At 43.4% G+C, this 57671-nt stretch carries 50 protein-coding genes; 21 read left to right on the top strand and 29 right to left on the bottom strand.

What is annotated here, in order from left to right; all coding sequences use genetic code 11:
* Positions 1–9: 9 nt before the first annotated feature.
* The 5 genes from HW45_RS24800 to HW45_RS24780 form a co-directional block, all read right to left on the bottom strand.
* The gene (locus HW45_RS24800) at positions 10–1782 is read right to left on the bottom strand and encodes a bifunctional molybdopterin-guanine dinucleotide biosynthesis adaptor protein MobB/molybdopterin molybdotransferase MoeA (protein ID WP_051868372.1); all 1773 of its coding nucleotides are present in this window, start codon (positions 1780–1782) and stop codon (positions 10–12) included.
* 2 nt (positions 1783–1784) lie between these two features.
* A complete protein-coding gene (gene mobA / locus HW45_RS24795) occupies positions 1785–2393 on the bottom strand; it encodes a molybdenum cofactor guanylyltransferase MobA (RefSeq protein ID WP_006071478.1) in 609 nt (202 codons plus the stop codon).
* Positions 2371–3093 (bottom strand): energy-coupling factor ABC transporter ATP-binding protein, encoded by a 723-nt coding sequence (locus tag HW45_RS24790; protein ID WP_031494333.1) that lies wholly within the window; start codon positions 3091–3093, stop codon positions 2371–2373. The genes mobA and HW45_RS24790 overlap by 23 nt, the downstream gene beginning before the upstream one ends.
* 63 nt (positions 3094–3156) lie before the next feature.
* Entirely contained in the window at positions 3157–3855 is a 699-nt protein-coding gene (locus tag HW45_RS24785; RefSeq protein ID WP_006071480.1) for an ABC transporter permease, read from the bottom strand.
* A complete protein-coding gene (locus HW45_RS24780; protein ID WP_253251069.1) occupies positions 3855–4688 on the bottom strand; it encodes a substrate-binding domain-containing protein in 834 nt (277 codons plus the stop codon). The genes HW45_RS24785 and HW45_RS24780 overlap by 1 nt, the downstream gene beginning before the upstream one ends.
* Before the next feature lie 323 nt (positions 4689–5011).
* Here HW45_RS24780 and HW45_RS24775 point away from each other — a divergent pair, with 323 nt between their 5' ends.
* The 3 genes from HW45_RS24775 (at position 5012) to HW45_RS30205 (ending at position 8961) form a co-directional block, all read left to right on the top strand.
* Positions 5012–6466 (top strand): sigma-54-dependent transcriptional regulator, encoded by a 1455-nt coding sequence (locus HW45_RS24775; protein WP_051868358.1) that lies wholly within the window; start codon positions 5012–5014, stop codon positions 6464–6466.
* A complete protein-coding gene (locus HW45_RS24770; RefSeq protein ID WP_038230570.1) occupies positions 6459–8483 on the top strand; it encodes a sensor histidine kinase in 2025 nt (674 codons plus the stop codon). Before HW45_RS24775 ends, HW45_RS24770 begins: the two co-directional genes overlap by 8 nt.
* Positions 8484–8832: 349 nt before the next feature.
* The gene (locus HW45_RS30205; RefSeq protein WP_268745561.1) at positions 8833–8961 is read left to right on the top strand and encodes a hypothetical protein; all 129 of its coding nucleotides are present in this window, start codon (positions 8833–8835) and stop codon (positions 8959–8961) included.
* An 89-nt stretch (positions 8962–9050) separates the two neighbouring features.
* Here HW45_RS30205 and HW45_RS24760 read toward each other — a convergent pair whose 3' ends face one another.
* The 3 genes from HW45_RS24760 to HW45_RS24750 form a co-directional block, all read right to left on the bottom strand.
* Entirely contained in the window at positions 9051–9389 is a 339-nt protein-coding gene (locus HW45_RS24760) for a hypothetical protein (RefSeq protein WP_038222382.1), read from the bottom strand.
* A gap of 188 nt (positions 9390–9577) precedes the next feature.
* On the bottom strand, positions 9578–10456 hold the full coding sequence (locus HW45_RS24755) for a mechanosensitive ion channel family protein (protein WP_038230569.1): 879 nt from the start codon (positions 10454–10456) through the stop codon (positions 9578–9580).
* Between the two features lie 8 nt (positions 10457–10464).
* Positions 10465–12807 carry an ATP-binding protein gene (locus HW45_RS24750; RefSeq protein WP_038230567.1) on the bottom strand — a complete coding sequence of 781 codons (2343 nt, stop codon included), beginning with the start codon at positions 12805–12807 and terminating at the stop codon, positions 10465–10467.
* Positions 12808–13055: 248 nt separating this feature from the next.
* On the opposite strand from HW45_RS24750, the gene HW45_RS24745 reads away from it, so the two are divergent.
* Positions 13056–14642, top strand: a complete 1587-nt coding sequence (locus HW45_RS24745) for an ABC-F family ATPase (protein ID WP_038230565.1) — start codon at positions 13056–13058, stop codon at positions 14640–14642.
* A gap of 117 nt (positions 14643–14759) precedes the next feature.
* Here the strand turns inward: HW45_RS24745 and HW45_RS24740 are convergent, their stop codons facing one another.
* The gene (locus HW45_RS24740) at positions 14760–15590 is read right to left on the bottom strand and encodes a formate dehydrogenase accessory sulfurtransferase FdhD (RefSeq protein ID WP_038230562.1); all 831 of its coding nucleotides are present in this window, start codon (positions 15588–15590) and stop codon (positions 14760–14762) included.
* 103 nt (positions 15591–15693) lie between these two features.
* Here HW45_RS24740 and HW45_RS24735 point away from each other — a divergent pair, with 103 nt between their 5' ends.
* From HW45_RS24735 to cobB, 11 genes are all read left to right on the top strand, one after another.
* On the top strand, positions 15694–16185 hold the full coding sequence (locus HW45_RS24735; RefSeq protein ID WP_051868355.1) for a DUF3305 domain-containing protein: 492 nt from the start codon (positions 15694–15696) through the stop codon (positions 16183–16185).
* Entirely contained in the window at positions 16175–16750 is a 576-nt protein-coding gene (locus tag HW45_RS24730; RefSeq protein ID WP_051868352.1) for a DUF3306 domain-containing protein, read from the top strand. The genes HW45_RS24735 and HW45_RS24730 overlap by 11 nt, the downstream gene beginning before the upstream one ends.
* Positions 16751–17006: 256 nt before the next feature.
* A complete protein-coding gene (locus HW45_RS24725; RefSeq protein WP_038230561.1) occupies positions 17007–18668 on the top strand; it encodes a 4Fe-4S dicluster domain-containing protein in 1662 nt (553 codons plus the stop codon).
* A 12-nt stretch (positions 18669–18680) separates the two neighbouring features.
* Positions 18681–19304, top strand: a complete 624-nt coding sequence (locus HW45_RS24720; RefSeq protein WP_038230559.1) for a TorD/DmsD family molecular chaperone — start codon at positions 18681–18683, stop codon at positions 19302–19304.
* A 56-nt stretch (positions 19305–19360) separates the two neighbouring features.
* Complete coding sequence (locus HW45_RS24715) at positions 19361–19579, top strand: transcriptional initiation protein Tat (RefSeq protein WP_006075145.1); 219 nt, start codon at positions 19361–19363, stop codon at positions 19577–19579.
* 9 nt (positions 19580–19588) lie between these two features.
* Positions 19589–22444, top strand: a complete 2856-nt coding sequence (locus HW45_RS24710) for a formate dehydrogenase subunit alpha (RefSeq protein WP_038230557.1) — start codon at positions 19589–19591, stop codon at positions 22442–22444.
* 11 nt (positions 22445–22455) lie between these two features.
* Positions 22456–23064, top strand: a complete 609-nt coding sequence (gene fdh3B, locus HW45_RS24705) for a formate dehydrogenase FDH3 subunit beta (protein ID WP_006075147.1) — start codon at positions 22456–22458, stop codon at positions 23062–23064.
* Positions 23065–23075: 11 nt separating this feature from the next.
* Entirely contained in the window at positions 23076–24152 is a 1077-nt protein-coding gene (locus HW45_RS24700; protein ID WP_038230674.1) for a formate dehydrogenase subunit gamma, read from the top strand.
* A 15-nt stretch (positions 24153–24167) separates the two neighbouring features.
* Complete coding sequence (locus HW45_RS24695; protein ID WP_038230555.1) at positions 24168–24599, top strand: membrane protein; 432 nt, start codon at positions 24168–24170, stop codon at positions 24597–24599.
* A gap of 335 nt (positions 24600–24934) precedes the next feature.
* A complete protein-coding gene (locus HW45_RS24690; RefSeq protein ID WP_038230553.1) occupies positions 24935–26155 on the top strand; it encodes an ammonium transporter in 1221 nt (406 codons plus the stop codon).
* A 167-nt stretch (positions 26156–26322) separates the two neighbouring features.
* On the top strand, positions 26323–27060 hold the full coding sequence (gene cobB / locus HW45_RS24685; RefSeq protein WP_038230551.1) for a Sir2 family NAD+-dependent deacetylase: 738 nt from the start codon (positions 26323–26325) through the stop codon (positions 27058–27060).
* Positions 27061–27137: 77 nt separating this feature from the next.
* Here the strand turns inward: cobB and HW45_RS24680 are convergent, their stop codons facing one another.
* The 5 genes from HW45_RS24680 to potA all read right to left on the bottom strand — a co-directional run bounded on the left by HW45_RS24680 (position 27138) and on the right by potA (position 32279).
* Positions 27138–28175, bottom strand: coding sequence for an extracellular solute-binding protein (locus HW45_RS24680; protein ID WP_006075152.1), 1038 nt, complete (start codon positions 28173–28175; stop codon positions 27138–27140).
* Positions 28176–28414: 239 nt separating this feature from the next.
* Positions 28415–29449 (bottom strand): extracellular solute-binding protein, encoded by a 1035-nt coding sequence (locus HW45_RS24675; protein ID WP_006075153.1) that lies wholly within the window; start codon positions 29447–29449, stop codon positions 28415–28417.
* 103 nt (positions 29450–29552) lie between these two features.
* Positions 29553–30323: a spermidine/putrescine ABC transporter permease PotC gene (gene potC, locus HW45_RS24670; RefSeq protein ID WP_006075154.1), complete on the bottom strand. Its 771-nt coding sequence runs from the start codon at positions 30321–30323 to the stop codon at positions 29553–29555.
* Positions 30323–31180, bottom strand: coding sequence for a spermidine/putrescine ABC transporter permease PotB (potB, locus tag HW45_RS24665; protein WP_006075155.1), 858 nt, complete (start codon positions 31178–31180; stop codon positions 30323–30325). The genes potC and potB overlap by 1 nt, the downstream gene beginning before the upstream one ends.
* Positions 31164–32279, bottom strand: coding sequence for a spermidine/putrescine ABC transporter ATP-binding protein PotA (gene potA, locus HW45_RS24660; RefSeq protein ID WP_038230549.1), 1116 nt, complete (start codon positions 32277–32279; stop codon positions 31164–31166). Before potA ends, potB begins: the two co-directional genes overlap by 17 nt.
* A 336-nt stretch (positions 32280–32615) precedes the next feature.
* Here potA and HW45_RS24655 point away from each other — a divergent pair, with 336 nt between their 5' ends.
* The 4 genes from HW45_RS24655 to ttcA all read left to right on the top strand — a co-directional run bounded on the left by HW45_RS24655 (position 32616) and on the right by ttcA (position 36024).
* A complete protein-coding gene (locus tag HW45_RS24655; protein ID WP_006074477.1) occupies positions 32616–33479 on the top strand; it encodes a hypothetical protein in 864 nt (287 codons plus the stop codon).
* Positions 33472–34269, top strand: a complete 798-nt coding sequence (locus HW45_RS24650; protein WP_038230548.1) for a glucosaminidase domain-containing protein — start codon at positions 33472–33474, stop codon at positions 34267–34269. The genes HW45_RS24655 and HW45_RS24650 overlap by 8 nt, the downstream gene beginning before the upstream one ends.
* A 3-nt stretch (positions 34270–34272) precedes the next feature.
* Positions 34273–34929 carry a DUF2987 domain-containing protein gene (locus HW45_RS24645; RefSeq protein ID WP_038230546.1) on the top strand — a complete coding sequence of 219 codons (657 nt, stop codon included), beginning with the start codon at positions 34273–34275 and terminating at the stop codon, positions 34927–34929.
* A gap of 201 nt (positions 34930–35130) precedes the next feature.
* Positions 35131–36024, top strand: a complete 894-nt coding sequence (gene ttcA, locus HW45_RS24640) for a tRNA 2-thiocytidine(32) synthetase TtcA (RefSeq protein WP_038230545.1) — start codon at positions 35131–35133, stop codon at positions 36022–36024.
* Positions 36025–36209: 185 nt separating this feature from the next.
* Here ttcA and uspE read toward each other — a convergent pair whose 3' ends face one another.
* The 10 genes from uspE to ccoN all read right to left on the bottom strand — a co-directional run bounded on the left by uspE (position 36210) and on the right by ccoN (position 45162).
* On the bottom strand, positions 36210–37154 hold the full coding sequence (uspE, locus tag HW45_RS24635; protein WP_038230544.1) for a universal stress protein UspE: 945 nt from the start codon (positions 37152–37154) through the stop codon (positions 36210–36212).
* 158 nt (positions 37155–37312) lie between these two features.
* On the bottom strand, positions 37313–38059 hold the full coding sequence (locus HW45_RS24630; RefSeq protein WP_006074485.1) for an FNR family transcription factor: 747 nt from the start codon (positions 38057–38059) through the stop codon (positions 37313–37315).
* A 91-nt stretch (positions 38060–38150) separates the two neighbouring features.
* A complete protein-coding gene (locus tag HW45_RS24625) occupies positions 38151–38825 on the bottom strand; it encodes a sulfite exporter TauE/SafE family protein (RefSeq protein WP_038230542.1) in 675 nt (224 codons plus the stop codon).
* Positions 38822–39001 (bottom strand): cbb3-type cytochrome oxidase assembly protein CcoS, encoded by a 180-nt coding sequence (ccoS, locus tag HW45_RS24620; RefSeq protein WP_038230540.1) that lies wholly within the window; start codon positions 38999–39001, stop codon positions 38822–38824. Before ccoS ends, HW45_RS24625 begins: the two co-directional genes overlap by 4 nt.
* A gap of 1 nt (position 39002) precedes the next feature.
* Positions 39003–41372, bottom strand: a complete 2370-nt coding sequence (locus HW45_RS24615; RefSeq protein ID WP_038230538.1) for a heavy metal translocating P-type ATPase — start codon at positions 41370–41372, stop codon at positions 39003–39005.
* Positions 41373–41375: 3 nt separating this feature from the next.
* Complete coding sequence (locus tag HW45_RS24610; protein ID WP_038230536.1) at positions 41376–41855, bottom strand: FixH family protein; 480 nt, start codon at positions 41853–41855, stop codon at positions 41376–41378.
* A gap of 89 nt (positions 41856–41944) precedes the next feature.
* The gene (ccoP, locus tag HW45_RS24605; RefSeq protein ID WP_006074493.1) at positions 41945–42919 is read right to left on the bottom strand and encodes a cytochrome-c oxidase, cbb3-type subunit III; all 975 of its coding nucleotides are present in this window, start codon (positions 42917–42919) and stop codon (positions 41945–41947) included.
* Positions 42919–43092: a cbb3-type cytochrome oxidase subunit 3 gene (locus HW45_RS24600; protein ID WP_006074494.1), complete on the bottom strand. Its 174-nt coding sequence runs from the start codon at positions 43090–43092 to the stop codon at positions 42919–42921. The genes ccoP and HW45_RS24600 overlap by 1 nt, the downstream gene beginning before the upstream one ends.
* Positions 43093–43102: 10 nt before the next feature.
* Positions 43103–43723: a cytochrome-c oxidase, cbb3-type subunit II gene (ccoO, locus tag HW45_RS24595; RefSeq protein ID WP_038230534.1), complete on the bottom strand. Its 621-nt coding sequence runs from the start codon at positions 43721–43723 to the stop codon at positions 43103–43105.
* Between the two features lie 11 nt (positions 43724–43734).
* Positions 43735–45162, bottom strand: a complete 1428-nt coding sequence (ccoN, locus tag HW45_RS24590; RefSeq protein ID WP_006074498.1) for a cytochrome-c oxidase, cbb3-type subunit I — start codon at positions 45160–45162, stop codon at positions 43735–43737.
* 259 nt (positions 45163–45421) lie between these two features.
* Here ccoN and HW45_RS24585 point away from each other — a divergent pair, with 259 nt between their 5' ends.
* Positions 45422–45784, top strand: a complete 363-nt coding sequence (locus tag HW45_RS24585) for a hypothetical protein (protein ID WP_038230532.1) — start codon at positions 45422–45424, stop codon at positions 45782–45784.
* 19 nt (positions 45785–45803) lie between these two features.
* On the opposite strand, the gene HW45_RS24580 is transcribed toward HW45_RS24585, so the two are convergent.
* The 5 genes from HW45_RS24580 to HW45_RS24560 are packed head-to-tail and all read right to left on the bottom strand — an operon-like array spanning position 45804 to position 54546.
* The gene (locus tag HW45_RS24580) at positions 45804–47951 is read right to left on the bottom strand and encodes an ATP-binding cassette domain-containing protein (protein ID WP_038230531.1); all 2148 of its coding nucleotides are present in this window, start codon (positions 47949–47951) and stop codon (positions 45804–45806) included.
* Positions 47948–49546 carry an ABC transporter transmembrane domain-containing protein gene (locus HW45_RS24575; RefSeq protein WP_038230528.1) on the bottom strand — a complete coding sequence of 533 codons (1599 nt, stop codon included), beginning with the start codon at positions 49544–49546 and terminating at the stop codon, positions 47948–47950. Before HW45_RS24575 ends, HW45_RS24580 begins: the two co-directional genes overlap by 4 nt.
* A gap of 42 nt (positions 49547–49588) precedes the next feature.
* Positions 49589–50974, bottom strand: coding sequence for a TolC family protein (locus HW45_RS24570; protein WP_038230527.1), 1386 nt, complete (start codon positions 50972–50974; stop codon positions 49589–49591).
* Entirely contained in the window at positions 50949–53183 is a 2235-nt protein-coding gene (locus tag HW45_RS24565; protein ID WP_038230526.1) for a response regulator, read from the bottom strand. The genes HW45_RS24570 and HW45_RS24565 overlap by 26 nt, the downstream gene beginning before the upstream one ends.
* A gap of 16 nt (positions 53184–53199) precedes the next feature.
* Positions 53200–54546, bottom strand: coding sequence for an HlyD family type I secretion periplasmic adaptor subunit (locus HW45_RS24560; protein ID WP_038230523.1), 1347 nt, complete (start codon positions 54544–54546; stop codon positions 53200–53202).
* Positions 54547–54801: 255 nt separating this feature from the next.
* On the opposite strand from HW45_RS24560, the gene HW45_RS29650 reads away from it, so the two are divergent.
* Positions 54802–57671: tandem-95 repeat protein (locus tag HW45_RS29650; protein WP_038230522.1), on the top strand; the 2870-nt coding region annotated here is incomplete at its 3' end.

Below are 57671 nucleotides of genomic sequence, written 5' to 3'. Positions count from 1 at the left end.
AATTTAGCGCTAGATTCTGCCTTGTAGCGGGATAATTGTCACGCTTTCGCCTGCTTTTACTGTATCGATATGTGGTGCAATCTCTATTAGGCAGTTTGCTTCACTCATCGAACGTAGAATACCCGAGCCTTGTTTCCCCGTCGTGCGAACCATTAATTGTCCTGATTCTTCATTAAGCTCGTAGAATCCTCGGCTAAACTCTGTTCTTCCCTGACGAGAGCGCAGTGGCTCAGAGGCAATGGCGACGGCTTTGTGTGGTACAAACTGTCCAACACCTTGCATCTTCTTAATCGCGGGTTCAACAAAGTTAATAAACGACACCATTACGGCGACTGGATTTCCAGGAAGTCCAAAGAAGGGTGTTCCATTAATGTCACCAAAAGCGAGAGGGCGTCCCGGGCGCATATTAATACGCCAAAAATCAACGTTACCGTGCTTTTCAAGAACGTTCTTAATAAAGTCAGCATCACCGACAGAGACACCACCTGAGGTAATAACCAAATCCGCGCTGCGACTCGCTTCAGTGATCGCATTCTCCATAACGGACTCATCATCTTCAAGAATGCCAAGATCTATAATTTCACAACCTAATTTCTGCAACATCGCCATGATGGTAAAACGATTAGAATCATAAATAGAGTGAGCACGCAGAGGCGTTCCAGGGGCTTGAACTTCATCACCTGTAGAAAATACCGCGACTTTTAGGCTACGATTCACTTTTACGCTATCTAGTCCAAGTGAGGCGATCATGCCCATCTCAGGTGCCTGCAACAATGTGCCGGTATCAAATACCGATTGGTTGATCGCAAGATCTTCTCCAGCTTGACGAACATTCTGTCCGGTTTTAATACCGGCATCACCAAAGCTCACTCTATCGCCATCAACGTTAGCCTGTTCACGCATTATAACGGTATCAGCACCAGCTGGCATTGGTGCTCCAGTCATGATTTGTACTGACTCACCAGAGCGAAGTTCTTGGTCGTAGCCATAACCTGCCATCACACTCGCGACGACATTGAATTGTTTTAGTCCAGCATCGGCACCAATGATGGCATAACCGTCCATTGCTGAGTTGGTAAACGCTGGCACATTAATAGGAGACGAAATATTCTCTGCTAGCGTGCGGCCATAAGCATTGGTTAGTGGGATAGTTTCAGATGCAGACAAAGCACTTACGGCGTTAAGAATTTGCTCTTGGCCTTGTTTCACTGATAAGAAAGCGGGTGATAGCGTATCGCAGCACGCTGCCTCTTTCTTAGGGCTAGAGGTATCTGGGCTAACATAATTTAGGATGAACCTTGTGATGGCGTCTAAATCAATGATGCTCATTGTTGGTAGTGACACATCCAACTCACTATCACTAGCGATAGCAATAATATTCTCATCACTTGGGTGTAGCCAAGGTTTGCCGACTTCTTTACGGTTGAGCTCAATCTTAGGGAAAGCGATGTTCTTGCAACCTTCAACTAAAATCAAATCCAGCGCTTGATGATCAAAGCGCGTCAACAAGTATTCGAAATTTGCTTCAGCCTCAGGAGTTTCCGTCATCAATGCATGTCGATATCGAGAAGAGATCAACATTTGGCTCGCACCAGCTTTACGAAGGCGATAGCTGTCTTTTCCTGGTTTATCTACATCAAAGTTATGATGCGCATGCTTTAACACACCAATTCTTAGTCCGGTATCGGTTAGTTTTGGAAGTAAGGCTTCCAATAATGTTGTTTTACCAGTACCGCTATAAGCAGCGAAACCCAGAAGCGGGACATTATTAATGGATTTGATGGTCATAGAGTGCTCTTCTGTGAATGCTCAATGGTTGCTGATAGTTTCGACAGCTCTTCTGGTGTATTTAGATTAACAAAACAATCGGGATTATCTGAAAAATCAACGTACTTGGTATTGCACTCTTTGTATAACAAAATGATTTTTCTATCGCCACGCTCTAAAAATGCTTCCAATTTAGGTAGAACTCGCTTGTGAAACATGGTGAAAACAGGCTGATGAAAATCGCCATCATGTGCCACAAGAATGTCGGTCGAGTCTTCGACAGCATGACAAAAACGCTCAACAATACTTTCATCGATAAACGGACTATCACATGGGACAAAGCCGACCCAGTCAGTTGACGAAGCGGCTAAGCCAGCGTGCATTCCACCAAGAGGTCCCGGATAATCTTTATACGTATCGCTAATAACGGGAGCATATTGACCATATTGGTCTACATTGCGGTTGGCGTTAATGGTAATGGATGAAGTTTGTGTGGTGAGCCGTTGTAAAACATACTCGATTAAGGGCTTACCATTAAATTCTACTAAGCCCTTGTCATTTCCGCCCATACGAGACGCTTGGCCTCCGGCGAGGATAACCCAACTAGTCTGAGTTGGATGCAACATAATCACTCTCTTGATCGGTTTGTTTTTTATCAATAATTTGTAGCAATGGAGATTCTATCAAGGTGCAATCTTTTATCCACCATTGTTTTCGACACAATTTAGTTAACGCATTGGATTGATGGCTCGTAACTACAATACTAGAACCGTGCTTTAACAGATCCTCAGCCATGAAAACCAAACGTTCTATTGACTCTTGGTCAAGTGAAGCGCTTGGTTCGTCCATTAACAAAATAGAAGGTTTCAGAACCCAAGCGCGAGCCATAGCGACTCGCTGTTTTTCACCACCAGATAACACTGATACATGCTCGTCAGCGAGCGTTTCAAGCCCGACTAATCGCAACGCCGCAATTACTTCTGCGCGCTTATCATGGGCTTCAAGTCTCTTATGCTTAATGCCATACGCGACATTTTGATAGACCGAGCCGTCGAAAAGGTAAGGGGATTGGTGAAGATAGATAACGTCTTTGCGACCAGAACCACCAAACAAGCGCGACATTATACTTTGGCAACTAGGAAACACCTCACCTGACGTAGGTTTTAATAAGCCAGCCAATATCTTCAGTAGTGTAGTCTTACCGACGCCATTATCGCCTTTTAAGTAGACGGCTTCGTTTGGTCCGATCGTTAACGATGGTATATGGAATAAGACACGGTCTTTGAACCGCATGGAAACCTGCTTTGCCTTAAGCTGTATTGTCATTATTGTCCCTCAAGCAGAGTCTTGAATTAATTATAGTGTTTGAAACAAAAAACGTTGAGCAAGTTAAGTTCTTAGAACGCCTTTACCACGCATTGATGACAGCATAAAGTTGAGCACTAACGCCAATACCAATAGGACTATTCCTAAGGCGACGCCTTGTGCAAAAGCTCCTTTGTGACTTTCCATAGCAATCGCTGTAGGGATATTTCTGGTTAAGCCCATAATATTACCACCGACCATCATTGAGCAGCCCACTTCGGTGACGATTCGAGAAAAGCCAGCAATCACAGCAGCCATTAACGGAAAACGCGATTCCCAAATGAGTGTCATAAGTGTTCTAAAACGAGAGACACCTAGTGTTACAGAGGTTTCCATTGCTCTTCGGTCGGTGCTTTGTAACGCGCCATGCATCATTGACACCAAAACTGGAAAACAGATCAGTATTTGACCCACAATCATGGCTCGTTGAGTAAACAGCATTTCCCAGTCACCTAAAGGTCCAGAGCGTGATAGCAGCATATACAAAAGCAAGCCAATCACAACGGTGGGAATCGCTTGCATGGTGTTTACTAATGAAAGTAGAAACCACTTGCCGGGGAAATTGCTGTAGGCCAGAAGATATGAGGCAATAATAGCGGGCAAAACAACCAGTGACACAGCTGATATAGAGACGCTAAACGAAACGGCTACGATCCGCCATAGATCTTTATCAAGGCTAAATAGGAGGCTTAACGCCTCCATAGTAGTTTCAGTGATGCTCATTAACTGTTCGTTTTCTTCGCGTCAGCTACGAACAATTGTTCGCCCATTTTACGGTAGCTATTGATCATAGATTGTCCCTTATCTGATACTAACCAATCACTCAGTACGCGAGCGCCTTTGGTATTAAGAGTAGGGTAACGTTCTGGGTTTACAATAATGACTTGGTACGGGTTGAAGAGTTGCTTGTCACCTTGGAACAAGATTTCAAGGTCTAGCTTAGCTTGATAGGCAAGCCAAGTCCCTCTGTCTGTCATTGTATAGCCTTGCATTTCTGAGGCCATATTAAGTGTTGGCCCCATACCTTGACCTACAGAACGATAGCCGCCGAAGTTAGGTTCAATCTTGGTTTGTTTCCAGATTTGCAGTTCTTTTTTATGAGTACCAGAGTCATCACCTCGAGAGATAAAAATGGCGTTAGTTTTAGCGATATGCGAGAACACTTCTTCTATGGTTTTCTGATCGTGTACGTCAGCGCTGTCTTTCTCTGGTCCTACGATTACGAAGTCGTTATACATTACGCTACGCGGTTCTATGCCATAGCCGGCATCGACAAAGTTCTGTTCCGCTTTAGGAGCGTGTGTCATCACGACATCAACATCACCATTTTCTCCCATTTTCAGAGATTTACCCGTACCAGCTGCAATAATATCAACTTGATAGCCAGTATCAGTAGTAAATTCTGGGAGTAGGTAGTCGAGAAGACCTGAATGGTAGGTACTGGTTGTCGTTGCGAGACGGATGCGAGATTGGTCGGTATCTGTACCATCTGCATAAGCCGTTGCAGACAGTGCCGCTAGAGACACAGCAGAAACCATTAATCTTGAGAATGTCATAGTATTGTCCATTTTGGTTATTTTTATCATTAATCTACGTAAACGCATGACAGCTTGGTGAAGAACAACGCCACCAGCACGATTCATACACTAGGTACCTTCGTCATGCTTATGGTACCTGTTTCTATACGCGTGGTACCCTTAAGCAAAGACAATGCCATAATTTCCTTAGAAAAAAAGCGGCAAAGTGCGACATTTTGCTAATATTTCTCGCAGTTAAACTACAATTAGTTTGAGCTGGGACAAAATGTCGCAACTTAACCCATGATGTTTTGTAGCAGATTGGTACACTCTGTCTCAAATAGGAACGAATACATATATTTATGACTTTTTTTCAAACCTCTGAAATTACCAACCAATTGACGTCACCATATCTTGCATTCTCTGTACTTGTCGTTGATGATGAAGTCGGCATGCAAGCCATTCTTAAAAAAGCATTGAGTAAAGGGTTTGGACAAGTCGACACTGCAGGAAGTGTTGAAGAAGCCGAACAGCTTAGGATCAACCATCACTATGATCTGATTATTCTGGATATTAACCTACCTGGTAGGTCTGGTATTGAGTGGGAAGAAGCGTTTAACGACTTAGATCGTAAAGCCGACGTGATATTTATGACTGGTTACGCCGACTTGGAGGTCGCAATCAGTGCGTTAAAATTAGGAGCGTCTGATTTTATCTTAAAGCCCTTCAACCTAGACCAAATGCTACAAGCCGTTAAACGCTGTATGGATAAGCGACTGGCTGAAAGAATTAATGTCGCTTTGAGTCATGACATTAGCCGACGTGTTAGTAAAGAAATTATCGGTCTTTCTGAAAAGACCAAGAACTTAAAACAACTCATTGGCCAATTTGCACCATCTAGAGCATCAGTGTTAATAGAAGGTGAGTCGGGAACGGGCAAAGAGTTGGTAGCTAGAGGTATTCATACAGCCAGTAAACGCCAAGGGCCGTTTGTTGCCATAAATTGCGGTGCGCTAGCTCCAGAGCTTTTGGAAAGTGAATTGTTTGGTCACGCCGCAGGTGCTTTTACAGGTGCTAAAAAGAATCGAGAAGGGCTTTTTCGGGTAGCCAGCGGTGGAACATTATTTCTAGACGAAATAGGTGAAATGCCTCTAGCTATGCAGGCATCGCTACTGCGTGTACTGGAGCAGAGAACGGTTAGGCCTGTGGGTACAGAAAAAGAGATCAGTATTGATGTTCGAGTCGTTGCCGCAACTAATCGCAACTTACAAGAAGAGGTCGATCAAGGGAAGTTTCGACAGGATCTTTATTACCGTTTAAATGTTTTGAAAATAGAAGTGCCGGCGTTAAGAGAACGCCTTGCTGACTTATCAGACTTGGTACCTTTCTTTACTCGATCACTTGCCAAAGAGCTTGGTGTTTCAGAACCAAAATGGGCTCATGAAGATATGCACTCTATGCAAGATTACGATTGGCCAGGTAATGTGCGTGAACTAAAGAACTTGTTAGAACGCTGCATTCTTCTCAATAAACCGCCAGCTCACTACTTTAATGAGTTAAAAGGGGCACCGGTTAACACTTCTATCACTATGTCTGTGAACGATTTGACCACGATGCCCGCGAATTCGACGATTCAAGATGGCCAGTTTGGCTATCCTAATTCATGGTCTCTAAAAGATGTCGAAAAATCTCACATTCAACAAGTGGTAGAAGCACATTCCGGCAATAAATCGGCAGCGTCGCGAGATCTTGGTGTTGCACGAAAGACGTTGGAGCGTAAGTACAAAGAGTGGGACGAAGGCTGCGCAGATGAATAAATTGATGCGCCTATGGAGTAAATGGCGCTACAGAACCAAATCAATGGTTCGATACCGCCTGTTGTTTTTAACGTCAGCGCCTATTTTCCTTACCCTAATCGCACTATTTGGTATAACGGCATACTGGTCTATTCACTATACATGGCAGAGTGCGCTGATCGACGTATCTGAGCGCTTGAGTATCGTTGGCGACAAAATCGATAGCTTGCAAGATGAACAATTCGACCACATCCAAGCCTTCTCTGAATCGTATGAATTTCGGACTCGCTTGAATCATATTCAAACCAATAACGAATTTGATGTGTGGGTGAGCTCTCAACGTGAGCGTTATCAACTGGACTTCTTGCGTTGGATGCCGACCAACAAAATTAGTCAGTCTGAATACCGAAAAATGGCACAACAACGCTCTTTCTTTGATGTGTTGTCGAGAGCTGATGCTTTTGAAATGGAACCGTCACTGGCGGAACATTCAGAGGTTTGGCAACAAGAAAACCACGTGCTTGAGGAGCGCTCTCTGGTCAGCCGCTCAATTATCGCTGTGTTTGACGACAACAGTCACCTACTTGGTTACTTGGATGGTGGCGTATTAATGAACAACAACTTGGCACTGGTGGATCGTATTCGCGACACCATATATCCAGTGAGTAACCTTGAACGTCATATACAAGGGACGGTGACCTTATTCCTTGACGATTTAAGAATTGCAACCAATGTACCGATGGACGAGTCATACACGGGTAGGCGAGCACTTGGGACCTTACTATCCGAAGAGGTTAGTAATGCTGTGTTAGTAAAGGGTGAGAGTTGGATAGATAAAGCGTACGTTTACGATACGTGGTACATTGCTGGCTACAAGCCTATTCGTGATATCGACAATAATATTGTAGGTATTGCTTACACTGGATATCTAGTCTGGCCATTGATTAAAACTTATATCACTAATATTGGTGAGGTAAGCATCATCATCATCGGCTTGCTTTTGGTTTCTGGTTTTATTGTTTATCGCGGTGCTCGGGATCTATTCAGACCTATAGAGCAGATCCATCGTGTGGTAAAAATGGTTCAGTTAGGCAAAGATGAAGAACGCATTGGTGAGTTAGGGCTGGATGATAAACACGAACTAAGTCAACTCGCTAAGCAGTTTGACAACATGCTTAATCAGCTACAGTTCCGCAATGAACAGATTCAAGAAGCGGCCCATGAACTTGAAGGTAAAGTGCATTCTCGTACCGCTAGCCTAAAAGAGAAAACTGAGCAGCTTGAGTTACATATCAAGCTGTTAAACCAAACTCGAAATAAACTGGTTACCAATGAAAAGCTGGCCGCTTTAGGGGAGCTAACTGCGGGCATTGCCCATGAGATTAACAACCCAACGGCAGTTATTCTGGGTAATGTTGAGCTTATGCGCTTCGAATTGGGATCCGATGTATCTCGCGTTGAAGAAGAAATTGATGTCATATTGGCGCAAATCGACCGTATTCGAAACATTACTCGAAGTCTACTGCAATACAGTCGCCAAGGTGGTGTGCAAGATGAAGTAACATGGCAGCACGTGAATCCAATTGTGGATGAAAGCGTCACTTTGGTAAGAACTGGAGCGAAGAAACGCGACGTGGAATTCATCGTCGACCTTAATGCGAAAACGCCAGTTGAAGTGAATAGACATCAACTCCTGCAAATACTAGTCAACCTACAAATGAATGCCATTCATGCTATGCAAGGTAAGGGGCGTTTAACCGTCTTAACAGAAGATTGGGTAGAAGCAGGACAAAGCATCGGTTCGCTTATTCATGTTATCGACGAAGGTTGCGGCATTTCTGATGCCAATATCAAACGAATTTTCGATCCATTTTTCACCACTAAGCGAGATGGTACTGGATTAGGTCTTTCTGTATCTCAGAGTATTCTGAGTCAAACGGGAGGTGAGATACGTGTGAAGTCGAAAGTTGGCGAGGGTAGCCAGTTTACACTCTATTTGCCGCAAAAAGCAGATCATCATTTACTGGTTAGCGCTTAACGTAATAAATATGAGATATGAGTGGAGTATATAAAGCGTATTACCACCAAGGACGTTCCTAACGATTGCTTAAGTTCCAAAGCTAAGGGATTGGTTCCCAGATTAGACGTTCTTGCATCACAAGGGAGTAGTTTAAGCTATTTACGCTATACCACTTACAAGGGGTAAAGTTCATCATCTGTATAAACGTCATTCTTTCACTACCATTAGAGAGGATGAGCACTTTGTCTATATGAAGAGGGAACAAAATGAAATCAATGACTTGTAGACAACTTGGTGGGGCTTGCGATGTGGTGTTTGAAGCAGAAACATTCGAACGCAAATTGCTGAGTTAAGTAAGCAGCACGGGATGGAAATGTATCAGAAACAAGAGCCAGCACACCTTGATGCAATGAATAAGATTCAGGCGATGATGCAAAATCCTGAGGAAATGAAAGCGTGGTATGAAGAAAAGAAACGTGAGTTTGACGCTCTGTAATATGAGAGATGCTTGTAACTATTCACAATAGATATCTCGATGTATATCGAGATATCTTTGCAAACGGTCGATGTTAATGTGGCTTGAAGCTACATACAGATAGCGACAGTTCCAGCAACCATTAAAGTGATAATGGCATACCACACAAATTGTGTTTTCTGATCCGCTACATTGATTCGAATGTAGTTAATTTCGTCTTTTGCCATTGCTTCGAAATCACTAAAGCTAACTTGAAAGTCACGGCTTGCGTTTACAACGTCGTTTTGCAATTTGTTAAAGGTCGCTTCAATAAAATTCTTTGCTTCTCCCAGTGGTGCAGAAGAAAGTGCCATGCGGTCCCATACCGCCATTCTTGATTCAAACTCACTGTCACTAACACAGTTCAGCTTTAATAAATCATGTTCACGCTTGATGCGTTCTTTACCCATTTTATCGTAATTCAGATTCTGAAATTTGTTCACGACAATTACTCCAAAGGTTTCAGATAGGTAGTAAGCGTTATCACGCCTACTACCGTAACTGCCCGGAATAGTAGATAGGTCGTTGTGGCACATCAACTTGCAGTTTTTATCTAAACGACAAATTTCATTTGCTTAATATGATCGTGCGGACGTTGTTAGCTTGATCTGACAGCGATTTGTGGTGGGTTAATACCATGCTTTTTAAATTCTTCCATAACTCTCAGAGTAATATCAGTTTCAAATAGTTTCTCGTAGGCGGTATCAACAACATACGCCTTACAAGTCAACTGAATCGCTAGATAATTGTCAGTGATGGTCTGTTTCACCAGAACGGTAACAGGTTTAGGCAGGTGAATGTAACGACTAGAGGAGGCCGCTTCTTGAATCAAGTTTCTCGCCAAGACGATATCTTCATTCATTCCAATATAGAACGGAATCACAACTTGCATATCGAGTGCACCGTAGTTTCCGCTAACCGTCACCTCACTAAGGAACTTGTTGTTTGGAATGGTAATGATGTCATCATTTAAGGTTCTCATACGCACAGAACGCAGCCCTATAGTCAAAATGTCGCCATAGTTACCTTCGAATGTGACGCGGTCACCTACTTGAAAAGGTCGGTCAATCATCACTGTTAGGCCTGCAATAAAGGAGGCTGCAAGGTCTTTCATCGCGAAACCTACCGAAACGGCAAGCGTGCCACCTATAAGGGCAAGAATGTGATCGTTAATTCTAAAGCTCAACATGAAAACTACGATACCAGCGGTCATGTAGATGAAGAATTGCAAGAAGGACTGTAGCTTTTGCAATAGCATTCGATATTGCACGAACTGACTACCAATGCTGTCCACCAAGGAGTTCATAAACTTAATCAGCAACCAAGTTGCCATTATGATGATGACACTGAGAACGACACCGGACCAACGAATCAAGGTGGCAAATTGAGTAATACTGTCCACAGAAGCTACTTCTTCATTGGCAAAGCTGACAGAAGGCAGTAATAACAAAACAATGATGTAGATAAGCTGTTTCATGTAACCTCCTATTTAACCAGCAAATGTTGGCGATCCAACACGTTAGTAATGTGTCTAAACCAGTGATCGGAAATACGAGCCTTGTCCTCTTTCCACTCTATGTAACCTCGGCTTTGAAAATAACGCAATGTGCCAATAACTTCAGAGATAGTAAGTTGGGTGCAGTCGGACACATCCTCAGGAGAAGCCGCTTCCAGTTGAACGATGGAGCGTAGTATGGCCAACATCGGTTTTGGCATTTTATCGAGTTCTTCGGATTCAGGAGCATGAAAGAGGCGGACTACTACGGCATCGGTGTCTTTATTTCGTCGTAGTGAGAACCTAAAGAAACGCAAAGCAACCGTCGGGTTGCCATCGGAGTAATGCCACAAAATACGGTAGAAACCTTGTTTCGCTCGATCTTCTTCAGACTCACTATCGTTATCCCATTGCTTAGGCACAACAAGACCTTCAAAGCCAACCTTATGCTCGGGGCCTTGGTTAATTCGGCTATCTAACAAAGCGCCAATTTGCTCTTCTGACCATTTAGGAAGAAATGCAACCCAATCGAAAAGCAGACGCTCACCTCTGGCTCTATCAACAAATCGCCAACTAGCCTTCTCAATGGAAAACACCGCTCTATGGCTCTTTTTGGAACGACGCAGTAAATTGGTAAAGCGGATGAGATCGTTGAGTCCGCCCACCTTGGGCTTTACGAGTCTTTGGCAGTTATCAATTGCGATAAGATAATTGGTATTGCTTTTACGCAAATGACTGAGGATTTTCATTTCGCTTGCGTCTTCTTCCAATCCAATGCTTACAGCAAAGTGAATTAATAGCTGGTTATAACCTGCTAGAGGGCAGTTTACATAAACTGGCTCAGCGTTTTTTACTTTATGCAATACCTGCTTCAGAAGCCTAGTTGCCCCAACACCTCGTTCGCCAGTGATGACGCATATAGCAGGGCTATTGGTGAGCAGGTATTTTGACAGTTGTTGAAATTCATCTTTGGCATATTCTACTAAAGGACTGAAATCATCGCCGGGTAGGACATAATCAAACGCAGAATCTCCTTTAATTCGAACTAGGTTACTGTCTGCACTGCTACCGGTTTGTTTTGCGACCTCTATTTTAAATAGGTAGGTGAGTCCCTGATTGAATACCGTATATTGAGATAAGAGCCCAATAAGGCGGTTTTTAAGGTGATGCAGTGCAATCCATAACGTCGCGAGTGAGGTGGCGATGAGGCCGACTATAAATATATCTTTTTTACTTGTCGCCCATGTCACCCATAGTGGCTTCTCGGAGATCTTCTCTAACGAACTAAAAACAGTATCTTTCCACATTACGATTACCGTGATGGTAATCAACGCGAACCACAAAGAAAAAAAGCTCGATATCCAGTAATAAATTGTTCCTTTGCCAAGAGTTTGAGCCGCTATTTGCAATACAAGACCCGCAACGATAAAGCTCCAAACGTAACGTCTAACAGTGGAAAGTCGTAGTGCGACGATCTCTTTACTGGTCGCGAAGCTATTGCGATGAACAAACTCCAAAATAAAGGAGATCGCAATAGAGCCTCCAAGTATCCACCAAGTAAATAACTCTAGATATGACAGTTGAGATAACGCTTCGATGCTACTAAGAACACGTAAAGAGACGGTAATAGCGATCAACCAAGCAATTGCTATACTTGCACGACCAAGATACCAGATAAATCGAACCCAAATCGGTGGCTTGCCTACCACAGATGCAACATGCGATTTTAGTTGATCAAATAATCGCCTTTGATTAGTCAGCCACCACATTAGAACGCAATAAATAAAGAATACCTGGATACCTACCCAAATAACGGGGACAGGGGAGATAAATATCTCCGTCACCAGGGTCTTCAAACTTCTTAACTGAAAGAAGATAAAGTATTCGGCGTTCAGAGTGGTAATACGCCACTCTTGTTTAAACTGAGTTACGCCATCTGGACCGAACCCGGTGAGTTGATCGAATGTCTTGTCTGAGGCGAGTTCTAACAAAGTTTGTTTACTATGGCTCAAACTGTTAAGTGTGAGATATTGCGTTTCAACGTCAAACCAATGTTCGTCAGTTACATCATCGCGAAACACCGCAAGTGCTTCATCGTAAGACAAGATTTCACGATCTTGTTGATCTAACGTATAAGCGAGTAGACGTCTTACCTTATTGTTGTCTTGAGGCGTTAAGAATAACTTCGCAGGTAACGCAGCGATTTCAGTAGCCAGTGATTGGGCGTCTTCAGAGGAGACAGGATTATCGTCATCTTGGTAATCCCATCGTGCAGAGGCTGGAAAGCTAAGGCAAAGCGTTAACACTGCTATCCAGAGAGATTTATTGATCATTATTAGCACACCACTGTTCGTAACTAGTTGTAACTATTTAAATTCTTAATTTAGTGTAGTTAGCGTCGCCACACTCTGCACGTGACAGCCGATAAAAAGATAGAGAATATTGCTTCACAGCTAAAAAGATGCACGTCTAGTCACCAGAATCCTACGCATCAATAGGCCGGGAATGCAGTTGTCACTTGCATCTGAAGGCAAGAGACTGTAGGGTTGCGCAGTTTTGTTTAATCTCAAAGGTAACGCTTGTGCTATCAACCGCAAATATCACTCAACAGTTTGGTGCTAAACCACTGTTTGAAAACATTTCTATCAAGTTTGGCGAAGGTAACCGTTATGGTCTGATCGGCGCGAATGGCTGTGGTAAGTCTACATTCATGAAAATCTTGAGCGGCGAGTTGGAGCCAACAAGCGGTAACGTTTCTTACGACCCTAACGAGCGAGTAGCAAAACTAAACCAGGACCAATTCGCCTATGAAGAGTTCACGGTTGTAGACACTGTTATTATGGGTCACAAAGAACTTTGGGCCATCAAGCAAGAACGTGACCGTATTTATTCTTTAGCTGAAATGAGCGAAGAAGATGGGATGAAAGTTGCGGACCTTGAAGTTCAATTTGCTGAGCTTGATGGTTATATGGCGGAAGCAAAAGCAGGAGAACTGCTACTTGCGGTTGGTATTCCTGAAGAACAACACTTTGGATTAATGAGTGAAGTTGCTCCAGGTTGGAAGCTGCGTGTTCTATTGGCGCAAGTGCTGTTTGCAGACCCGCACATCATGCTACTTGACGAACCAACCAACAACCTGGATATGGATACGATTCGTTGGCTAGAGCAGGTACTTAACCAACGTAATTGCACCATGATTATCATTTCGCACGACCGTCACTTCTTAAACAGCGTGTGTACACATATGGCTGATTTGGATTACGGTGAGTTACGTGTTTATCCGGGTAACTATGATGAATACATGTTTGCTGCTACACAAGCTCGTGAACGTCTGTTAGCTGATAACGCTAAGAAGAAAGCACAAATTGCTGATTTACAAACGTTCGTTTCTCGTTTCTCAGCTAACGCATCGAAAGCGAAGCAAGCAACTTCTCGTGCTAAGCAAATCGATAAGATTCAGTTAGAAGAAGTGAAAGCGTCAAGCCGTCAAAACCCATTTATCCGCTTTGATCAAGAGAAAGAGCTGTTCAGAAATGCTTTGAACGTGGAAAACCTATCTAATGGTTTTGAAGAGGTATTGTGGTCTGACTTTAACGCTATCTTTGAAGTTGGCGAGCGTGTTGCAATCATCGGTGAGAATGGTGTAGGTAAAACAACGCTACTTAATACATTAGCCGGTGAACTTGAACCGAAAACGGGTGAGTTTAAATGGTCAGAAAATGCCAATATCGGTTACTACGCCCAAGACCATGCTCATGATTTTGAAGAAGACATGAACCTGACTGATTGGATGGGGCAGTGGCGCCAAGAAGGCGATGATGAACAAGTGGTACGTAGTTTCTTAGGACGTATGTTGTTTGGCCAAGATGACATTAAAAAGTCAGTAAAAGTGCTGTCTGGTGGTGAGCAAGGTCGTATGTTACTCGGTAAACTTATGATGCATAAGCCAAACATGCTTCTGATGGATGAACCAACTAACCATATGGATATGGAGTCTATCGAGTCATTGAACTTAGCATTAGAAAACTATAAAGGTACGCTGTTTTTCGTATCACATGACCGTCAGTTTGTATCGTCAATCGCGACACGTATTCTCGAAATCAAAGACAACAAGATCTCGGATTTCAAAGGCACATACGAAGAGTTCTTGAAAGCTCGCGGTGTTTAATCATCTAGAGTACTAACCTCAGAGTCGCTATTCCTAAGTAAAACAGGAACATTTTATAGCGACATTCGAACCAAACAAAAAGGAGTCCTAGGACTCCTTTTTTAATACCTCAAGCAACTATTGTGCTTGCTCACCTTTTACATCAAACTCAATCTTCTCCGCTCCAGTAAACACTTGGAAGCGTAATCCCTTAGCTCGAGCAATGGTGGTAATACCAAATTGTTTAGCAAGGTCTAAGCCCATTTGAGTTACGCCAGAGCGAGATAACAGGACTGGAATACCCATCTGTGCCACTTTGATAACCATCTCTGAGGTCAAACGTCCTGTGGTGTAGAAAATCTTATCCTCACCAGTTTCTTGATTAATCCACATTTCACCAGCGAGTGTGTCTACGGCATTGTGTCGACCAACATCTTCAACGAAAGACAGTACTTTATCTTGTTGACAGATAGCACACCCGTGAACGGCCCCCGCTTTTTTGTAGGTGTCGTTGTAGTGTGCAAGTGCTTCAAGAGTCGCGTAGATTTGCGACTGCTTTAGAGGCGTTTGCGGAACTTGATAACCTTCGAGCTGTTTCATCACATTGCCGTACATGGTGCCTTGACCACAACCTGAAGTGACGGTTTTTTTCTTCAACGCTTCATCGAGGAAGTCGGTGTTTTCTTTAGTAATGACGGCAGCAGAGTGAGTTTCCCAGTCGATGATCAATGATTCAATGGCATCAGGGTCAGACAAGAAACCTTGGTTTTTCAGATACCCCAGAACTAATGAATCTGGTCTTGAGCCAAGAGTCATAAGCGTGACGATCTCTTTCCAGTTCAACATGACGGTGAGAGGTCGTTCACAGGCAATCTGTTTGGTTAGCTTTTCTCCATATTCGTCATAGACATCGACTTCAATGGTCTGTAGGGGATTTTCGCTTGTTCTAATAATGTTGGGTTTAACCACGCGTTTATCCTTTTTGTTGGTCGCTAGCATGAGGCTATTGGCTTGATTATTGCTAAGATTGATTAAGTAAGCAAATACCAAACGCTAAAATTAGGGACATGAAATGCATCCAGAATCACCTGAATCCATTCCTAACCAAGATTCTTTGGTAGACGGTCTGATTGTCGAGAAAAACGAGCATCAATGGCCGCTACAAATCGAACTTTCCATCGTTGAAAAACAAGTGGGTCGCTGGACGACAACACAGCGAGAACTCGATGGATTTAAATTAGAAGTTACAGATATCAGCAAGCCTCATGCCACTTTGGAGCTTTATCGCGACGAGCGTACTGATTACCGATTTAACTTGAGCTCGCAAAATCCAATGTTGTTCGTTGTTTTAGATTCACATGAGGAAACCAGTTTAACGCCAATTATGGTTACGGCTTCACAAGCAGTTGCTGGCTCATTTATGGACGGTGATTATCTTGTGTTGTCAAAACCAATACCATTACCCATTCAAGCTTGGATGGAAGCTTTCATAGGTCGTCATGGAGAGTTATTGGAAGTGAGACGTAAAAAGCGTAAAGGAGCGGGGCGTTCAAGTGGCCAGTAGTTTTCTATCACGTTGGTCGCAGCGCAAGCTCGACGAGAATAAAGACGAATTAGAGCTCGACGCATTGCCAGAAAGCAATGAAGCTGATGCGGTCGCTGAGGGTAACGTAGAGTCAGAAGTTGAGCGAGAGCAAGCAGAACATGAAGAGTGCAGTTCGGAAGGTGAAAAGTCACTCGATTCTGAGGTTCCTGAGAAACCCGAAGAGCTTTCAGTCTCTCAATTACTGGCTAATCCAGAGGTAGATAAAGCTGTCAAAAAGGCAGCACTGCGTAAGATGTTCATGAGTCCTGAATATAATGTTGTAGATGGACTCAACGATTATGACCATGATTATTCAGCGGTAAAACCGTTGGCGTCTGATGTGGCTGAAACATTGCGTGGCTGGATAAAAAATGTGGCGGATGAGACAGAGCCTGAAGAACCAGTTGCTTCAGCTCAACCTGAACAAGGCCACAAAGACATCGAAACTGAAGGGCAGGATGATATAAAGAAGTCTGAGGCGGATGCAGATTATTTCGACAACCAAGGTTTTGATGACCACGAACCAAATGACAAGGCTTCGTAATCAATTGATTATGAGACAAAATTTACCACACAAAATATAGGTACATTTTGTCTCATAATATTTTCTCACCAAATGAGACATTTTGTCTCACGCGACATTTCTCCCTAATTTTCCCGATGGTATTTAAGCTAATTTACTAATAAATCAGTAAATTTGGCTTTTGTATGAGTTGGAACAGATATTGCAAGCAGTGATATATGGTTCATATAAAACCAATAGCTATGGAGCGTCAAGACTCCTGCACTGGAAGCAAGCAATGATAAAACAACTATTACAACAATCGACGACTCAAAATGGGCGCGCCAGAAGTTTCGCGTTTGAAAATACCGTTGAATTGTCGAATCTCATACCACCTACCGTGAGTTATGAAAGTCACGGTGATACATTAATCGTTGGTCCTACTGCCATCATAACAAGTACCGCTGAGCAGCTGTCAACCATGCATTCAGTCACTTTGTTATCGACGGATGGAGAGCCATCGGACAACGGTAATCTCTATTACGCCGATAGTATCGAAATTTCCGGGTTTCTCGGAACCTTCAGTGTCCACATTCAAAATAATCAATCAGCGGTTAATCTTGCTGAAGTCTCTATTGGCCGTGATGTGTTTGATGTGGTTCTGGACTTATCTCTGAATGGCTGTATGTCGGAAGAAGTGCCTGTCCCGGGTTATTATCCAGTGGGGCGCGGGTATCCTAAACTTGCTGACGCTCTGGAGGAAATACCAGGGCTAATGGGTACGTTCGATAAGCCAAAGTTCTTTCGACTTAATACGGATTTGTGCGCGCATAGCTCTCGAGGCGTAAAAGGCTGCGAGCGTTGCGTGGATGCCTGTCCAGCAGGTGCATTAAGTAGTGAAGGTAATGATAAGATCGGCCATAAGATCGAAATTAACCCTTACCTATGCCAAGGCGTTGGAACTTGTGCAACCGCTTGTCCAACCGAAGCCATTCACTATGCGCTGCCAACCCCACAGGAGACGCAGAAGTTTATCGAACGAACACTCGCTAACTACCATAACCAAGGTGGGGAGAAAGCGATTGTCCTTATCTGCAGCTCTCGCCACGAGTCTTACAACGTTATGGCCTTGAATGTCCTTCCTGACAATGTAATTCCCGTTGTTGTCGAAGAATTACCTTCTGTGGGTATCGATACTTGGTTTGCAGCCTTGGTAAATGGCGCAACACAAGTGCTATTTGCTGCTAGTAAGCATATGCCAGAAACGATTCAAACGGTGTTAAATCGCGAAGTGGGTATGGCTCAGCAACTACTTGATAGTTTGGGTTTGGCCCGTGAAACCATCGACATTCTTTATCTTGAGTCTTTAAGAGAAGGGCTTCCGACTCTTACTGAAGAAGACCTTGGTCTTAGACTCGGTGATATTCAAGGTGATAAAAGGGCGCGTTTGTACCACGCTCTTGATGCCTTAGTAGAACAGCGCCAAGTCGAACAGAGCATCTTGCCACTACCAACGACCGCACCATACGGCACTGTAGAGTGTGCCACAGACAAATGTACGTTATGTATGGCCTGTGTGGCCGTGTGCCCAACAAAAGCATTACACAACGATGGTGATCGACCAGCCTTAGACTTTATAGAGCAAGATTGTATTCAGTGTGGCATGTGTGAAAAAGCCTGTCCTGAATCTGCTCTGTCGTTGACCCAACGTATCAATTGGGACAGTGAATCCCGCCGCTCAGCTGTGGCGCTTCATGAAGAAAAAGCGGCCGAATGCCTGCGTTGCGGTAAACCATTTGCACCTCAATCCATGATAACCATGCTACAAGAAAAGTTACGCGGTCACTCGCATTTTGATAATGAAGAATCATTAAGACGTATTGCTATGTGTGAAGACTGCCGAGTGGTCGATGTGTTTGAAAGCATGGCAGAAAACCCATCTGAGCAACTGAAATACTAGGAAGAAATGTCAATGGATAACGAATACAACGAGCTTAGAAGTGACATTTATTTACTTATCTCAACGCTTTGTCGTGGAGCACCAGAACGTGAAACGATCGATTTTCTATCATCCTTAGAAATCGAAGTTGGGATCAATCAAATGACCGCGGCTTGGGAACTGCTTTCTAAAGCCGCTCAAAAAGCTGAAGTCAGTGCTCTAGAAGATGAATATCAAGATTTGTTTATAGGAGTAGGAAGAGGTGAGGTTGTCCCTTTCGCCTCTTGGCACCTGACAGGTTCTTTGATGGAGAAGCCTTTAGCACTAATTAGACACGACCTAAATCAACTGGGTTTGGAGCGAGATGAATCCGTCAAAGAGCCGGAAGATCATATCTCAGCAATCAGTGAAGTGATGGCGTATTTGATCAGTCAAAACCAAGAAGAGCAAGCGAAGACGTTTTTCAATAAGCACCTTTCTCCTTGGTATCAAGATTTGTGTAGACAGATAGATTGCGCAAAAAGTGCGCAGTTTTACCGAGCTGTTTCTACACTTATGGAAGCGTTTTTCGATGTGGAGCAGGTGAAATATGCTGAAAGCATAAGCTCTACGCAGACGAAAATGAAGATAGACGTTAAGAACATAACCACGAAGTAATGTCCGCGAACTAGAGATGCCATCTCACGGATAGGCATCCACTCAGGGAGCAATATATGAGCAAAGCAAAACAAAACGGCGAACAGCCACAACTTAATGAAGGTCGCAGAAATCTCTTAAAGGGATTGACGACAGCGGCTGTAGCCGGAGCCGTAATTTCTGGCACTGCGAAAGCAGCAACAAATACTGAACTTGTTGATGTTAAGCAGGATGACCAAGACAAAAGTGGTTATCGTGAAACGCAACACGTCAAAGACTATTACGACACACTCTAGGAGCATCTCATGAAATTGACCAAACGCTCCGAGAGCGTCAGCAAAAATGAAAACAAGTTAGGTCTAAGCCGCCGAGCTTTCATGCGTAATTCATCCATTGCAGCTGGTGGTTTAGCAGCAGGTGCCTACACGTTTGCGCCAGGAATGATTAAAAAAGCTGAAGCGAAAGAAGTGCCAATCGATGCGAAAACAGAAGTAAAACGTACTATCTGTTCTCACTGCTCGGTAGGTTGCGGTGTATACGCAGAAGTTCAAAATGGCGTTTGGACCGGTCAAGAACCAGCTTTTGATCACCCTTTTAACGCCGGCGGTCACTGTGCGAAAGGCGCTGCTTTGCGTGAGCACGGACATGGCGAACGTCGTCTAAAATACCCAATGGTTTTGGAAGGCGGTAAGTGGAAAAAGCTCTCTTGGGAAGAGGCTATCGAACAGATTGGTAACAAGGTCCTTGAGATCCGCAAAGAGTCGGGCCCTGACTCGGTTTATTGGTTGGGCAGTGCCAAGCACAACAATGAACAAGCCTATATGTTCAGAAAGATGGCATCGCTTTGGGGTACGAATAACGTCGACCACCAAGCCCGTATTTGTCACTCTACAACTGTATCGGGTGTTGCAAACACTTGGGGTTACGGTGCGATGACGAACTCTTTCAATGACATGCATAACTGTAAATCCATGCTGTTCATTGGTTCTAATCCAGCTGAAGCACACCCTGTTGCAATGCAGCACATTCTGATCGCCAAAGAAAAGAATGGATGTAAGATTGTGGTTGCGGATCCTCGTCGAACCCGAACGGCTGCAAAATCTGATCATTATTGCTCACTGCGTCCGGGTACCGACGTAGCGTTCATCTGGGGTATTTTGTGGCATGTCTTTGAGAACAACTGGGAAGACAAAGAGTTTATTCGCCAACGTGTATTTGGTATGGACGAAATCCGTACGGAAGTCGCGAAATGGAATCCAAAAGAAGTCGAACGTGTAACAGGTGTGAGTGAAGCAGATGTCTACAAAGCTGCGAAGATCCTGTCTGAAAACCGTCCAGGAAGCATCATTTGGTGTATGGGTGGTACTCAACATACGACGGGTAACAACAATACTCGTGCTTACTGTGTTCTGGAGTTAGCGTTAGGTAATATCGGCCGTTCTGGCGGTGGTGCCAATATCTTCCGTGGTCACGATAACGTTCAAGGTGCAACAGACCTTGGTGTGCTATCTCATACGCTACCTGGCTATTACGGTCTAGCAGACGGCTCATGGAAACACTGGGCTAAAGTATGGGATGTTGACTACGAGTGGATCAAAGAACGTTTTGACCAAAACGAATATCGCGGCAAGAAACCGATGAACAACATGGGTATTCCTGTTTCTCGTTGGATTGATGGTGTTCTTGAAAACAAAGACAACATCGAGCAAAACGATAATATTCGCGCAATGTTCTACTGGGGTCATGCGGTTAACTCGCAAACTCGTGGTGTTGAGATGCAAAAAGCAATGCAAAAACTCGACATGATGGTTATTGTTGACCCATATCCAACACACGCTGCGGTTATGAATAACCGTACTGATGGCGTGTATCTTCTGCCAGCAACGACTCAGTTTGAAACTCACGGTTCAGTAACAGCATCAAACCGTTCACTTCAGTGGCGTGACCAAGTCATTGAACCTCTGTTCGACTCCAAACCTGACCATGAGATCATGTACCTTCTGACTAAGAAGCTTGGTTTTGAACAGCAGTTATTCAAGAACATTAAAGTCGAAAATAACCAGCCAAACATTGAAGACATTACACGTGAATTCAACAAAGGCATGTGGACCATTGGCTATACCGGTCAAAGCCCAGAGCGTTTGAAACTGCATCAACAAAACTGGCATACGTTCCACAAAACCTCATTGGAAGCCGAAGGCGGTCCTATCAATGGTGAAACCTACGGCCTTCCATGGCCATGTTGGGGTACACCTGAGATGAAACACCCAGGTACTCATATTCTTTATGATACTTCGAAACCTGTGGCGCAAGGTGGTGGTAACTTCCGTGCTCGCTTTGGTGTGGAATTCGAAGGTAAGAGCTTGCTTGCGGAAGACAGCTACTCGCTAGGCTGTGAACTTGAGGATGGCTATCCAGAGTTCAGCGACAAGCTCATTAAACAATTGGGTTGGTGGGGCGATCTAACACCAGAAGAGCAAGCCGCTGCAGAAGGCAAGAACTGGAAGACCGACCTATCAGGTGGTATCCAGCGCGTCGCGATTAAGCATGGTTGTATGCCATTTGGTAATGCTAAAGCTCGTACAATTGTCTGGACGTTCCCTGACCGTGTTCCCTTACACCGAGAGCCGCTTTATACGCCAAGACGTGATCTAGTTGTTGACTACCCAACATGGGATGACAGTGAATCAATCTACCGTCTACCAACCATGTATAAGTCGATTCAGGATCAGGACAAATCCGGAGAGTACCCAATCGTACTGACTTCTGGGCGTCTGGTTGAATACGAAGGTGGTGGTGAAGAAACGCGTTCAAATCCTTGGCTAGCTGAACTACAACGTGAAATGTTTGTTGAGGTTAACCCTAAAGATGCCAATGACATCGGTTTTAAAGATGGTGACATGGTATGGGTTGAAGGTGCAGAGAAAGGACGAATCAAAGTCAAGGCGATGGTGACACCTCGTGTGAAACCAGGTTTGGCGTTTATTCCTTTCCACTTCGGCGGTAAGTTCCAAGGTGAAGATCTTCGTTCTAAATACCCAGAAGGTTGTGACCCTTACGTCATAGGTGAAGCAGCGAATACTGCAACAACCTATGGTTATGATCCGGTGACTCAGATGCAAGAAACTAAAGTCACTCTCTGTAACATCACGAAAGCGTAAGGAGTCATAAAATGGCTAGAATGAAATTCCTATGTGACACCAAGCGTTGTATTGAATGTAACGGCTGTGTCACTGCATGTAAAAACGAAAACGATGATGCACTTGAGTGGGGCATCCAACGTAGACGCGTTGTAACATTAAACGACGGCCTACCTGGTGAAAACTCGATTTCGGTTGCTTGTATGCACTGTACAGACGCGCCATGTATGGCGGTGTGTCCAGCAGACTGTTTTGAGCATACTGAAGATGGCATCGTACTTCATAATAAAGACCTTTGTATCGGTTGTGGTTATTGCTTATTTGCGTGTCCATTTGGTGCACCGCAATTCCCTAAACAAGCAGCATTTGGTGAGCGCGGTAAGATGGACAAATGTACATTCTGCGCTGGCGGTCCTGAAACAGAAGACAACTCTGAAGAGGAACGCGCAAAATACGGAGCTAACCGTATAGCTGAAGGTAAGCTGCCAATGTGTGCTGAATTGTGCTCAACAAAAGCATTGTTAGCGGGTGACGCAGAAAAAGTGTCTGATATTTTCCGTCAACGTGTTGTAGAGCGCGGTGCTAAGAATGCAGGCTGGACTGACGGTAATGATCTGGCTTACGACGCAACGAAAAGCTAATGGAGAGCTCTATGCCTATTTTGTTTAAAGAACAAGGTTTGCTTAGAAAATTGGCTCTCTCACTGCTGCCTTTATTGGCAGCAGTGATGCTTGTACTGTCGTTTGGAGTAAGAGCAGAAGAGAGTAAAAGCAATCAAGTCGTTAGAGGTGAGATGACGCAACTCGCGGGTGCGGATTATTGGCGTTATGTGAAAGAAGGGGTGGAAGGTACAACAACGTCTGCTTCTCCTGAACATGGGGTTTTAATCAGTACGCCTGGTGAGACATGGTACATTTTGAAAGAAAAATGGATGTCTCCAGCCGGAGCTGTAGCTATCTTTGGAAGTATTACCTTGGTGATGCTTGCCTATTTTATTGGTGGGCCAATGAAGCTGTCTGGTGTAAGAACCGGCAGAAAGCTCCAAAGATGGAGTCGTATGGATAGAGCGCTTCATTGGAGTATGGCTTTTGTCTTCTTAACTCTCGCGTTCAGCGGTCTTATGTTGGTCTATGGTAAGCATTTTATGAAGCCTTATGTGCCTACTGATCTATGGGGTTGGACCGTATACACAGCCAAACAGTACCACAATTATATGGGGCCAGTTTTCCTTGTACTTCTCGTTGCGCTACTTATCAAATGGTGGAGTAAATCTATTTTCACCAAGGTGGATATGCAATGGTTTATGAAACTAGGTGGAATGGCGGGTAAGCACAAAGGTAGTCATCCATCTGCCGGATTTTCCAATGGCGGTGAGAAAATACTCTTTTGGATGCTGATTATTGTTGGTGCGATAGTTGCGGCTAGTGGTTTGATTCTAGATTTCCCTATCTTCGGTCAAACACGTCGAGACATGGAGTGGTCAAACCTAATCCATATGCTTGCGGCATTGATTCTAATCTGTGGCTTTATATTCCACATCTATATCGGCCTATTCGGTATGGAGGGAGCACTCGAAGGTATGGTAACCGGTGAAGTTGATGAAACGTGGGCGAAAGAGCACCATGATCTCTGGTATGAGGAAGTGAAACATGAACTGGACAACCCCAAACCTGAGTCAGAGAAGTCACCACCAAATGTCGATACTAAAACAAGTAGCGACCTGAGCTAAGGAGAGAACTAAGACATGCACCAACAACATAAAGGTATTTGGATAGCTTACATTCTTAGCCTCTTTACACCGTTTACTTTGTTACTGTCTGGCGTGATTGCCATCATTTATGCAGGTTACCGTTTAGACAAAGGTGAAGATTGCGAAGTAGTAAACTCTCACTATTATGGTTTAATTCGTACGTTCTTTTTAAACCTAACTTTCTTTGTTGTTTTAATCGTAACGGTAGCAACATCGAACGGGGTATTAAAAGGTGTGACTAACTACTGGTACAAAGCCAGTTGGATAGACCAAATTGCAAATATCATTCCTTACATTGGGATGTTATTTGCCGCTGTCGCGATTGTTATGTGGATCATTCGCATGTTCATGGGAATGAGCAAGCTGAATCAAAATATCGCGATGACATTTGGTAATAACGAACAGCCTATACAACACTTACCATAACGTCGAAAAGCTCCTTTTTAAGGAGCTTTTCTTTTATCCCCCATTTCTTGCTTTAACAAAATTGCTACATAGTAGTGCGTACCATTTTGGTGCTATTTCACTATATTGGTGCGATTTTAAAGCTCGTGCTTCCTACCTTACTGACTAGAAAATATGTATTTATCCAGATATTCAATGACTTAGTCGTTATTTTGTGTTTGGACAATAAGTGGAATGCTAATTGCCTTATACAACGTTCGATTTTAGCGCTCCCTATTTTGGTGTGCTTAAAGGAATAAGAAGCACAGATATTGTGCATTACATGGATTGAATCGTTGCAAAGGAGTAATTAGTACATGACCACTTCGGTAGAGCAGGTACATGGAGCCGTACAAACACTAACGCAAAGCTCAGACACACTATTTTTACTATTGGGCGCCATCATGGTGTTTTTAATGCACGCAGGCTTTGCGTTCCTAGAAGTGGGAACCGTTCGCCATAAAAACCAAGTAAACGCTTTGGTAAAGATACTCGCCGATTTTGGTGTCTCGGCAATCGCGTACTTTTTTATCGGTTATTGGGTTGCATACGGGGGCACTTTCTTTGCAGATGCGGAGACATTGTCACAAGGCAACGGATACGAGCTAGTGAAGTTCTTTTTCTTACTGACATTTGCCGCAGCAATCCCAGCCATTGTTTCTGGTGGTATTGCTGAGCGGGCTCGTTTTTACCCAATTCTTCTTGCCACTTTTTTCACGGTTGGTATCGTCTATCCATTATTCGAAGGTATGATTTGGAACGGTAACTTCGGATTTCAAAACTGGTTAGAACAGAGCTTTGGCGCCGGATTTCATGACTTTGCTGGTTCAGTTGTTGTACATGGCGTCGGTGGTTGGATCGCGCTGGTCGCGGTTATCTTTTTAGGAATGCGCAAAGGACGAGTTCGTGCAGGCAAGCATACTAACTTTGCACCTTCTAACATTCCTTTTTTAGCATTAGGTGCTTGGATTCTTAGTGTTGGCTGGTTTGGCTTTAACGTCATGTCAGCGCAAACTTTGGAAGGCATCAGTGGCCTTGTTGCTATGAACTCGCTGATGGCGATGGTGGGCGGTATCTTGGCGTCACTAATTGTCGGAAGAAATGACCCTGGCTTTATCCACAATGGTCCGTTAGCTGGTTTAGTGGCTATCTGTGCAGGTTCCGATTTGATGCATCCAATTGGCGCACTAGTTACTGGTTCAGTTGCAGGAGCATTGTTTGTTTGGGTGTTCACCTACTTACAGAATAAAACTAAGATCGACGATGTATTAGGCGTGTGGCCTTTGCATGGGCTTTGCGGTGTATGGGGTGGTATTGCTGCTGGGATATTTGGACAGCAAGCTTTGGGCGGGTTAGGGGGCGTTAGTTTCGCTTCTCAGCTTATTGGCACGGTCGCGGGCGTAGTCGTTGCGGTAATCGGTGCAGGTATAGTATATGGCATTCTGGATAAAGTCGCCGGGTTACGACTTTCTGAAGAAGATGAATTTAACGGAGCTGATCTGGCGATCCACAGAATATCCGCCACTAACGAAGACTAAGTACCTAAGAGCACCCGAAGAAATACTTGGGTGCTCATCATATTCCAACTATCTAACTTACTGAATCTAAGTAAATTTAGACTATGGTCTAATCCCCAAAACTACTGTTGTTATTGCTTCCGTGTTACTCTTATTAAAACAACGATAAGTCAGCACAAGGAGTGTTTATGAAGTTTCCCTATAAAAATGTTGTCGTTTTAACCGGGGCAGGTATTTCGGCAGAATCAGGAATACAGACTTTTCGTGCACAAGATGGACTTTGGGAAAATCATCGCATCGAAGATGTAGCGACCCCTGAAGGATTTGCGAGAAACCCAGAGTTAGTCCAAAGCTTCTACAATCAACGACGTCAGAAGCTTCAACAAACCGATATCCGACCTAATGCGGCTCATATTGCTCTTGGGGAGCTAGAAAGGCAGTTAGAGGGGACAGTAACGGTTATCACACAAAACATCGATAACCTTCATGAGCGTGGCGGCAGTGAGAATATCATCCATATGCACGGAGAGTTGCTTCGTGCTCGCTGCTCTGAGTCTGGACAGGTCGTCGAAATGGTCAATGACATCGAGACGGGTGATCTATGCCATTGTTGCCAGATTCCATCTCAAATGCGCCCTCATATAGTTTGGTTTGGCGAAATGCCGTTAAAAATGGGTGATATCTATGCGGCATTAGAAAAAGCAGACTTGTTCATATCTATAGGAACCTCTGGGGTAGTTTATCCTGCAGCAGGTTTTGTCCATGACGCAAAAATGCATGGCGCGCATACGATTGAAATTAACTTAGAACCTAGTGCGGTTCAAAGTGAGTTTGAAGAGAAGCGCTATGGCAAGGCAAGCATAGAAGTGCCAAAACTCGTCAGAGAGATTTTAGCGTTACAGACCGAGGATAAGGCGGCTTCATAAGGTCATCGATTGTCGACTTACATAAAAATAGCCCTCGTACTTGAGGGCTATTTTATTATTCATTGAAATAACTGTGCTTAGTTGTCTACTTTTAGCTTTTGGAAGTACTCTTCGTACAGCGCACCAGCTTCGCCAACTTCATCTTGCCATGTACCTGAATCCATCACTTCTTGTGGTGGGAACACGTTTGGATCGTTAGCAAACTCTTTAGGAAGTAGAGGATAAGCCGTCTTAACTGGAGTCGGATAGCCAATCTCTAAAGCAATTTTCGCTGCATTTTCTGGACGCAATAAGAAGTCGATCATCTTGTGTGCAGCATCAACGTTTTTGGCACCTGAAGGGATAGCAAGACTGTCCATCCAGAAAATTGCACCTTTCTCCGGCCAAACAATATCAATTGACGCGCCTTCTTGACGGGCCATGTACGCAGAACCGTTCCACAGCATGCCAAGTGACACTTCACCAGCAAGGTACGGGTTAGCAGGGAAATCAGAGTTAAACACCAAAACGTTTGGTACTAGCTTTCTTAGTTCTTCGTACGCTGCTTTGATTTCGTCTGGATTTGTAGTATTCGGTGAATAACCTAATTTAGTCAATGCAATATGGAATACTTCACGAGAGTCATCCATCATCATCAACTGGCCTTCCCACTGAGGATCCCAAAGGTCATCCCAAGAGCTTACTGCTGATTTATCAAGCATGTCAGTATTGATACCAATACCGGTTGCACCCCAGATATAAGGGATTGAGTATTTGTTATCTGGATCAAAAGGTTTGTCTAAATAATTAGGATCCAAATCTTTGAAGTGAGTAAGTTTTTCTTTATCAATCTCTTGAAGCATGCCTTCTTTACGCATCTTAGACACGAAGTAGGTCGATGGTACGACAAGATCGTAACCTGAACCTTGGGTCTTTAGCTTAGCGTACATGCTTTCGTTGGATTCATAAGTAGAGTAGATGACTTTGATACCAGTTTCTTTGGTAAAGTCTTCTAGTACTTCGCTAGGAATGTATTCAGACCAGTTGTAGAAGTAAAGTTCTTCGTTGGCTGCAAACGCCGGGGTAGTGAGAAGAGTCGCCGCACAAAGTGCGCCTGCATACAATTTGCTTTTCATTACTTTTCCGTTTGTATTGGTAGACAAAGAGTCTCTAGGAGACATGACAATATAGGAAAGTAGGGGTTCCTATATTACTTTGCACGCCATCATTATTTGATGCGCATCACAACATTATATCAGTCAATGATTGAATACTCTATGTAGGAATTTACAAAAATTAAACGTTTAGAATGATATAGCAGCTCAATCATGAAAAAAGGTGGCAAATGCCACCTTTTTGTCAATTTCGCTATGAGTTACTGACCAGCTTTGAGCTTCAAGAAATAATCTTCATAAACCACAGTTTTATCACCAACAGCGTCTTGCCATTCAACTCGATCTAAGTCTTCTTGAGAAGGGAATAGAGCAGGGCTGTCCTTGAACTTTTCATTCGATGCTTTAACGGCTGTTAAGTAACCAGTATCTCGAGAAATTTGTTCAGCAATTTCAGGACGCAGCAAGAAATCTATCATCTTATGAGCCGCTTCGACGTTTCTCGCTCCAGAGCTAATTGCGAAATTGTCTACCCAACCAATGCCACCTTCTTTAGGGAATACAAGCTTGATTGGAAGTCCTTCGTTTTGCGCTGCAGCGGCTGAACCGTTCCAAAGCATACCAACACCAACTTCGCCAGACATGTATGGTGCACCTGGGTTATCAGAGTTAAATACCAATACGTTTGGCATCAGTTTTTGTAATTCGGTGTACGCCTCGTCGATCTGTGCTTTATCCGTGGTGTTACCCGAGTAACCAAGTTTACGTAAAGCAATATGGAATACTTCACGAGTATCATCCATAAGCATCAATTGACCTTCTAGCTCCGGTTTCCAAAGGTCAGCCCAGCTAGTAAACTCTTCTGGGTCATACATGTCTGTATTGACCGCTAAACCTGTAATCGCAACTACGTGTGGAATAGAGTAGTCATTATTAGGGTCGTATGGCTTATCCAAGTAGTTAGAATCTAGGTTGCTGAAATTCGACAGCTTTGATTTGTCAATTTTCTGTAGCATACCTTCATCGCGCATTTTCGCTACGAAGTAGGTTGAAGGAACAACTAAGTCGTAACCCTTGTTATGCGTTTTTAGCTTTGCATATAAAGTTTCGTTCGACTCATAAGTTGAGTAGATCACTTTAATGCCAGTTTCTTTAGTAAATTGTTCTAGGATGCTGCTATTGATATACGGCCCCCAGTTCATAAATACTAATTCTTGATCATCTTTAGCACTCGCTGCTCCTGAAAGTAGAGAGAGTGCACATGCACTACCAGCTAATAAAGTAGCCCATTTTTTCATTGACGTTAGCTCCAAAACAAACGCTGCCCGAAGGCATAGATAGAAAAAGAGCAGAATGTCGACGCCATTCTGCTCCCGCAAATAAAATAGCGATTTTACTGATTTATTTCACTTTCTCTCTAGCAAGCAGTTGCGAGGCAACAACAAGAATTAGAGAGACAATTAACATAATGGTGGCCAGTGCATTCACCTCTGGCGAAATACCCACTTTTACCATTGAGTAGATCTTCAACGGTAGGATTTCGTATGTCGGGCCTGTTACAAACGAGCTGACAATAACGTCATCTAATGAAAGCGTAAATGACAACAACCAACCAGCGGCAACAGCAGGTTTAGCAAGAGGCAGGATTATCTGTTTCAGGATTGTCCATTCACCCGCACCTAAGTCTTTCGCAGCTTCAAGCATTTTTACATCGAATCCCTTTAGTCGGCTGTAAACAGTGACAACAACAAAAGGAAGACAGAATGTAATATGCGCAATTAACAAGCTAAAGAAGCCAAGTTGTGCCCCCAATACTAGGAAAATAGCCAACAATGAGATTGCCATAACAATGTCAGGAGACATCATGACAATGAACAGCAGTCCACTAACCGCACCTTTACCTTTAAACTGGTAACGGAAGAGGGCAACTGCGGTTAAGCTACCAATTATCGTAGCTGCAGTTGCAGAAAACACAGCCACATTAAGTGAATGCCATGCTGCCTGCATTAAGCTGTCGTTGTTGACTAAAGCGTGATACCACTTTGTTGTCCAACCTCCCCATTTCATACCAAATTTATTGGCATTGAACGAGTTGGCAATCAATACGATGATCGGTAGATATAAGAACGCATAAACTACCGACATAAAACTAAATCTAACTACGCGTCCCATTATTCTAGCTCCACTTTACGATTCAAGAGCTTGCCTGCTCGGTAGTAGGCGTACAACATTACTGCCATCGCAGCGGTAAGAGCGATACTCGTCGCAGCACCAAACGGCCAATCACGTGCATTCAAAATCTGACTCTTAATAACGTTACCAATTAGTAAGTTCTTCGCACCGCCAAGTAGGTCAGCGATATAGAACATACCAAGTGCTGGCAACAGAACTAGCAAGCAGCCACCAATAATGCCAGGCATAGTGAGCGGCAAAATAACTTTCGTTAGCGTTTGCCATTTGTTAGCACCTAAATCTTTTGCAGCCTCAATGTATGTGCCATCGAGTTTTTCGATTGCGGAGTAGAGCGGCAAAATCATAAATGGCAACAGAATATATACTAGGCCGATCATAACTGCTGTTTCGGTGTACATGATGCGTAGCGGTTTGTCGATAATATCTAATGCCAATAAGCTTTTGTTCAAGATACCTTGTGTACCGAGCACAATCTTCAAGCCGTAAGTACGGATCAAAGAGTTAGTCCAAAAAGGTACGATGACCAGGAACAACATAAACGGACGCCATTTCTCAGGCATCTTTGCGACGATATACGCGAACGGATAGCCAATGACTAAGCAAATCAAAGTTGCAACTATCGCCATGTAGAATGAATGGAACAACACCTTGGCATAAAGTGGGTCCAACAGTCTTGCGTAGTTGTCTAACGTAAACGTCATCTCAATGAGGTTGGCTTCGTCTCGGGTTAAGAAACTGGTGCCAATGATCATCACGTTAGGAATGAGTACAAACAGTACCAACCAGCTAACGATCAGAGTGATGATGGCGTTTTGTAAATTAAATCTCTTGCTCATCTTTTAGCACCACTTCCCAGCTCTCTACCCAAGTTACCGCCACTTTTTGACCTAACGAGTGGTCAACATCAGGATCATCTTCGTTAAAGAATTCGCTGACCATGACACGCATACCTGATTCTAGTTCGATAACTGAATCTAAAGTCATACCTTTATAAGTACGCTCTGCAACGTGACCAACGATACCTTTATTCTCAGATTCTTTAATCTCTTCAATGCGCAAATCTTCAGGACGCAAAAGAACTTGAAGCTTTTCTCCTGCTTCAAACGCTTTGTCGTAATAGACGATGCTCTCTTGACCTTCGATCTCTGCTTTGATGCGCTTGTCATCAATTCTCTCGCGAGCAATAGCGTTAAACACGTTAATTTCGCCAATGAAGCGCGCTACGAACAGGTTTTTAGGCTCTTCATAGATTTCGCGAGGCGAACCGTCTTGTTCAATCACACCATCACGCATTACGATAATACGGTCAGACATTGACAACGCTTCTTCTTGGTCGTGGGTAACGAAAATAAAGGTAATACCTAACTGACGTTGTAGCTGTTTAAGCTCGATCTGCATTTGCTTACGCAGTTTGTAATCAAGAGCAGATAACGATTCGTCGAGAAGCAATACTTTTGGTTTGTTAACAACTGCTCGAGCTATAGCGATACGCTGTTGCTGTCCACCAGATAGCTGATGCGGCTTACGTTGTGCCATCTTTTCAAGACGTACCATTTTTAGCGCTTCGAGAACACGTGGTTCAACTTCTGCGTTAGGTACTTTCTGCATGCGCAAACCAAATGCCACGTTTTCAAACACGGTCATATGAGGGAATAGGGCGTAGCTCTGAAAAACGGTGTTTACATGCCTCTGTTCAGCAGGGACGTCCGTTACATCTTGGTCAGCTAGGGTAATTCGGCCATTATCAACCGTTTCAAAACCAGCAATCATTCGAAGTACGGTAGTTTTACCACAGCCCGAAGGACCCAAAATAGTGAGAAACTCACCATGATTAACGTTTAAGTTAAGATTCGCGATGATTTCCTTACCATCGAAACTTTTACTTACACCTGATAGCTGTACTACTGGTGTTCCTACTGAATGTTTAGCGTTCAACGTCTGTTTTTCTCCACCTTGGCCGAAATTTTATAATTGGCCGGTTGCTATACACATTTAAGGCGCGCATCATAATCACCAATTGAGTGAATTCAAAGCATTTTCTTACCTCGAAACAGAAAAAATTTTGCAGGTAAAACTAAAGATTATTTACCATACTAAGTTAAGAACTTACTGAGTCGAAATTTTCGCCTTATCAAGTGGTTAATTATCATCCAAAAAGACAAGAAAGCAAGGTTATAACAGTGATAATACATTGTTGTTCCCGCTATAATGGCGCAGCCTTTTCAACGAAGAAATTACACATTCGCGATGTGGATGTAACTTGGAAATACTATGAAAAACGATTTTGAAAGAGACTTCAATCTAGGTGGAAGCATTGAGCGCGCGGTGTCCGGCCAGTATGAACTTAAAGCCGGAGCGGTGTTTCAAGAAGCTTGGAAGCAAACCACCAAGCATTTTATGTCTTTCTCTCCTGCTATTATCGCACTGATTTTTGTGCAGTTAGGAATCTTCTATATAGCGCTGCAATTGCAACTTGGCGACCCGTCAGTGATCTTACAAGCGTTCCAAGATCCATCTCTTTTGAACGAACAAATTTTTCAAGCCATATTTGTCGCCAACTTCAGTTATGAAGTAGTAAGTGCACCGGTTTATGCAGGTATCTCGTTAATGGCAATGAGCCACGCTGCCGGACTCACTACAAAGCCACGTCACATTGCAAAAGGTCTGCAGTTTACTGTCCCAGTGATTATTGCAACTCTGTTTAGCCTAGTACTACAAGGGATGGTTAGTATGATCCTGCCGTTCTTGTCTATGTATTTGTCGTTAGCTTTCAGCCAATCGATTCTGCTTATTTGTGAAAAGAAAGTTCCGCCATTGCAGTCGCTTTTACTTTCATTACGAGCAGTCAATAAAAAGATATTCGTACTAGCAGGAATTTACATTCTGTTAGTATTGATGTTTATTGCAGGGGCCATGTTCTACGGAATCGGTCTAATTTTTGTTTTGCCATTCTTCTTCCATGTAAAGGGAATCCTTTACCGAGAGATGTTTGGCATCAAACTGAAAATTGTGGCGTCTCAAGATGACAGCGGCTCAAATGACGACTCGGATCATCGTGATAACGATGACAATACGCCACCACCTCCGAGAAACGATGACAAGCCAAATAAGAATCCAGAGGTATTTGATGCGTAAGTCACGCAAAATTCTTTCAATTATCGCTCTCCTGTCGGGGAGCGCTTTTTTATTTTTCTATGAAAAACAGGATGACACTGAGCAACTAGATTCGAAGTTAACGCCGATTTCTGAATCCAAGCCTGACACAGCTACAATTACCGATACGCGCACCAAAAAGAAAACCTTCTTTGATTACTTGCGTCCGGGTGTCGAAATAGAAAATGCACGTGTACAGAAAGAGCGCAAACGATTGTTGGATATGAAAACGGCGCTAGAACAAGAGAATTCACTAAGCTCAGAACAAATTGAGACCGCTAAACGATTAGGAAGGCTGTATTCGCTCGAACCTACAGAAGTGACTTTAGAATGGCTTGAAGACATGTTGCACAGGGTCGATGTCCTTCCTGAAGCTCTTGTACTTACTCAAGCGGCAAATGAATCAGCTTGGGGCACTTCTCGATTTGCTAAAGAGGCCAATAATTACTTTGGTCAGTGGTGCTATAGCAAAGGTTGTGGGCTGGTTCCTTTACAAAGAAGTGAAGGGAAAACACACGAAGTTGCAAAGTTTGATTCCCCGCAAGGGTCAATTCATGGTTACTTTATGAACGTTAACCGTAATCGTGCTTACCAAGAACTGAGAGAGATTCGTGCCAACATAAGAGACAAAGGGCAAGATCCGCGAACGGAAACCGCTGCATTGGAAATGACTAACGGATTATTGCGTTACTCAGAGCGAGGTGAGGCATACGTCAAAGACCTGCAAGCAATGATTCGTCATAATGAAGAATTCTGGACACAAAAACAATAACTTATGAAAGTAATAAATCTAGCCCTTTTGGGATTGGCCGCGAGCACATTTACGCTGCCTACGTTAGCTCAAGAATACATGTTTACCTACTCAAAGCTTTATTCACAAATGAAGAATAATGCCAAAGACGGCCATGAAGATGTGAAAGTCGGCTTTTTCTTTGTTGATGCAAATAACAAATCACTTTGTACAATCGAAAAAGCTTGGATGGAGAAAGAAGAACATTATGAAGATCTTCAAACGAGCGCTGCGAATGAATTACTCGTTCCTCTAGACAGTAATCTAAAGCAAGCCAACCCGTTGGTGTTTGTGCATACGCCGCAGGACAAGCGATGTGATTTCTCTATGGTAGTACTGACCAAACAGCCTTTATCGGGAGAAGTCTCTTACAGTGAAATAAATAACTTACTGCCTCAAATGCAGACTATGTTAGAAGACTTAGGTGGCATGTTTGCAAGTTGGTTTACTCCTGACGTAGAAGGAGTGACACTTGAGTTTGCATCTGACGTATCTGGCTCAATCGCTTTTTCTAATGGTAAAGTACAACCGATTGAGAATGGGAAAGCACAAGTCAAACTAGCGGATATTGGCGAAAATGGCTATATCACGCTTCCAGCACAGACACTGCGTGTACTGCCATATCTACCAGCAGCTAAATAAGCTTCTAAATATTCAATCCTCTTTACCTGAGAGGATTGAATCCTTCTTTATGCTACAAACCCACTTGTAAATCCGCTCAGTACAACTCAACTTGAAACAACCATTTAATAATGGCAAAAAAGCTCGTATAATCCACGCCCCAGATAAACCCTTGATAGGAAATCCAACCGTCGACATCTGTCGGCAATGTGAGAGCCCGCGATGACCCAATTAGATACAAGAAAAGAAACCCTAGAATTCAACAAACTTCAAAAGCGCCTTAGAAGAAATGTTGGAAACGCGATCATAGATTACAACATGATAGAAGAGAACGATGTTGTAATGGCGTGTATTAGTGGTGGCAAAGACTCATTTGCGATGCTCGATATCCTGCTAAATCTTCAAAAAGCAGCGCCTATCAAGTTTGATGTTGTGGCCGTAAACTTAGATCAAAAACAGCCAGGGTTTCCTGAGCATATTTTGCCTGACTACTTTGAGACACTAAACATTCCATATTACATTGTGGATAAAGACACCTACTCAGTAGTGAAAGAGAAGATCCCTGAAGGCAAAACAACATGTGGTTTATGCTCTCGATTACGTCGCGGCACGCTATACTCTTTCGCTGAGAAGATTGGCGCAACAAAAATTGCATTGGGTCACCATTTAGATGACATCGTAGAAACCATGTTCCTAAATATGTTCCATGGTTCCCGTCTAAAAGCAATGCCACCAAAACTGCGTTCAGACGATGGTCGTAACGTTGTTATTCGTCCGTTGACGTACTGCCGTGAGAAAGATTTGATTCGCTACGCAGAGCACAAAGAGTTTCCTATTATTCCTTGTAACCTATGTGGGTCACAAGAAAACTTACAGCGTCAATCAATCAAGGCCATGCTGATCGATTGGGATAAGAAAACTCCAGGGCGTGTAGAGAGCATCTTCAAATCGATTCAAAATGTTAGCCCGAGCCAGTTAGCTGATCGTGAGTTATTTGACTTCGTCAACCTCCCTCTTGATCGTGAAGGGGAACGAGAAGCCTATGACTTTAGCGAAGCGACTGTTTCTTCAACTAATATCGATGAGTCGATGTTTATTGATGTAACCAACGTTTAGTTGCGAAATCTAATTAAAATAACGCCCCTCGTTAAAGGGGCGTTTTCTTCTCTGTAGTAGTCATTCTGAATTTATATCTCTATACAGTCCCAATCCAGAATATCCTTAAGGGCTCAATGTCCGTTTCAAGTAGACCCTTGCCAGCGCAAGGGGACGCACTACGGGAAGCCCTACTAGTAGAACTATCAGGCTTGGCTTGGATCTAAGGGGCTGATGTAACCTTCAGGTTTCAATGCCATTACGTCGCAGTTTATCTTATCAATCACATGTTCAGCCGTATTGCCGATGAACACCGCAGATAAACCCGTACGTCCAGTAGTACCAAGTATGACCATACCTGCATCAAGCTGACGTGATACATCAGGGATGATATCTTCCGGCAAGCCTTGTTCAACAATAGTATGCTCTTCTGAATAACCGTGCTTTTGCCTTAGAGCTTTCATCGCTGTCAAATGATGACCACGAACTGCATCGGTGTAGGTTGCAGGATCGAACTCAGGAAGCTCAATGGTAATATTTGCTGGGGTGACGGGGTAGGCGTTAACCAAATAACCCGTAGCACCAAGGCGTTCAGTTAAACTATCAAGCTGTTTGACCATACAATCATTAAGATCGATATGGGTTGGGTTTTCAGAGCCAACATGCACTGATGCGATAATGTTAGCGTGTTCTGGCCAGTCTGAATTTTTAACCAATAATACAGGCACTGGGCATTTTCTTAATAGGTGCCAATCTGTCGGAGTGAAAATGACAGACTCTAAGATGTCATGTTTACGCGTCGCTTTAATGACAATATCGTGCCTTCCCTCAAACACTTCTTCTACGATGGCGACATAAGGGCGATTGTGCCAAACAACTTTCACATCGAAATCAAAACTGTCATCGATAAACTGTTTGGCAACATTGCGCATCCACTCTTCACGTTGTTGAATCACACCGCGTCGCATTGCGTCACGCTCTTCATGCGAAAGCATGGATGTCATATCGTAGGAAAAGTCGTAGATAGATAAGAAGAACGAAATATGGCTTCTGGATTTACTCTTCTTAGCAAGTTGAACCGCACGAGCAAGGGCAGGTTGCTCATCGCTATTGAGGTTCGCAACGACGAGGATTTTACTGTAAATGCTCATAGATACTCCCTACCTATTTGGGCTATAACCTAAATTAACTTTAGCGCAAATCTATGAATTTTTTTAGAAAAATTGGAGAACAGGTAGGTAGAAATTTGAAGTGGCTCATCATAGAGCCACTTTTTGAAAGGTTGTAGAGTTCTGATAAAAGCGTCAGTTTACTCTTTGGTAACGCCAGCCATTTCCATCAAAGCATCGTGATCGATAATGGTAATGTATTTACCTTTTACACTTAATACTTCAGATTTTTGGAAGCGACCCAATAGGCGACTGATTGTTTCGACAGTCAGACCAAGGTAGTTACCAATGTCACCACGAGTCATAGTGAGACGGAATTCTCTAGGGCTAAAGCCTCGTTGAGAAAAACGTGTCGACAAATTATACAAGAAAGCGGCTAAACGCTCCTCTGCGTTCTTTTTAGAAAGCAGTAGAATCATTTCTTGGTCGCCTTTAATCTCGTTCGACATCAAACGCATAATTTGTTGACGAAGCTTAGGCATTTTTCCTGACAAATCATCTAGAATTTCGTAAGGAATCTCGCAAACCATTGATGTTTCAAGTGCTTGTGCAAAGCTAGGGTGTTCATCACCCGTAATTGCATCAAAACCTACAAGATCACCAGCAAGGTGGAATGCTGTAATTTGCTCGTCACCTTGTTCTGTGATGGTGTAGCTCTTGATTGTGCCAGAGCGAATAGCATAGAGAGACTTAAGTTCATCACCCGCTTTAAAAAGCTCTTGGCCTTTTTGAATTGGCTTTTTACGTTCAATGATTTGGTCGAGTTGATCGAGCTCAGATTCATTCAAAGTAAAGGGGATACACAGCTGACTAATACTACAATCTTGACAATGGATGGCACAGCCACCGGACTGAATACGTTTTGCTACAGGTTTTTCAGAAATCATAACAACCTTTCACTATTTGATGTACATCAAGATTTTATCATTCATTACCCCTTAAGGGTAGCTAAAAAATCAATGATAAAACAATCATCTATTAGTTTGCGTTAAAAATCATCACCGATTCATAACCTGTATACAGGCCATATACAAGTATAGAAATCGCTGCGATATTACGGAATATGAGCGAATTTTGCAGTTTTTTTAATTTTGTTGCGCTCGTTCCAACAAGTAACATCGCTGGCAGTGTACCTAGTCCAAACGCTAACATTGTGGCGGCGCCGCCCAATGCGCTTCCAGAAACCGCTGCCCACGTTAATGTTGAATAAACGAGCCCACAAGGCAACCAGCCCCAAAGAAAACCAAAGGGGATAGCATAGCTGCTGTGCTTTAAAGGAAGTAATTGGTTTGCGAAAGGTGAAATTCGTTTCCATAACGACTGACCCAGCTTTTCAACAATTAACAAGCCATTCCACCAACGCCCTACGTAGAAGGCAAGCAACACCATAAAGGCGGCTGCAATGATGCGCAAAATAGCAAGTGCATGATTAAAATGGGAAAGCGACGCAATCCCTGCAATCGTTCCTCCTACAACACTACCGATCAATGCGTAACTGATCAAACGGCCAAGATTGTAATTGACGATAAGAGTGGTAGGGGTTTTATTCGGTTGTCCTATAGAAAGGAGGGAGGCTATGCCACCACACATTCCCATGCAGTGGCCGGCGCCGAGTAAGCCGATAGTAAAGGCGCCTAATAGATCCAATGTCACTCTTTTGAACCCTTCTTGGTATCCTTTTTCTGCTCTACATCTTCATCAAACAGAATATTGTGACCTTGTCTTTCAAGATCTTCAAACTGCTCACTCTTTACTGCCCATAGGAAGATACCAACTGCGACACAAACTAAGACAATAGCAATTGGGATCAATATATAGATGCTTTCCATGTTACTTACCTTCTTCTTTGAGTAAGCGCAGCGAGTTTGAAACAACGATGATAGAACTCGCTGACATTCCTACTACTGCGATGTAAGGCGCGACAAGACCTGCAACCGCGAGAGGTAGGATGAGAAGATTATACCCTAAAGACCAAGCTAGGTTCTCTCTAATAATCTTTCTTGTTCTTATTGCTAACTCTCGAGCAGTTAAGATCTTATCAAGTCGGTCTCCTAGTAAGACTAGATCTGCCGATGCTTTAGCAACGTCCGTACCGCCACCCATAGCAATAGAAAGGTGAGCGCCCGCCAGAGTTGGTGCATCATTAATACCATCGCCGATCATCATAGATACATCGTTACTACCCAAAGATTTAAGATAGTCCAGCTTATCACTTGGTGAAGCGCTGGCGACTACGTCATCTATGCCCACTTCTTTTGCGACTACTTCGGCATTTGCCATCGTATCGCCAGTTAATAATGTGGTTTTTACACCTGCCGCACGCATCTTATCAATAAACTCAGCCGCTTCTTTTCGAATCGGGTCTCGGTATATAAATGTCGCTACATGTTCACCATTGATAGACATATATACGCTGTTACGAGCATTATCGGTTCTACCAAGTACAAAAGAAGCATTGCCAATTTTTACTAAGGAATCACCGAAATACCCCGTCAGCCCAGAACCGATAACGTTTTCGACGCTGTTCACCGCTAATTCACGGTTTAAGTGTGGTTTAAACGCGCGAGCAATAGGATGGTTGGCATGACTTTCAAGAGCGGCTGCTAACTCCAACGCTTGCTGCTCTGATAAATCACCAAACAAATTGGTTTTAGCAATTTCGATGTCGCCATGTGTCAACGTTCCCGTTTTATCGACAACAAGATGATTTACCTTACATAAGGTCTCAAAGACATGACCTCTACGAGACAAAATACCAAGAGTGCCCATTCTTGAACTCGAACAAGTAATCGCTGTAGGAGTTGCCAACGAAAGCGCACAAGGGCAGGTTGCAACAAGAACAGACAACATGATCCAGAATGCGTCGTCCGGCTTAGTCTGATGCCAATAGAACCATGTTCCTGCAGCGATAATTAATATAATTGCCACAAAATAGCGTGCAACGATATCGGCAATTTCAGCTATCTTGGGCTTAGTTAGCTGCGCTTCATCTTGCAACCTCACAATACTTGAGATCATGGAGTCAGCTTTGGTCGAGCGCACTTCCAAGTCGAAAGCTTCATCGCCATTCAACGTACCTGCATACACAAAGTCGTCTTTGCTTTTAACGACAGGTAGAGATTCACCGGTCAGCATAGATTCATCGATATGAATACGACCACTGAGCACGACCCCATCTGCTGGGATATGTTCACCTGGTAGTACTTTGATTTGGTCACCGATTTGTAGCGATTTTACCGGTACTTGGTCACCATCTAATTTGTTGGCTATCGCAGGGACAAGCTTAAGCAGGTTGCCGCTTGCTGCAGCTGCCTTACGGCGAGCGCGCATTTCTAGGTACCGTCCAACGAGCAAGAAGAAGGTGAACATGGAGATCGATTCAAAGAACACTTCTCCTTTTTCAGCAACGGTAGCAACTAAACTGGCCACGTAAGCCAGAATGAGAGCGATGGAGACAGGAACATCCATCCCTAGTGTTCGGCCCTTAATACTTCTCCAAGCATTGATATAAAAAGGTAGGGCGGAATATAGAAGAACAGGCGTTGCGAATATCAAACTGACCCATCGGAAATAGTTTTTAAACTCCGGTTCTAAATCACCAAACACCTCTAGATACAATGCCACTGCAAGCATCATAACTTGCATGGTGGCGAGGCCAGCAATACCCAGACGATATAGATACTGCTTCATGGTAGCGTGGTAAGCAGCCTCTTGTTTATCGGCCTCAAAAGGTGCTGCTTTGTAGCCTAAAGAATGGATAGAAGAGAGCAGTTGGCTGAGTTGTGTTTTGGTTTTGTCCCACTTAAGCAGAGCCCGGTTGGTGGTTGTATTAACGCGAATAGACAGCACACCAGGCTCGACAGCCATACGTTTTTCTATTAACCACGCACAAGCCGCGCAGGATACACCGTCAAGTGACAATGTCACCTCTTTGGTGTCTTCGTTGTTCCGTACAAATTCAGCTTGTACATCTTCATTGTCATAATGAATTAGCGACCGCAATTGTTCTGGGACGAGATCGGCTTTCTCTGCCGGTGCTGTTCGATATTGATAGTAGGAGACTAATCCGCTATCCACGATGGTTTGAGCCACGCTTTCACAGCCGGGACAACACATGTCCCGTTCTGCACCTAATATTTCTACGCTGAAGTTCGTGTTGGCTGGTACATCTTCACCGCAGTGATAACACGTCTTACACATAATCTAATCTAACAACACTACATCAGTTTCAGTTGGAAAAGTTACTCGACCTTGAACCATCCACGCTTGGTCATGTGGCTGTAGTTCAACGAACCAAGGCCCTTGCACATCATGGTCCAATACAAGGCGATAAGTGCCTTTAGCGTCGGCAGTTAAGAGTTTTTCGAAGTCTCTATCCGGCAGAGTACGGTGAGTAAAAGTGGCAGTGAGAGCCGGAAAGTGGGGCAGTTGACCTTTCTGAAGCGTAATCCGAATAGTGTCTCCAGCAGACGAAACTGTAGCATTCAGCCCTAATTCTTTAGCGACATTAATCTTGGTTAGATCAACGTTAATTCCCTTGCCTTTTTTATAGTAATCCTCGGCAACCAGATTGACTTTGTTGTCTAATAACAGTGAAATTCTGTAGACAGTTGCAATCACAACGATAAGCGGCAACGCGATTAGAAACCACGGCCAGAATTGTTTATACCAAGGCTTTACCATAAAAAAGTTCTCAACAGCTAACTAAGAAAGAAATTATAATTTATCTAGAAAAGACAGCCCCTTACAAGGGGCTGTTATTGAAATGTTACTTATTTGTCGGAATTACTTAGGCTCCAAACGTACGCTGAAACCAGCTGTACTTTTTCTTCACCTAGAATGTCTTTCCATGCTGGCATAACACCAGAACGACCATTCATGACTGTTTCAGTCACAGCAGCACGAGAGTCGCCAAATAGCCAAACTTGGTCAGTCAGATCAGGAGCACCTACAGCAGGGTTACCTTTACCGTCTGTACCGTGACACGCAGCACAGACTACAAAACGAGCTTTGCCTGCTTCTGCTTCACGTGCGTTAACTTTACGACCTGATAGGCTTAGTGTGTAGCTGACTACTTCACGAACGCCATCTTCGCCCAACGCGTCTTTCCACGCTGGCATTTGACCGATACGACCTTGCATAACAGTAGTTACGATAGCTTCTGGTTCACCACCATATAGCCACGCATCGTCCGTTAGATTAGGGAAGCCAGTTTGACCACGCGCATCTGAGCCGTGACATTGAGAGCAGTTTTGTAGGAACAAACGTTGTCCTACTTTGATTGCTTCACTGTCTGCTGCGATTTCTGGGATAGGGCGCAACGCACCATCCGAAGACTTCGCTAAACGGTTGAATGCCTCACCAAAGTGAGTTTCTGCGTCATCTAGCTCTTTTGCATACTGTACAAGAGACTTGTTGCTCTGTGCAGCGGCAATCGATGCCTTTGACTCTTCAATCGAACGTACTGTTTGGTCCGAACTTTGCCAGCCTAGAAGGCCTTTATAGCTACCTAGACCCGGATATAGGGCAAGGTAGATTGCTGCAAATACGAACGTACCAACGAACAAATAAGTCCACCACTTAGGCAGTGGGTTGTTTAGTTCACGAATACCATCGTACTCGTGTCCCATATCTTCGCCTTCTTCGACACCCATTTTGTCGCGAACACACCAATATAGGATAGCTGCACAACCAAGCAACGTGCCGACAGTGATGACAATAATCCATAGACTCCAGAATGTAGTCATTACTTAGTCACTCCTTTTTCTTCGGAGGTGGGTTTTTGTTCGTCAGCGAATACTAGGTTTGCATCTTCTTCGAATCGTGATTTACGGCTTTTACCAAAAGCCCACCACACAACACCGATAAAGCTTGCGAACAAAACTATGGTCCAAATACTGTGAATAGTACCGATATCCATAAGCCCCTCCTTATTTCATCGCATGGCCTAAAGATTGAAGATAAGCAATGATGGCGTCCATCTCTGTTTTACCTTCTACGTCTTTAGATGCATTTGCGATTTGCTCGTCCGTGTATGGAACACCAAATTGATTGCGGAAGATCTTAAGTTTCTTCTGCGTCAGTTTGCCATCCAGTACGTTTTCCTCAAGCCAAGGGAAGCCTGGCATGTTTGATTCTGGAACCAATTCACGAGGATCAATTAGGTGAACACGATGCCACTCATCTGAGTAACGTCCACCAACACGAGCTAGATCTGGGCCAGTACGCTTAGAGCCCCATAGGAATGGGTGTTCCCAAACGCTTTCACCAGCGACAGAGTAGTGACCGTAACGCTCAGTCTCTGAACGGAATGGGCGAATCATTTGGCTGTGACAAACGTTACAACCTTCACGAATATAGATATCGCGACCTTCCATTTCTAGTGCACTGTACGCACGTAGGTTTTTCACAGGTTCAGTCGTTTGCTTTTGGAAAATCAGTGGTGTGATTTCAACAAGTGCGCCCAAGCTGATTGCGAATACGATTAGGATAGCCAGTAAGCCAACGTTACGTTCAACGACTTCATGGCGATTGTTAGAGTTTGAGCTCATTTTTAATCTCCTTAAGCCGGTTGAGGGATAGCTTTCAAGCTACCTTTCGTTGCAGTGATTGTCTTATAAGCGTTGTATGCCATTAGGAACATACCTGCCAGGAAGATGAAACCACCGATGAAACGAACGGTATAGAATGGGTAAGACGCTTGTACAGATTCTACGAAGCTGTAAGTCAGCGTACCGTCTGAGTTAACTGCACGCCACATCAGACCTTGCATTACACCGGAGATCCACATTGCTACGATGTAGAGCACCGTACCAATTGTAGCCAACCAGAAGTGAGCATTAATAAGACCTACAGAGTACATGCGCTCTTGGCCGAATAGGCGAGGGATTAGGTGGTATACCGAACCGATAGATACCATCGCAACCCAACCTAGAGCACCAGAGTGTACGTGACCGATAGTCCAGTCTGTGTAGTGAGACAATGCGTTAACTGTCTTAATAGACATCATCGGGCCTTCGAACGTTGACATACCGTAGAACGATAGAGAAACGATCAAGAAACGAAGAATTGGGTCGTAACGCAGCTTATGCCAAGCACCAGACAGCGTCATGATACCGTTGATCATACCACCCCATGAAGGCGCGAATAGAACCAAAGACATCACCATACCCAAAGACTGAGTCCAGTCAGGTAGAGCTGTATAGTGTAGGTGGTGAGGACCAGCCCAGATATACAGAGAAACAAGCGCCCAGAAGTGAACGATCGATAGACGGTAAGAGTAAACAGGACGTTCAGCTTGCTTTGGTACGAAGTAGTACATCATACCCAAGAAACCTGCCGTAAGAAGGAAACCTACCGCGTTGTGACCATACCACCATTGAACCATCGCATCGACGGCACCAGAGTACACAGAGTAAGATTTACCCATTGATACTGGAATTGCCATACTGTTCACGATATGAAGTACCGCGACGGTAATGATGAACGCTCCAAAGAACCAGTTCGCTACGTAGATATGCGATGTCTTTCGCTTGATAAGTGTTCCAAAGAACACAATCGCGTAAGATACCCATACCACTGCAATAGCGATATCGATTGGCCATTCTAATTCTGCATATTCTTTACCAGAGGTGAAACCCAACGGTAAAGTAATTGCAGCGGCTAAAATAATTGCTTGCCATCCCCAAAAGGTGAATGCGACAAGAGGGCCCCCAAATAATCTCGTTTGACACGTACGCTGCACAACATAATAAGACGTTGCAAACAGAGCACTGGTACCAAACGCAAAGATTACCGCATTAGTATGCAAAGGACGTAAACGACTGTACGTCAACCACGGCGTATCAAAGTTGAGCTGTGGCCAAACTAATTGAGCGGCAATCAAAACACCTACTGCCATACCAACAATACCCCAAAGAATCGTCACTAAAGTGAACTGGCGTACGACGGTATAGTTGTAGACTTGTTCAAGCTGCTTTTCTTGGCTCATTAACATGCTTCCAATTTTCTAATTAACTACACTTTACTTCCAACACGACACATGTCGTAATGCTACCCAACCCTTCAGAAGAACTAACGCCTAATCAAAACGTTACTCAGCTTTCGGGATTTAACAAAAAGTAGCATTTTCAGCCAACAATAATACTTCAATTAACAAATCAAAAACAGGGTAGTAACCTTATGGTTGGTCGGGTTTTTGACCATTTATTTCAAAACTTTGAAGTTTGTTACACGGAGAACACGTAAATATGCCAGCACAGAAGTTAACAAAAGGTAGGCTTGTTCAAATTATCATCATGATGGTGGTGCTAATTGCAGCATTTACATACAGAACCATTAGCCATAAGGAGTCTAGCGAGATTGTTTGTCAATCTTCACAACCATGTGAGGTCAAATTTCAAGACAAAAATGTCCGTTTTCTGTATCAAGATTCAACAAACACGCTCGCGGTCACAAAATCAGAAGATTTAACGATTAAGGGCTCAAAAAGTGACGGTTCTGCGTTAAATGTGACCGCCACTATGAACATAAGTAAAGATGAAATGCCGGTAACATTCGTGATCTCAGACGATAGTGACAATTCTGTTAAGGTAGATATTCTGCCAAGATAGAAATTGTGTAGTAGAGATTTTAAGTTCCCATTGCGTTCATTACTTTGTCAGGCGTACCGAAGTATTTCTGAGAGCCATCTTTATCCAAAAGTAAGCAATGTGTTGCGCTAGAAATTAATGTAGGCGCTACGGTTGTATAGATGACAGTTTTGTCTCTTAATACACCGGCGAACAGCTGATTAATATAAGTCGCATGTTCAATTTCAACGCCTATCAGGGGCTCATCAATCAGAATGATCTTTTGACTCATATCTGCGAGCCCTATGGCCAACCTCAACCTTTGTAGCAATCCAGAAGGTAGATGAGCAAGCTTCTCTGTATTTATATGTGTCTCTAGGCCTTGCTCAAAGAATTTCTCTAGCCCGAGCAAAGTAAAGGATCTCATCATTTGTTCTTTTGAAATTACGCCATTATGCAGGATGTAATTCGATTCCAGTGAACCTTCATAAAGATGGAGGTCAAATGGAATATAGCTAATGCCTTTTCTATATCGATAGTTGTTAAACTGTTTAATATTATAACCGTCCAGTAGCACACTGCCTTGATATCTAGGCTCTAAGCCAGCAATAAGAGTCAACAAGGTCGTCTTACCACAACCTGCTGGTCCTGAGATTGCAACTTTGCTCCCAGGGGTAATATGTAGGCTCAAGTTCGTTAGACCCGTCGTCGCACCTTGATAGCGATGAACCAAGCCGCTCACCGCCACTTCACCATTAAACTGTCTAATTGGAGGGCTTTTCTCAATCGACGTTTTATCATCATCAAGTGACATCAAGGCATTAATCTGTGCAGTGGAAGATTGAATAGTTTTGAATTTAGCCAAAGAGTTGTAGATCCCCATAATTGGCCCTAGAGCTTTCCAGACTAAGATAACGGTTGCTAGCATTGCGCCAGCACTTGCTGTGCCGTCAATTACCCCTATGACCGCGGTAACAATTGCTGCCGTGCCAACGGCTTGGATTAAGCCGCCACCAATAGCTTGGATTTTAGCATTTACCTTGGCGACAAATGCAGCGTCGTTGGAGCTTTGCTCATGTGCGGCTCTGAACCTAGATTGAATAACTCGTAACAAAGGTAGTCCTTGTAGGGTAGTAATACCTCTAAGGATTTCATTCCATTGATATGACACCATCGCGTTTGCACGCGAACTTTGTGACGTTGCTTGAGTGTAGATATAGCGAGCGTACAAACAGAATACGATCATTACAAAGATGCCCGCGATGACAGTCAATGCAGCCGAGCCAGATAGAATAGTGATAGCGAGAATAAATAGCGCAACAAAGGGCAAGTCGAAATAACTCAACGTAGACTCCGCGGTAACTAGCTTCCTGAATTGGTCAATATCGCGCAGTCTCGCTAATTGGGATGATACCCCAGCACTGGAAGTCATTGAATAAGGCAGCCAAAGCAGTTTGGCGATGACATTTCTAGAGATATGGACTGCTAAATCTTGTCCTGATGTTGAAAGAACACGCATACGAACACGTCGAAATAAGAACTCGGCCATTGCGAGAAATATGGCAAACACTGTCAGCCAATACAGGGTAGACACAGAACCGGAAGAGAGTGCGAAATTATAAACACCCATAATAAAGAATGGCTGCAATGCGCTGAGAATATTAATGATCAATGAGAGGAACACTAAGCTCTTAAATTCATTATTGTAGCGATAGAAGGTGTATTTCACCCAGTTGCTTTTATCTTGAGACTCAGGAGGTGGCTCTCGGAATAACTTCGAGTATTCTGAGATAACGGTTAAAGAGAAGTTCAAACCATCTATAGGAATTGAGATCGTATTGTTGTTGCGATAATCGAATAACACCGCATTATTGCCTTCCACTTCAAGCAAGACCGCTGATAACTTATCTAATTCTATGAAGCAAGGAAGTCTAGCCGCTTTGAGATCCTCGACGACGGCACGCTTAAACTCAGTCGTTCGGCACTGATAACCAAGCCTTGAGAGTGTTAATTCAAAGCCATGTTGGTCGTTATCACCGGGGGTAAAGGCATCGGATAAAATACTTGGTGTGCCTTCCCATTCTAAAGAAATCAATGTGTAAGCAAGGCCACGTAACAACGGGGATTCTTGATATCTGAATTCAAACCCTTCAGCTTCAAAATCCTTTAGTCGTTGGGCAACATTATTAAAATCGACCAGTATCGTCATAAGTGAGCTCTCTCTTTAGAAAGTTTGATCGACTTTAACCCATACGATTCCGGTCGGATTTTATTACTTACGATAATAAGAAACTGACCAGAAGACTTTGGAACGAGCATAGACACGACTCGCTGTGCAAAGTCTGGGTCGAAAACCGTATCGATATCGTCAAGAATCACCAATTTCTTCTGACTAAGCATGGCGCGAATGATCAGCAAGGCATATTGCACTTGCCTAGATAGTGGGATAGTTTTATTTCCCTTCAGTTGGGTATAGAACCCTTGCTCTAAGGCATCGATTTCGTTTTTAACTGCAAGTCCTTTGCACAAAGTAAACGCGGCACCGTTTAACATAGGTCTAAAGCAGGTTAAGTTATCTATGATTGAGCCTTCAACGAAACCACTGTTACGATCGATTCGGTGAACTTGTTCGCGCCATGAATGGTAAGGTAGCTCGGACAACAATGAATCACCGATACGAATCACTGTATCGCCGCATTCGTTATCGCAAGTTAGACTTCGAGTTAAATGACTTTTACCTGAACCCGAAGGACCCTGAAGTAGGATTGGCTCTCCACGATTGATAATGATTCGCTGTTTTTCATCGAGTTGAATCGTAATGTCATCAAAACTATTAATCGCATGAACTTCATGTGATTTTTCAAAATGTTCTAAGGCTAAGATTTCCGATATCTCAATGATCTGCACTCTATTTAGCTTCCAACGTCCAATAGTCCTCATTACTTGCTGATAGGGTGAGAAATAACGGTTGGTAAGCATAATGATGGCAGCCATCACGCCTTGTGTTGCCTCTAAGTTAATGACGGATACTGCAAGCAACACCACTACGACGGCTATCGATAGTTGTTGAATCAAGGTCAAGATTAGATTGAAGTGCGATTCGAGGTTTTCGTACTCAATGCTCTTTTTCTCACGTGTTTTAATCATATCGGTCATTAAACTTTCAAGCCGATATTCCATGGTTCGACTCTTGTTATCTAACGGGCTTGATACGATCTCAATGATTTTTGAGTTAGTCAGTCCTTCAATCTCTGATTTGGTTTGCTGGGCAGAAGCTTTACGATTTGAAATGCGAAATGCGGCGATAGCTAGGACTAGAGAAGCCACAAAGAGCGCAATTCCAGCCCATAAGTTAATGATGGTGATAACCACCATGGTAATCACGCTAACAGCCGAATTGATCAGTGCACGAACAACTTCACCACCGAAAAAATTCTTTAACTCTGGAATCGCCGCAATGCGCTCCAAATACTGTCCGGATTCCAAGCGACTAAACTCGGGGATTTGAGCCAGACATACGGCTCTAAACACTTTGTTGGTAAGCCGCTGTTCGAAACTCTTCATCAAAGAAGCGGTAATGACTTCTTCTTGCATACGAAGCAAGTAATCTAAATAGATAGCCACAAGAATAATGGCGAAAAGAGCAAACAGCGTATCCGTTGCTTGATTTGGCAATACTCGGTCAAAAATGATCAAGATTGAAAATGGCAAGACTAGCGCAAAAAGCGTCGACATTATCGTCGAGAAGGTTAGATAAAGTTTATCCATCCAAGATATTTTCTGAGAGAAGTACGCTGTGTCCATTCTAAGTTCTCACTTTCATAAGTCGCTGGCCATCAACTCTGGCTAGTTGTCTTTTAAATGCTCTGGGATAACGTCTTGATAGCGAATGCTGGAGGCTTCATCCATCATCTGCATGATTTTTTCAATGGTTAGAGGCGACAAGTTACCTACGAGGCGGTCGAGCTTGATAGACTCGATGACATAGTTATATTTAGCACTCTCGTAATCTCTAATACTGTTAAACAACTTACTTTCGGCAGAGAGTAGGTCTGTGATTGTTCGCGTACCTAAACTATGGGCGCGTTTAATACCTTTATATGAGGAGTAGTTAGCCTTAATGATGGTCTCATAGGTAAAAACCGACTGGGAAAAGTCATTCAAGTTGAGAATAGATGTTTCCACATCATTGCGAACTGTGTTTTGACTGTCTGTTAATAGCAGTTCATTACGTTCAATCGTCTTTTTGTTTTTTTGGTAGGAGTAATAGTCTGAACCACCAGAGGTTATAGGCACAGAAAGCACAAGCCCAACAGATTTATCATCCGATATCCCGGTTGAGTTCGGATTAGTCGACAGGTCGAAGTTATTCGTATCGTTATGTCGGTAACTTGCGTTTGCCGATAGATTAGGCGCAAAATTCGAGCCCGTTTCCTTTAATGTACGATAACTTCGCTCCACGGTTTTTTGGGACAAGATGATATCGTTGTTAAACTTCATCGCTTGTCCTAACAAGTCTTGTTGTTGATCTAACGGGATTTCACTAAGCAGTACTTGACCTTTTAAATCCTGAGAGGGAATTACCGGATACTGGGTTAACAAGGCAAGACGGTTTAAGATAACGTCTTTGTCTTTCTGTAAACTTCTTAGCCGGTTAACAATGCCTTCCTTTTGCGCTACCACCTCATAAACTTCACTTGCTGCGACATTACCAAGAGACACATTTCGATTCATCTGCTTGAGGCGAGCCATCGACGAATCGAGTTCAGCTTTCGTCGCTCGGATTTTTGCGCCGTTTTTTAAGAACTCGAAATACTGCTCAGTAATTTGTTGAATGACTTCTTGGGTTTTTGCCTCGTTTTTTACTTCTTCAATGCTGAAATCCAGTTTGCTGGTTCCATATTCATAGATATCGCGAAGATTAAACAGACTCTGAGTCAGAGACAGACCATAACCATGATCGTTGTAGCTTGCATTGGTATCACTGACACCGCTTAAACGAGTCGTATTAGAGTTCCAGGTCGTTTTTACATCCGCAGAGATCGTTGGTAAGAAACTGGAGCGACTCACGTCAATATCGTAGGCACTTTCTTCAACACCTTTACGACTGGCAATAAGAGATACGTTGTTGTTTAGCCCAATCTCTACCGCTTCCAATACGGTTGCAGAATGCACTGTCATAGTGACGGTCATGCCAACTAAAAGGCTAATTAAGCTTCTGAAATGCCACATACTTCTTAATCACCTTGATAATTTCATCACTCTTGTATGGTTTGCTAATGACATAGTCCATACCTGCTTCGATACACGCTTTGTGCTCAGCAACACTGGTAAGTGCAGTGGCCCCTATAATCGTTGAAGGTGTTGTAGAGCCATTATCACTTTCATGTTTTCTGATGAGCTTGGTCGCTTCAATGCCTCCCATACCTGGCATTATGCAGTCCATAAAAATAATGTCAGCGCGCTGAGCTTTGACCCAATCTACCGCTTCAGTTCCATCCCCAACCGTGTCGGCTTTATATTCTTGTTTCATCAAAATTCTCTTGAGCAAAAATTGTTGCACTTTGTCATCTTCAACAATCAAGAATGAGCTATTTTCCAAAGTCTCCTCAACGGACTCTGCGTTCAACGCCTCAGTCAGGTTAGGAATAAACTCATAAGGGAGAGCAGGGGTAAAGAAGACTTTGTCTACATACTCGAACGCGTTTTGCATGCCTTCAGCATGGTGTGCTAAGAGAAACAACTTGGTCTCATTTTGTTTTAATCGGGCACTGAGTGTTTTGGCAAACGCGTCCATTTGTATGCCTTCTATCGTGTCTGAAATGAGAATCGCATCAATGCTGGAGCTATTGGCCGACACTCTAAATAGGTCATTAGGATCCTCACATAGTGTCACTTTAGCCCCCTGAGAGGTAAGCAAGTTAGTCAACAGGTCTAAAGAGAGCTTACCTTGGCTACAAAGAACAAAATGTCGATTAATAAGTCGTTGTGATTTGAAGGTGAAGAAGTTTTGAGCTTCCATATCAAATTCAATGACATAACGTCTTTGTTGTCCCGACTCATACCAACGAGAATCGAAATAGCTAACATTACTCAGAATAGATTCCGTCCATTCATCATTAGAAGCGGTTATATCACTGCGTTCTGACCAATGAAGTGAATCAATCTTGCTACGTTCAACATTCAAGTGAGTAAGAAAGGTAACGGACAACGACATTCGTGTTTGATCGACGTTATCTGAGCTTTTTATCTCAACTTGAAACAGGACTTGCTTATCATTTTGAATTTGTACTGCGCTCGAAAGTTTGAGGAACAGAATCCAAAAAAGGCTAGTTTGATGGCCGACAATGGTATTTGGAAGGTTGGTATTGAAATCACATTCAATATCTCGCTCTTCTCGATGCAATTTACTTTTGAGGTGAACGGTCAATTCAGACAGAGTGTTAAGAAAAGAGAAATGGCTATTACCCTTATCTCTCCCTTGAGATAGCAGCCGGTTGTAATTCTCAGCGAGTTCAGACAAAGTATCTGCAGCAGAGGTAATATCTTGTGCTAATACCGCACGACCATCTTCTGAGTCTTGAACTAAATACTGGATGCCGCCTTTGATCGTACTGGTAATTCCCCGTATTTCATAACCGATTAACCCGTAAAGTTGTTGATTTAGATCCGCATCTTTTTGTTGCTGATCCATCCTTTCAAATACCAATCTCAGTTTAGAGTATATATTGCGTTCGATAGGGTCTAGGTGCGCGCTATTCAAAATATCGTCGATTGATTTGGAGTCGAGAGAATCCAACCTTGATGAGAGAGACTGAAAACTCTCATTGATAGAATGTCTGTTTCTTGCCGTCTTCTTAAGTCGATGCCATCCACCTAATACAACAAAAATAGCGATTAATGCTATAACCGGAAATAGCAGAAAAAGTTTATCAATACTAGACCTAAGCTCGTTAATAGCTTGCTGATGCTCAACATAAAAGAGGTCATCAAATCGATTACGTATCTCTACATAATCCCTACTAAGCGCTTCCCTAAGTCTTTGATAGTCATCTAGCGAAGTATTGTCTATCGCTTGAAATCTCAAACTCGCAAGCTCTAAGTGACTGTACTCAACAGCACCGACCAAACTCACGTGTGACTTATCACTTGAAGCCAGCGATTTAAACTCAGAAAGTACACTCATTAGATGGGTTAAACTTGAGTTAACATCCTCACAACGACCAACATTAATACATGTATCTAAGTTTAAGATTGTGGTTTCTAACTGTTGGTTTAAGAGTCGACTTTGTGAAATTAACGGAGTGGCAAAGTCCTGTTTAGAAGGATGGGACCAATAGAACTGGATCGTCAGCCAAATGCCGAACAGAGACAAGATCATCAACGATGCAATGCCGAGTTTAATGATTGGAAAGGTATAAATTTGATGCCTTGGTCTCATATTGAGTTCACTCCCGCTATCGTTCGTCAAACGCGTCGTCAATCGCGGACATGACAGGCTTCATGGCATATTCGATTACTCGGCGGTCACCGGTTTTTATATCTGCAGTGAACTCCATATAAGGGGACAGGCTGTACTTTGTTCCAGAGCGCTCTAAATAGTCGTGGTCAATCAGAATCTTAGCGAGATAATATTCTGACTCTTCTTCTTCATAAGAGGACCGACTTATGGAGGTAATGGTTCCAGAAAGAAAACCGTACTTAGAAAAGTTGTAAGTATCAAACTTAAGCTTTACCTGTTGACCCACTTCAACAAATCCCATCTCTTTTCTTGGAATTTTTGCCTCGCCATGAAGCTGATTATTTAACGGTGCGATATCAGCAATGCTTTCACCTGGCGGAATCACTGCGGAACGGAAATTGAAATGCACTTTATCAACAACGCCATCTACAGGCGCATACACAACTAATCGGTCAACTTTATCCGACAATTGTGGCCGTTGAATCCGCTTTATATTGAGCTCCTTTTCTATTTGAGTAATCTGTGCTTGGTACTCTGAGTTTCGATTCGCAACCAGATCTGCAAGTTGCTTGTCTAAGCGCTCTAGTTGGAATTTCTCATTCATGATCGATTCGTCGAGGTTTTCAATTTCACGAATCATATTCGACTCCTGAACTTGCATATTCAGGACATCGACATATGAGGCCATCTCTTCCTTGTATAATGTCTGTTTAATCCCCAGTTGTTTGCGAATCAACCTGAGTTGATTGTTGGAGCTCTGTTTTCTGCGCTTCATAGAATCTACAAGATTTCGCTTGTGCTCTATGTCATGTTCAATAAGCGTCTCACTGGATTGATTTTTACTGTTTTCTTGCGTCCAAGCTTGCACGTTGAGGCTGACTAATTTTGGAAAGTCACTAAACTCGGAAAAATTGGGCTCTTGACCTGAGATCAACCCTTGGTAGCGCAGACGATCCATTTCTAATTGAGTGACTTCTGAGTCATTAGTGGACAGTAACGAATTCCGGTCTAGTGACTTTAGTTTAGCGATAGGTTGACCTTCGTAAACAACGTCTCCTGGCTTAACCAATAACTCATCAAGAATACCACCTTCAAGATGCTGTACACGTTCGATATCTGAGTCGAGAAGCAACTCTCCTCGAGAAGAAACGACAATATCTATTCGCGCTTGTGACGCTATTACGAGCAAAACCATAGATACGAGAAACGTCAATAGCAGAGCTTTATGAACTGGAGTCATAGCGCTTTTAATCTTTACTTCATCCAGATGCGCATCACCTTTTACTGACGAGTTTTGAATTAATGCATTTCTGATGTGTTTCTCAATACTGTTCTTGCTCACGATCTCACCTTTACTTTAAACCTCATCAAGAAGGCTAGGTTGACTTAATGCTGATTCATTTCATTGAATGAACTAGACCGTTTGAAGAATAGCTAAGGATATAACCAGATAATTTTCAAAGATAAATGTTAGGTATGAGCGCTTAGGCCTTCTAGTTGGTTTAATTGCCTCAGATTAAACTTTCCTACTAATCCAAAATTAATTTACTAATTTGTTGATTACTTGACATTAGGCAATGTGCTTCTGGGGGCAGGTATGGCGACAAACAACGAAAACAATCCACTTAATGATGCTGTGGAACAAGTATCTACTGTAGATACCAATACAGACCAGCAGCAAGCACAGCAAAATCAACAAAATACCATTGCCACTACCATTGCGACTGGGGCAGATAATGCCGATGCTTCGGATGAAATAAACCAAGCTCTAAGCGATAACCCAAGTAGTGCAGGCGCAGAACAAGATGATTCTAATACTGCATCAGAACAATCCGCACAGTCAGCAAATGACGAACCTGCACAGCAGCAGGACAGCCAATCAAATATTGTCGATTCACAAGATTCAACCGTTAGCGAGTCAGAACCGCAAGCTGATAATGGCGCGGCTAGCGGGGCGGGCGCGCAAGCGGTAGGTGGAGATCAAACTCAACCTGATGCTCAAGCTGGTGGTTCTTCCACTCCAAGTGATGCAGTTACACAAGCACAACAATCCGTGTCGCCTTCGGCTCGAGCCGCTCAAGAAGAAAGCGGCGATACCGAGACAACAGAAGAAACATTTGAGGTAAATGTCTCAAGCGATGAACAATTTGTTCAATCGCAACAAGATGACACCTTTGATTCCGAGACAACTGAAACGTCATTTGAAGTCCAAGTCGATAACGTAAATGATGCCGCTGTTGTCAGTGGTATGGATTATGAAATTCAGGAAGATGGTCTTTTAACTTTTACTGATACGGATTTACTCAGCAGTGCGAGTGACATAGATGGAGATGAGCTTTTCATCGACAATGTGACTTATGAAGGTGACCAAGGTGTACTGACTCAACTAGGTAATGGAAGTTACACTTTTGCTCCCAATGAAAACTTTAATGGCAATATTTCATTAAGTTATGGTGTATCCGATGGCACAGTAATAACTACGGCATCTATCGATGTACTAGTGGAGTCAGTCAATGATCTCCCAGTCTTTGGTACCGCGTCTTACACCGTTGATGAAGACAATGTATTAATCTTCAATGAAACTCAGTTGCTCTCTAGCGCTTTCGATGTAGAAGGCGATGTGTCTTTGGTCGAGGTCAACTATTCGGGTAATGATGGCATCTTCACCGTCAACAACGATGGAACCTGCAGTTTTGCGCCTAATGAGAATTTTAACGGAACGGTTACGCTTGATATTGTCATCGCCGATGAAGATGGTGCACAAGTCGAAGCTACGTTTGACGTAAATGTTCTTGCGGTTAATGATGCTCCGGTCAGCGGTGACATTGCTTATACGCTGGATGAAGATGGAAACATTACACTGTCACAAAATCAGCTATTATCACAAGCCAATGATGTTGATGGCGATGACTTAACGGCGACCAATGTAACCGTAGGCGGTAATGCAAGCGTTAGTGAGAATCCAGATGGGTCATTTACCGTTACGCCTGATGCCAACTTTAACGGAGACCTCAACCTTGCCTTTGATGTCTCTGACGGACTGGAAACCATTCAAGCGGCAGGGACTTTGACGGTTAACCCTGTGAACGATTTACCGACCACTTCCGATGTCTCCGCCAACGTTGATGAAGACACCAGTATTACGGTCAATCAAGCTCAGCTTCTTGCGAATGCCGCGGACATTGATGGCGACCAGCTCACCGCTTCAAATCTGTCGGCTGCTAATGCATCGATTCAAGATAATGGTGATGGTACTTTCACCATCACACCTGATGCGAACTTCAATGGCTTAATTGATATTGCTTACGATATTAGTGATGGGTCAACACCGGTGGCTGGGAATCTTGCTCTCACCGTTGACCCAGTCAATGATGCACCGATTATTTCAGCTGATGTGCCCATTACCATTGAAGAAGACGGTTCATACACCGTGACCCAAGCTGAATTGCTTCAATTTGCCACCGACCTCGAAAATGATGATATGACTGCCGTCATTGGTGAGCAGGGTGAATCGACCACCGTGTCCGGTACTGTTCTCAACGCTGAAAATGGTCAGCCCGTAGTGGGTGCAGAAGTTACGCTAAGTGATGACGTAGGGAATTCAACAACTGCGGTCACCAACGCCCAGGGTCAATATACAGTGACAGGCAATGTATTTGAGCAAGGTAATGTCACTATTGAGCAAGAGGGCGCTATTACCAATACCTTCCTCGTTCCAGCCGGCGAAACCACCGATAGCGGCGTTATTTCGCTAAGTGAGGTATTAGAAGCTACCGACATGCGAATCGTAGTGACATGGGGTGCAACGCCAAGAGATATGGACAATCACTTGTGGCTTTACGACACCGACACTGGGGCAGAATTAGATCATATCTATTATCGCGATATGAACCATCAACTTGGCGATGGTATGGTTCAGCAGGATGTTGATGACACCAATGGCCACGGGCCAGAAACTATTACTATACCTAACTATCAAGATGCCAATATGCATTATTCGGTGCATAACTACAGTAATCGCAGTTGGGATGTGGACGGGGTTGAGAATGTTCAAGTTCAGGTGTTTGTCGGAGATACATTAGTTCAAACCTTCGCGCCGGAGTTGCCAGAGAACATCAGTGGTGACCATTGGCATGTGTTCGATATCGTAGATGGCATTGTCGTACCAAGTCAGGAAGTAGGAGGTCAGAACAACTTCACCTTACCGACCAGTGAAGAAGCGGCGAACGCAGACAACGGAATTGATATTGCATCGTTGTTTAACGTCGATGAAGGTAACACTGACAATGGCTTAGAAGGTAGTGACAATGTCACAATTAGTGATATTACCATGCCGAATGGTGTGATTACCGACAACGGTGATGGCACATATACCATCACTCCCAACGCAGACTTTAACGGTGAGTTCGAGATTAACTATACCGTTGACGATGGCAATGGTGGTGTATCTCCAGCGCAACTCGACGT

Source organism: Vibrio sp. ER1A, from assembly GCF_000733315.1.
GTDB lineage: Bacteria > Pseudomonadota > Gammaproteobacteria > Enterobacterales > Vibrionaceae > Vibrio > Vibrio mediterranei.
This window is presented reverse-complemented; position numbering and strand designations above follow the sequence as displayed.

Coding starts and splice junctions, on each gene's coding strand:
- mobA (WP_006071478.1), bottom strand. CDS start 2,393: ATGTTGCATCCAACTCAGACTAGTTGGGTTATCCTCGCCGGAGGCCAA.
- HW45_RS24790 (WP_031494333.1), bottom strand. CDS start 3,093: ATGACAATACAGCTTAAGGCAAAGCAGGTTTCCATGCGGTTCAAAGAC.
- HW45_RS24785 (WP_006071480.1), bottom strand. CDS start 3,855: ATGAGCATCACTGAAACTACTATGGAGGCGTTAAGCCTCCTATTTAGC.
- HW45_RS24780 (WP_253251069.1), bottom strand. CDS start 4,688: ATGACATTCTCAAGATTAATGGTTTCTGCTGTGTCTCTAGCGGCACTG.
- HW45_RS24775 (WP_051868358.1), top strand. CDS start 5,012: ATGACTTTTTTTCAAACCTCTGAAATTACCAACCAATTGACGTCACCA.
- HW45_RS24770 (WP_038230570.1), top strand. CDS start 6,459: ATGAATAAATTGATGCGCCTATGGAGTAAATGGCGCTACAGAACCAAA.
- HW45_RS30205 (WP_268745561.1), top strand. CDS start 8,833: ATGGAAATGTATCAGAAACAAGAGCCAGCACACCTTGATGCAATGAAT.
- HW45_RS24760 (WP_038222382.1), bottom strand. CDS start 9,389: ATGGGTAAAGAACGCATCAAGCGTGAACATGATTTATTAAAGCTGAAC.
- HW45_RS24755 (WP_038230569.1), bottom strand. CDS start 10,456: ATGAAACAGCTTATCTACATCATTGTTTTGTTATTACTGCCTTCTGTC.
- HW45_RS24750 (WP_038230567.1), bottom strand. CDS start 12,807: ATGATCAATAAATCTCTCTGGATAGCAGTGTTAACGCTTTGCCTTAGC.
- HW45_RS24735 (WP_051868355.1), top strand. CDS start 15,694: ATGCATCCAGAATCACCTGAATCCATTCCTAACCAAGATTCTTTGGTA.
- HW45_RS24725 (WP_038230561.1), top strand. CDS start 17,007: ATGATAAAACAACTATTACAACAATCGACGACTCAAAATGGGCGCGCC.
- HW45_RS24720 (WP_038230559.1), top strand. CDS start 18,681: ATGGATAACGAATACAACGAGCTTAGAAGTGACATTTATTTACTTATC.
- HW45_RS24715 (WP_006075145.1), top strand. CDS start 19,361: ATGAGCAAAGCAAAACAAAACGGCGAACAGCCACAACTTAATGAAGGT.
- HW45_RS24710 (WP_038230557.1), top strand. CDS start 19,589: ATGAAATTGACCAAACGCTCCGAGAGCGTCAGCAAAAATGAAAACAAG.
- fdh3B (WP_006075147.1), top strand. CDS start 22,456: ATGGCTAGAATGAAATTCCTATGTGACACCAAGCGTTGTATTGAATGT.
- HW45_RS24700 (WP_038230674.1), top strand. CDS start 23,076: ATGCCTATTTTGTTTAAAGAACAAGGTTTGCTTAGAAAATTGGCTCTC.
- HW45_RS24695 (WP_038230555.1), top strand. CDS start 24,168: ATGCACCAACAACATAAAGGTATTTGGATAGCTTACATTCTTAGCCTC.
- HW45_RS24690 (WP_038230553.1), top strand. CDS start 24,935: ATGACCACTTCGGTAGAGCAGGTACATGGAGCCGTACAAACACTAACG.
- cobB (WP_038230551.1), top strand. CDS start 26,323: ATGAAGTTTCCCTATAAAAATGTTGTCGTTTTAACCGGGGCAGGTATT.
- HW45_RS24680 (WP_006075152.1), bottom strand. CDS start 28,175: ATGAAAAGCAAATTGTATGCAGGCGCACTTTGTGCGGCGACTCTTCTC.
- HW45_RS24675 (WP_006075153.1), bottom strand. CDS start 29,449: ATGAAAAAATGGGCTACTTTATTAGCTGGTAGTGCATGTGCACTCTCT.
- potC (WP_006075154.1), bottom strand. CDS start 30,323: ATGGGACGCGTAGTTAGATTTAGTTTTATGTCGGTAGTTTATGCGTTC.
- potB (WP_006075155.1), bottom strand. CDS start 31,180: ATGAGCAAGAGATTTAATTTACAAAACGCCATCATCACTCTGATCGTT.
- HW45_RS24655 (WP_006074477.1), top strand. CDS start 32,616: ATGAAAAACGATTTTGAAAGAGACTTCAATCTAGGTGGAAGCATTGAG.
- HW45_RS24650 (WP_038230548.1), top strand. CDS start 33,472: ATGCGTAAGTCACGCAAAATTCTTTCAATTATCGCTCTCCTGTCGGGG.
- HW45_RS24645 (WP_038230546.1), top strand. CDS start 34,273: ATGAAAGTAATAAATCTAGCCCTTTTGGGATTGGCCGCGAGCACATTT.
- ttcA (WP_038230545.1), top strand. CDS start 35,131: ATGACCCAATTAGATACAAGAAAAGAAACCCTAGAATTCAACAAACTT.
- uspE (WP_038230544.1), bottom strand. CDS start 37,154: ATGAGCATTTACAGTAAAATCCTCGTCGTTGCGAACCTCAATAGCGAT.
- HW45_RS24630 (WP_006074485.1), bottom strand. CDS start 38,059: ATGATTTCTGAAAAACCTGTAGCAAAACGTATTCAGTCCGGTGGCTGT.
- ccoS (WP_038230540.1), bottom strand. CDS start 39,001: ATGGAAAGCATCTATATATTGATCCCAATTGCTATTGTCTTAGTTTGT.
- HW45_RS24615 (WP_038230538.1), bottom strand. CDS start 41,372: ATGTGTAAGACGTGTTATCACTGCGGTGAAGATGTACCAGCCAACACG.
- HW45_RS24610 (WP_038230536.1), bottom strand. CDS start 41,855: ATGGTAAAGCCTTGGTATAAACAATTCTGGCCGTGGTTTCTAATCGCG.
- ccoP (WP_006074493.1), bottom strand. CDS start 42,919: ATGACTACATTCTGGAGTCTATGGATTATTGTCATCACTGTCGGCACG.
- HW45_RS24600 (WP_006074494.1), bottom strand. CDS start 43,092: ATGGATATCGGTACTATTCACAGTATTTGGACCATAGTTTTGTTCGCA.
- ccoO (WP_038230534.1), bottom strand. CDS start 43,723: ATGAGCTCAAACTCTAACAATCGCCATGAAGTCGTTGAACGTAACGTT.
- ccoN (WP_006074498.1), bottom strand. CDS start 45,162: ATGAGCCAAGAAAAGCAGCTTGAACAAGTCTACAACTATACCGTCGTA.
- HW45_RS24585 (WP_038230532.1), top strand. CDS start 45,422: ATGCCAGCACAGAAGTTAACAAAAGGTAGGCTTGTTCAAATTATCATC.
- HW45_RS24580 (WP_038230531.1), bottom strand. CDS start 47,951: ATGACGATACTGGTCGATTTTAATAATGTTGCCCAACGACTAAAGGAT.
- HW45_RS24575 (WP_038230528.1), bottom strand. CDS start 49,546: ATGGACACAGCGTACTTCTCTCAGAAAATATCTTGGATGGATAAACTT.
- HW45_RS24570 (WP_038230527.1), bottom strand. CDS start 50,974: ATGTGGCATTTCAGAAGCTTAATTAGCCTTTTAGTTGGCATGACCGTC.
- HW45_RS24565 (WP_038230526.1), bottom strand. CDS start 53,183: ATGAGACCAAGGCATCAAATTTATACCTTTCCAATCATTAAACTCGGC.